This is a genomic window from Micrococcus lylae NBRC 15355 (assembly GCF_001570885.1).
Taxonomy (GTDB): domain Bacteria; phylum Actinomycetota; class Actinomycetes; order Actinomycetales; family Micrococcaceae; genus Micrococcus; species Micrococcus lylae.
The window spans coordinates 1-40474 of record NZ_BCSN01000024.1; the positions used below are offsets into that span (position 1 = coordinate 1).

At 70.9% G+C, this 40474-nt stretch carries 24 protein-coding genes; 15 read left to right on the forward strand and 9 right to left on the reverse strand.

From position 1 onward, the window contains the following. From MLY01S_RS06485 to sucD, 3 genes are all read left to right on the forward strand, one after another. Positions 1 to 1033: 3'-5' exonuclease (locus MLY01S_RS06485; RefSeq protein ID WP_169795140.1), on the forward strand; the 1033-nt coding region annotated here is incomplete at its 5' end. Positions 1034 to 1223: 190 nt separating this feature from the next. Beyond that, positions 1224 to 2393, forward strand: a complete 1170-nt coding sequence (sucC, locus tag MLY01S_RS06490; RefSeq protein WP_067190441.1) for an ADP-forming succinate--CoA ligase subunit beta — start codon at positions 1224 to 1226, stop codon at positions 2391 to 2393. A 30-nt stretch (positions 2394 to 2423) separates the two neighbouring features. Beyond that, positions 2424 to 3344: a succinate--CoA ligase subunit alpha gene (gene sucD, locus MLY01S_RS06495; RefSeq protein WP_067190443.1), complete on the forward strand. Its 921-nt coding sequence runs from the start codon at positions 2424 to 2426 to the stop codon at positions 3342 to 3344. Between the two features lie 119 nt (positions 3345 to 3463). On the opposite strand, the gene MLY01S_RS06500 is transcribed toward sucD, so the two are convergent. The 3 genes from MLY01S_RS06500 to MLY01S_RS06510 are packed head-to-tail and all read right to left on the reverse strand — an operon-like array spanning position 3464 to position 5466. Next, a complete protein-coding gene (locus MLY01S_RS06500; protein ID WP_255218011.1) occupies positions 3464 to 4072 on the reverse strand; it encodes a response regulator transcription factor in 609 nt (202 codons plus the stop codon). After that, positions 4069 to 5178, reverse strand: a complete 1110-nt coding sequence (locus tag MLY01S_RS06505; protein ID WP_067190447.1) for a histidine kinase — start codon at positions 5176 to 5178, stop codon at positions 4069 to 4071. Before MLY01S_RS06505 ends, MLY01S_RS06500 begins: the two co-directional genes overlap by 4 nt. A 39-nt stretch (positions 5179 to 5217) precedes the next feature. Next, the gene (locus tag MLY01S_RS06510; RefSeq protein ID WP_067190449.1) at positions 5218 to 5466 is read right to left on the reverse strand and encodes a hypothetical protein; all 249 of its coding nucleotides are present in this window, start codon (positions 5464 to 5466) and stop codon (positions 5218 to 5220) included. A gap of 220 nt (positions 5467 to 5686) precedes the next feature. Between MLY01S_RS06510 and MLY01S_RS06515 the strand changes: the two genes are divergently transcribed. Beyond that, the gene (locus tag MLY01S_RS06515) at positions 5687 to 6616 is read left to right on the forward strand and encodes an ABC transporter ATP-binding protein (protein WP_067190451.1); all 930 of its coding nucleotides are present in this window, start codon (positions 5687 to 5689) and stop codon (positions 6614 to 6616) included. A 46-nt stretch (positions 6617 to 6662) separates the two neighbouring features. After that, positions 6663 to 7370 (forward strand): ABC transporter permease, encoded by a 708-nt coding sequence (locus MLY01S_RS06520; RefSeq protein WP_067190453.1) that lies wholly within the window; start codon positions 6663 to 6665, stop codon positions 7368 to 7370. Positions 7371 to 7646: 276 nt separating this feature from the next. Here MLY01S_RS06520 and MLY01S_RS06525 read toward each other — a convergent pair whose 3' ends face one another. From MLY01S_RS06525 to MLY01S_RS06535, 3 genes are all read right to left on the reverse strand, one after another. Next, the gene (locus MLY01S_RS06525) at positions 7647 to 8798 is read right to left on the reverse strand and encodes a VIT1/CCC1 transporter family protein (RefSeq protein WP_067190455.1); all 1152 of its coding nucleotides are present in this window, start codon (positions 8796 to 8798) and stop codon (positions 7647 to 7649) included. A gap of 299 nt (positions 8799 to 9097) precedes the next feature. Continuing rightward, positions 9098 to 10462 carry an aspartate aminotransferase family protein gene (locus tag MLY01S_RS06530; RefSeq protein WP_067190457.1) on the reverse strand — a complete coding sequence of 455 codons (1365 nt, stop codon included), beginning with the start codon at positions 10460 to 10462 and terminating at the stop codon, positions 9098 to 9100. A gap of 220 nt (positions 10463 to 10682) precedes the next feature. Next, positions 10683 to 11876 carry an alcohol dehydrogenase catalytic domain-containing protein gene (locus MLY01S_RS06535; RefSeq protein WP_067190459.1) on the reverse strand — a complete coding sequence of 398 codons (1194 nt, stop codon included), beginning with the start codon at positions 11874 to 11876 and terminating at the stop codon, positions 10683 to 10685. 309 nt (positions 11877 to 12185) lie between these two features. Here MLY01S_RS06535 and MLY01S_RS06540 point away from each other — a divergent pair, with 309 nt between their 5' ends. The 5 genes from MLY01S_RS06540 to MLY01S_RS06560 all read left to right on the forward strand — a co-directional run bounded on the left by MLY01S_RS06540 (position 12186) and on the right by MLY01S_RS06560 (position 18845). Then, positions 12186 to 12755, forward strand: a complete 570-nt coding sequence (locus MLY01S_RS06540; protein WP_067190461.1) for an XRE family transcriptional regulator — start codon at positions 12186 to 12188, stop codon at positions 12753 to 12755. Between the two features lie 106 nt (positions 12756 to 12861). Continuing rightward, entirely contained in the window at positions 12862 to 13869 is a 1008-nt protein-coding gene (gene speB, locus MLY01S_RS06545) for an agmatinase (protein WP_067190463.1), read from the forward strand. Next, positions 13866 to 15653, forward strand: a complete 1788-nt coding sequence (locus MLY01S_RS06550; RefSeq protein WP_067190465.1) for a thiamine pyrophosphate-binding protein — start codon at positions 13866 to 13868, stop codon at positions 15651 to 15653. Before speB ends, MLY01S_RS06550 begins: the two co-directional genes overlap by 4 nt. Positions 15654 to 15850: 197 nt before the next feature. Further along, a complete protein-coding gene (locus MLY01S_RS06555; protein WP_067190467.1) occupies positions 15851 to 16951 on the forward strand; it encodes an intradiol ring-cleavage dioxygenase in 1101 nt (366 codons plus the stop codon). A 94-nt stretch (positions 16952 to 17045) separates the two neighbouring features. Next, positions 17046 to 18845 (forward strand): FAD-binding dehydrogenase, encoded by a 1800-nt coding sequence (locus tag MLY01S_RS06560; protein ID WP_082739802.1) that lies wholly within the window; start codon positions 17046 to 17048, stop codon positions 18843 to 18845. Between the two features lie 82 nt (positions 18846 to 18927). On the opposite strand, the gene MLY01S_RS06565 is transcribed toward MLY01S_RS06560, so the two are convergent. Beyond that, complete coding sequence (locus MLY01S_RS06565; protein WP_371327621.1) at positions 18928 to 19434, reverse strand: pyridoxamine 5'-phosphate oxidase family protein; 507 nt, start codon at positions 19432 to 19434, stop codon at positions 18928 to 18930. Positions 19435 to 19486: 52 nt separating this feature from the next. Next, on the reverse strand, positions 19487 to 20455 hold the full coding sequence (locus tag MLY01S_RS06570) for an inositol monophosphatase family protein (protein ID WP_067190471.1): 969 nt from the start codon (positions 20453 to 20455) through the stop codon (positions 19487 to 19489). A gap of 164 nt (positions 20456 to 20619) precedes the next feature. On the opposite strand from MLY01S_RS06570, the gene MLY01S_RS06575 reads away from it, so the two are divergent. After that, entirely contained in the window at positions 20620 to 22737 is a 2118-nt protein-coding gene (locus MLY01S_RS06575) for an acyltransferase family protein (protein WP_167635512.1), read from the forward strand. A 183-nt stretch (positions 22738 to 22920) separates the two neighbouring features. On the opposite strand, the gene MLY01S_RS12410 is transcribed toward MLY01S_RS06575, so the two are convergent. Next, positions 22921 to 23391, reverse strand: a complete 471-nt coding sequence (locus MLY01S_RS12410) for a hypothetical protein (RefSeq protein WP_135103347.1) — start codon at positions 23389 to 23391, stop codon at positions 22921 to 22923. A 637-nt stretch (positions 23392 to 24028) separates the two neighbouring features. Between MLY01S_RS12410 and MLY01S_RS06585 the strand changes: the two genes are divergently transcribed. The 4 genes from MLY01S_RS06585 to MLY01S_RS06600 are packed head-to-tail and all read left to right on the forward strand — an operon-like array spanning position 24029 to position 40404. Beyond that, positions 24029 to 27025: a helicase-related protein gene (locus tag MLY01S_RS06585; protein ID WP_067190477.1), complete on the forward strand. Its 2997-nt coding sequence runs from the start codon at positions 24029 to 24031 to the stop codon at positions 27023 to 27025. A gap of 4 nt (positions 27026 to 27029) precedes the next feature. Continuing rightward, positions 27030 to 31670 carry an Eco57I restriction-modification methylase domain-containing protein gene (locus MLY01S_RS06590; RefSeq protein ID WP_067190479.1) on the forward strand — a complete coding sequence of 1547 codons (4641 nt, stop codon included), beginning with the start codon at positions 27030 to 27032 and terminating at the stop codon, positions 31668 to 31670. Next, positions 31670 to 38068 carry a DEAD/DEAH box helicase gene (locus tag MLY01S_RS06595; protein WP_067190481.1) on the forward strand — a complete coding sequence of 2133 codons (6399 nt, stop codon included), beginning with the start codon at positions 31670 to 31672 and terminating at the stop codon, positions 38066 to 38068. Before MLY01S_RS06590 ends, MLY01S_RS06595 begins: the two co-directional genes overlap by 1 nt. Next, positions 38065 to 40404: a 3'-5' exonuclease gene (locus tag MLY01S_RS06600; RefSeq protein WP_067190483.1), complete on the forward strand. Its 2340-nt coding sequence runs from the start codon at positions 38065 to 38067 to the stop codon at positions 40402 to 40404. The genes MLY01S_RS06595 and MLY01S_RS06600 overlap by 4 nt, the downstream gene beginning before the upstream one ends. The last annotated feature ends 70 nt before the right edge of the window (positions 40405 to 40474 follow it).

The window sequence follows — 40474 nt, forward strand, 5'->3', positions numbered from 1 at the left end:
CCTCGCCCAGGTCGCCGAGACCTCGGACCCGGCCACCGTGCTCGAGGCCGTGCTGGAGCAGTCCGGCATGCTCGCCGCGCTGCGTGAGTCCGAGGACCTGCAGGACGAGTCCCGCGCGGACAACCTCGGCGAGCTCGTGGCCGTGGTGCGCTCCTTCTCCGCCTCGAACCCGGAGGGCACCCTCTCCGACTTCCTCGAGCAGGTCGCCCTCGTGGCGGACGCGGACCAGCTGCCGGCCGCGCCGGACGTGGAGGGCGAGGCGCTCGCCGAGCAGCAGGGTCAGGTCACCCTGATGACCCTGCACACCGCCAAGGGCCTCGAGTTCCCGGTGGTGTTCCTGACCGGCATGGAGCACGGCGTCTTCCCCCATTCGCGCTCCATGACGGATGAGAAGGAGATGGCCGAGGAGCGCCGCCTGGCCTATGTGGGCCTGACCCGCGCCCGCGAGCGCCTGCACGTGACCCGTGCCGAGGTCCGCTCGCTGTGGGGCCAGCACCAGTACAACCCTCCGAGCCAGTTCCTCGCCGAGATCCCCGAGGCCCTCATCGACTGGGAGCGTGAGGGCGCCGTCCGTCCCGGCGGCGCGCAGTTCGGCTCCATCACCTCGCTGGCAGGAGCCGGCACCTCCCGGTACGCCCAGCGCTTCGGCGGGTCCGGGGCCACCGGTTCCGGGCGCGGCTCGTCCGGCCGCGCCTCCTCGTACGGATCCGGCGCCTACGGCTCCGGAACCCGGAGGAACGACGACGGCCCCGCGCCGCGTGTGCGGCAGCGCCTCACCCGCGGAGACGAGGCGAAGGACCTCACGGTGCCGACGGGCGTCGTCCGCGGTGAGGCGCCGAGGCGCGTCAGCCCGCAGCGCGAGGTCGTGAAGCTGGCTCCCGGGGACCGGGTGCGGCACGCGACGTTCGGCGAGGGGTCGGTCGTCGGCGTCTCCGGCGAGGGGGACAAGACGGTGGCCACCGTGACCTTCGCGGAGACCGGCGCGCAGAAGCGCCTGCTGCTCCGGTACGCGCCGCTGGAGAAGGTCGACTGACCAGCGGCCGGGAGGCGGACCCTGGCCCGTGATGGCGGGGCAGGTTCTCGGTTAGAGTGGGTTCGGAACGGTTGCCCGCCGGCCGTCGCCGCCCTCGTGCGGGACGGGGCCGGCGGGGTACGTTCGCCCGGGCGGGCACGCCTGTGCCGCGCCGGGCCCACTGTCTTCGACGTAGAAGGACTCCGTAACCGTGGACCTGTACGAGTACCAGGCGCGCGATCTGTTCGAGAAGCACGGTGTCCCCGTGCTCGCCGGCATCGTGGCGCAGACCCCGGAAGAGGCCAAGGCGGCCGCTGAGAAGATCGGCGGCGTGACCGTCGTCAAGGCGCAGGTGAAGGTCGGTGGCCGCGGCAAGGCCGGCGGCGTGAAGGTCGCCAAGACCGCCGACGAGGCCTACGAGCACGCCAAGGCCATCCTGGGCATGGACATCAAGGGCCACACCGTCCACCAGGTCATGATCGCCCAGGGCGCCGACATCGCCGAGGAGTACTACTTCTCCGTGCTGCTGGACCGTGCCAACCGCACCTACCTGGCCATGTGCTCGGTCGAGGGCGGCATGGAGATCGAGCAGCTGGCGGAGGAGCGCCCCGAGGCCCTCGCCAAGGTGCCCGTCTCCGCCCTGACCGGCATCGACGCCGAGACCGCGCAGAAGATCGTGGACGAGGCCGGCTTCCCGGAGGAGCTGAAGTCCGAGGTCGCCGCCGTCATCCAGAAGCTGTGGGGCGTGTTCGACAAGGAGGACGCCACCCTCGTCGAGGTGAACCCGCTGGTCAAGACCGGCGACGGCAAGATCCTCGCCCTGGACGGCAAGGTGTCCCTGGACGACAACGCCGGCTTCCGCCAGGAGGGCCACGCCGCCCTCGTGGACGAGCGCACCGAGGACCCGCTCGAGGCCAAGGCCAAGGAGAACGACCTCAACTACGTGAAGCTCGACGGCCAGGTCGGCGTGATCGGCAACGGCGCGGGCCTCGTGATGTCCACCCTGGACGTCGTCGCCTACGCCGGGGAGAACCACGGCGGCGTGAAGCCGGCCAACTTCCTGGACATCGGTGGCGGCGCGAACGCCGAGGTCATGGCCAACGGCCTCGACGTCATCCTCGGTGACGAGCAGGTCAAGTCCGTGTTCGTGAACGTCTTCGGCGGCATCACCTCCTGCGACGCCGTCGCCAACGGCATCGTGAAGGCCCTGGAGATCCTGGGCGACACCGCCACCAAGCCGCTGGTCGTGCGCCTGGACGGCAACAACGTGGAGGAGGGCCGCCGCATCCTCGATGAGGCGAACCACCCGCTCGTGACCCTGGCCGCCACCATGGACGAGGGCGCCGACAAGGCCGCCGAGCTCGCCCACGCCGCCAACTGAGCTTCTCGGAAAGACTGAGGTAAGACTGACATGTCCATCTACCTGAACAAGGACTCCAAGGTCATCGTCCAGGGCATCACCGGCGGTGAGGGCACCAAGCACACCCGCCTGATGCTCAAGGCCGGCACCAACATCGTGGGCGGCGTGAACGCCCGCAAGGCCGGCACCACCGTGTCCCACGAGGACAAGGACGGCAACGCCGTCGAGCTCCCGGTCTTCGGCTCCGTCAAGGAGGCCATGGAGAAGACCGGCGCCGACGTGTCCGTGGCCTTCGTGCCGCCGGCCTTCGCCAAGGACGCCGCCATCGAGGCCATCGAGGCCGAGATCCCGCTGCTGGTGGTCATCACCGAGGGCATCCCGGTGCAGGACTCCGCCGAGTTCTTCGCCCTGTCCCAGTCCAAGACCGGTGAGGACGGCAAGCCGAAGACCCGCATCATCGGCCCGAACTGCCCCGGCATCATCACCCCGGGCGAGGCCCTGGCCGGCATCACCCCGGCCACCATCACCGGCTCCGGCCCGATCGGTCTGGTGTCCAAGTCCGGGACCCTGACCTACCAGATGATGTTCGAGCTGAACGACTTCGGCTTCTCCACCGCCATCGGCATCGGCGGCGACCCGGTCATCGGCACCACCCATATCGACGCCCTCGAGGCGTTCGAGGCCGACCCGGACACCAAGGCCATCGTGATGATCGGCGAGATCGGCGGCGACGCCGAGGAACGTGCCGCCGAGTTCATCAAGGCCAACGTGACCAAGCCGGTGGTCGGCTACGTCGCCGGCTTCACCGCCCCGGAGGGCAAGACCATGGGCCACGCCGGCGCCATCGTCTCCGGTTCCTCGGGCACCGCCCAGGCCAAGAAGGAGGCTCTGGAGGCCGCGGGCGTGAAGGTCGGCAAGACCCCGTCCGAGACCGCCGAGCTCATGCGTGAGATCATGAAGGGCCTGGCCTGACCCAGACCCTCGGCCGCCGGGCCTGACGGCGCGGCGAGTCAGCGAACGGCCCCCTCACCCGTCAGGGTGAGGGGGCCGTCGTCGTGGTGTGGTCCTGTGCGGTGGCGGCAGAGGCGGAGTCAGAGCCACTCGCGGCGGCGGGCGAACCGCGCCGCGTCATGGCGAGTGGAGGCCTGGGTCTTCTGCATGGCGCTGGAGAGGTAGTTGCGGACCGTGCCCTCCGCGAGGTGCAGCTGTTGGGCGATCCTGGCCACGGAGTACCCCTCGCTCGTGGCGCGCAGGGCGTCGAGCTCCCGGTCGGTGAGGGGACAGTCGTCCGAGATCGCCCGGGCCGTGGTGTCCGGATCGATCCATCGCTGCCCGCTGTGCACCTTGCGGATCGCGTCGGCGATCTCCTCCGGCTCCGCCGACTTGGTGACGAACCCGGCGACCCCGGCCTTCAGGGCCCGTCGGAGCACCCCGGGACGGGCGTGGCGGGTGAGCATCACCACCGGGAGATCGGGGTGGGTCTGGCGGAGCGCCTCGACGGCGGCGATGCCGTCCAGCCCGGGCATCTCCATGTCCGTCACCAGCATGTCGGGATCGATGCGGCGCACCGCCTCGACCGCCTCATCGCCGTCGGCTGCCACCTCCTCGACGCGGATGCCGCCCTCCATCTCCAGCAGAGTGGCCAGTGCTGTGCGCAGGAGCTTCTCGTCGTCCGCCAGAACGATCCTGATCTCGTTCACGTCGCCTCCTCCTCGTCCGCGTCCCATCGTGCCTCGAGGGTGAACCGTTCGTCGTCACAGGAGACGTCCAGGCGGCCTCCGACTCCCGCGAGGCGGGACCGGAGGTTGGCCAGCCCTCCCGTGTGGTCCTCGGCGGGGACACCGATCACACCGTCATTGGAGATCACCACGTGCCCGGGGGCGAGGCTGATCTCGACCCGACGGGCGTCGGAGTGACGCAGGATGTTGGTGGTCGCTTCCCGGATCACGACGCCGGCCACGTGCTCGAACTCTTTGCGTCGCGGGCCGCCGGCGTCGTCGGCGGTGACGGTGATGCCTGCAGCTTTGAGCAGCGCGACGGAGTTCGCGAGCTCACCGCGCAGGGTCAAGTCGTGCCCGTCCTGTGCCAGCGCCTTGGTCTCGGCCATGGTCCGGCGCAGGGTCTGCTGGGCCTCGTCGAGTTCCCGCCGGGCCGCGTCGGGGTCCGTGGACAGCAGCCGCTGGGCGACGGCGATCTTGAGCTTCACCACGTGCAGCGCATGGCCTTGGATGTCATGGAGGTCCTGGGAGAAGCGCAGCCGCTCGGCATCGACAGAGGCCGCCCGCTCCTGCTCCGCACGCTCGTCCTGCAGGCGCATGAGATCGAAGGAGGCCCGGGAGTCGGGGATGGTCACGCACGCGACGCCCGTCAGCAGGACGCCCATGCCGAGATAGACCCACAGGGCCTGGGGGTCGGTGACGACCACGAGAGCGCCGGCTGCTGCCCCGACGGTGAGCACCAGCAGGGTCACGACGGCCCTGGCCTGTCGGCTCCACATGACCTCGAGCGCACCGGGGAGGGCGAAGGCCAGTGCGCCGAGGGGAGTCAGCTCCCAGAGGGCGCCGAGAGCCCAGGTGAGGGTGCCCAGCGCGAGCACCGCCCAGCGAATCGGGGCGGCGACCTGCCGGTGCCACTGGGACAGCAGCCAGAGGCCGGCGATGAGGCCGGGTGCCAGCACGAGAGGAGGCCACGGCTCCACGGCCGACGTCAGGAGGGTGACGATGGCAGCGACGCCGAAGACTGCGAGCAGGACGAAGCTCGTCCTGCTGCGCAGTCTTCGCGTCTCCGATGTGTGCTCGGAGGTCATCGGCACTCCTGTTCAGTCAGTGCGTGGATCGGGTGCTCCTCAGGTGGCCGCCTGCCCCTGTCGCTCGACGGCCTTGTTGCTGGCCGAGAACGCCACAGCGGTCGCGACGACGGAGACGACCATGCCGACGATCAGCCAGGTGGCGTCGGCGGTGCCCCGTGCCGGGATCCAGGAAGTGATCTCAGAGGGCAGGATCTCAGGGATGGGCAGGTAGTGCAGCGTCAACATGATGCCGAATGCGGTGGCACAGAGGAGCAGGATGAATGCGATGGTCCGGATGGTCTTCATGGGAGCCTCCCGTGTCCAGGTCGATGGCTTGTACTCTTCTTCTCTCCGGTGGCCCCGATCCGCCGGGGGTGCCGCGGGACCGGAACGACATCCACCCTTCCGTCAGCGGTCCACCCTGCACCAGTGACGCAGCGTCACGCTTGCGCACCAACTCTGTCATGCCGCGCAGTGACGTGACCTCACTGCCGGGCAGGCAGTGCCCGTTGGTTGTGTGAGGGTCATGCAGAACACCACGCTTCGAACCACACCCGCCGCCCCCACTGCCGACGGCGTCCGTTCAGAGACGGTCGTCGAGATGAAGGACCTTCGCATCGACTACGGAGACTTCACCGCCGTCGACGGGGTCGACCTGGAGATCCGGCGCGGCGAGTTCCTTGGTCTGCTCGGCACCAACGGCGCCGGCAAGACCACGACCATCGAGGTGATGGAGGGACACCGGGCCCCGACCGCCGGCTCCGTCCGTTTCTTCGGGCAGGACCCGAGCAACCGGTCCCTCCGCAGCAGAGTGGGAATCATGCTCCAGGAGAGCGGATTCGCCCCGGATCTGACCGTGCGCGAGACCCTCGCGCTGATCGGTCGTCTGACCCGGCGGGACGACGACGTCGACCGTGTCCTGGACCTCGTGGACCTCCGCCGGCGTCGGGACACCCGGACCGGGCAGCTCTCCGGCGGTGAGAAGCGCCGCCTCGACTTCGCCACGGCGATCTTCGGCTCACCGGAGCTGATCTTCCTCGACGAGCCCACCACGGGGTTGGACATCGAGGCACGCGACGCCCTCTGGCACGTCGTAGACCGGCTGCGTGACGAGGGCGCGACGATCCTGCTCACCACGCACTACCTCGAGGAGGCCCAGGAGAGGGCTGACCGCATCGCGCTCATGCACAGCGGCCGCATCCATCGGCAGGGGACGGTCGCCGAGCTCACCTCGGCCTCCCCCTCGACCATCAGCTTCCGGCTGAGCCGTGAGCTCACCGTCCCGTTCGAGGACGCGACGATCGCGCCCGGCGGCGGGGTCACCATCCCCACCACGAACCTCCAGGAAGATCTGTACCGCCTCCTGGTGTGGTCCCGCTCCCGCGATGTGGAGCTCGAGGGCCTGAACGTCGGAGCCAAGGGACTCGAATCCCTCTTCCGCGCCCTGAACGCCTGATCTCACGTCCTCACGACCGACTCGACCACCACAAGAGGAGCCCGCAATGTTCGCCATCGCCCGCAGCGAGATGACACAGCTCGTCCGCAACCGCCTTGTCGCCGCCTCGTCGTTGTTCATCCCCCTCGCCTTCAGCGCGGTCCTGATCTTCAACCGCGAGAACTTCGGGGGTACCCCGGTGACGGCAGCTCTGATCCTGGTCACCGTGACCGCCATGGGCACTTACATCACGGCGACCACCACTCTGGCCTCCCGTCGCCAGAACCTGTTCCTGAAGCGTCTGAGGTCCACCGCGGCGAAAGACGCCTCCATCCTGAGCGGTCTCGTGCTGCCGGTCGCACTCGTGAATGTGATCCAGGCCGGCGTCATCGTCGCGGTTCTGTCTGCCGTGGGCACCCCTCCGGTGGGGGTCGCGGCCGTCGTGGCCGCCGTCGTCGTCCTGGAGTTGATGTTCGTGGGCGCAGCCATCGCGACGGCGGGTCTCACCAACTCCCCGGACCGCGCGCAGGTGACCACGCTGCCCCTGTTCGTGGTCGTCCTCGGCGCGGCCATGTGGGTCGGTCTGACGGGCACGGAGGAGCTCACCGCGGTCAAGCGCCTGCTCCCCGGCGGTGCCGTGACCGAGCTCATCATCGAGGGATGGAGCGGCATGGCCCTGCATGAGACCGTCAGCCTGCTGCTGCCGAGCCTGGCCTTCGTCGTTGCGGCCTTCGCCGCGGCGAAGAGCACGTTCCGGTGGGAGCCGCGGTCATGAGGCCCGCACGGCCGCCTTCCGCTCCCGGAATCCTCTCGACTCAGCGGCCCGCTCCTCGAGCATGTCCGGTGCGCGGCCAGGGCTGAAGCCGGCTGCGAAGCGCAGAGTGAGGGCAGGACACGGTGCGAAGCGCGCAGAGTGAGGGCAAGACACGGTGTTGAGATTGAAAAACGTGACCGTGTCGTATCCCCAAAGCGCGGGGTCTTATCCCCAAAGCGCGGGGTCTTATCCCCAAAACGCCAGGGCCTCAGGCCCAAGAGCCAGGAGGGCGGGTGCTCAGCCCACCTGGGCGCCGAAGAGCAGGCCCAGCACATAGGTGACGCCGGCGGCGCCGAAGCCGATGGCGAGCTGACGCAGCGCGCGGGCCATCGGGGAGGAACCAGAGAGCACGCCCACCACGCCGCCGGTGAACAGCAGAGCGCCGCCCACCAGCACCAGCGCGAGCACGAGGGCGGTCATACCGGCCAAGCCGAACAGGTACGGGAGGATCGGGATGAGCGCGCCCACGGCGAAGAAGCAGAAGGACGAACCGGCGGCGGTCCAGGCCGAGCCGATCTCCGCGTAGTCGTCGGAATGGTCCACCGGGCCCTTCGAGCCGTCCGGGCGGGCGGAGTACTTCGGGTTGCAGTCGCAGTTCAGGTAGCCGAGGCGCTCGAGGGCGCGGTGCTTGGCGTCCTCCTCGGACATCCCGCGGGCGAGGTAGACGAGTTCGAGCTCGTTGGCGTCGATGTCCAGGTACTCGGCGGCCTCCAGGGTCACGTGGGTGGGAGAGGATGCCTCCAGCAGTTCGCGCTGGGAGCGGACGGACACGAATTCCCCGGCCGCCATGGACAGGGCACCGGCCAGCAGGCCGGCCACACCGGTGAACAGCACCACGGAGGGTGCCACACCGGTGGCCCCGATGCCCATCACCAGGGCCAGGTTGGACACGAGGCCGTCATTGGCGCCGAACACGGCGGCACGGAAGGAGCCGGCCAGCTGCTCACGGCCCCGGGCGGCAAGGCCGCGCACGACCTCCTCGTGGATCGCCTCGTCCGCGGCCATGCCCTCCGGCACGTCCGAGTCCTTGGCGTAGGGGCTGTCCGACTCGGCGCGCTGGGCCAGGGCCAGCACGAACACGGAGCCGAAGATGCGGGCGAGCCACCGCAGCAGCAGACGGTGGAAGGAGGGCCGCGGCGGGTTCTCCGCGTGCTTCCCGAGCAGGGTGCGCCAGTGCTGTTCGTGGCGCTTCTCCGCCTCCGCCAGGCCGAGCAGGATCTCGCGCTCCACGCCGTGGCGGCGGGCGGCGATGTCCCGGTAGATCTGGCCTTCGGCGATCTCGTCCGCGAGGTAGCGGCGCCAGCGGCGGATCTGCTGGGGCGTGGGGGCCGCCGAAGCCGCGGCAGCGGTGGCGTCGGCGGAGTCCGGGCCGTCGGTGGACGTGGACATGCAGTCTCTCCTGGGGAGTCGCGGTGGGGCGCCGGGACCCGGCGCACGCGGTGCCTGTGGCGCGGTCTGTCCAGGCCGCGGGCACCGGTCCATCCTAGACCCGCGCCCTGCGTGCCCGACCTGCGTGCCCGCCCGGCGTGCGCGTACCTGGCTTGCGTGTCCTGGCCCGCCCGGCGTGCCCCTGCCGGAAGCCGGCCCAGGGCACCCCGCGCGCCCGTGCCCGGCAACCAGCGCCGCACCCGTTCCGTAAGCCAGCACCGGGCGCTCGTCCTGTCAGCCAGCGCCGGGCACCCGTCCTGTCAGCCGATCGCCTCGTCCGCCACACAGAGCGCCTCGTCCAGCACGTCCAGGCCGGTGTGCAGGTCCTCGTCCGTCATGTTCAGGGGAGGGGCCAGGTGGATGCGGTTGAAATTGGCGAACGGCAGCACGCCGCCGGCCTTCAGGGCGCCGACCACCCTGTTCATCTCCTCCGAGGACCCGCCGTAGGGTGCCAGCGGCTCCTTGGTCTGCCGGTCCTTCACCAGCTCCACGGCCCAGAAGGCTCCGAGGCCGCGGACGTCGCCCACGGACGGGTGCTTCTCCTTGATCTCGGCCAGGCGCGGGGCGAAGACCTCCTCACCCATCCGCTTCGCGTTCTCCACCATGCCCTCCTCGCGCATGGCGCCGATGGTGGCCACGGCGGCGGCGCAGGCCAGCGGGTGGCCGGAGTAGGTCAGCCCGCCGGGGTAGACGCGCTCGCCGAAGGTCGTGCGGATCGCCTCGGAGACGATGACGCCGCCGAGCGGGACGTAGCCGGAGTTGACGCCCTTGGCGAAGGTGATCAGGTCCGGGTCCAGGTCCCAGTGGTCCAGGGCGAACCAGGCGCCGGTGCGGCCGAAGCCGACCATGACCTCGTCCGCGATGAACATGATCCCGTGCCGCCGGCACAGCTCCCGGGCGCCGCGGAGGTATCCGGCCGGCGGGACGTAGACGCCGGCCGAGCCCGGCACGGTCTCCAGGATCAGCGCGGCGATGGTGCCCGGGCCCTCCAGCAGGATGGTGTGCTCCAGGTGCTCCAGCGCGCGCTCGGCCTCTTCCTCCTCGGTCTCGGCGTGGAAGTAGGAGCGGTACGGGTAGGAGGGCAGGAAGTGGACGGCGCCCTCGGTGGCGAGGTCGTTGGACCAGCGGCGTGGGTCCCCGGTGACGTTCACGGCCAGGTTCGTGCCGCCGTGGTAGCTGCGGTAGGCCGAGAGGACCTTGTGGCGGCCGGTGTGCAGGCGGGCCATGCGGATGGCGTGCTCGTTGGCGTCCGCACCGGCGTTGGTGAAGAACACGTGCTCCATGCCCTCCGGGGCCAGCTCGGCGACGAGCCGTGCGGCCTCGGATCGGGCGTCGTTCACGTGGGCCGGGGCGATGGTGCAGATCTTCGCGGCCTGCTCCTGGATCGCCTTCACCACGGCCGGGTGCTGGTGCCCGATGTTCGTGTTGACCATCTGCGAGGAGAAGTCGAGCATGCGGTGCCCCTCGCCGTCCCAGACGGCTGAGCCCTCGGCGGCCACCACGGTCATGGGGTTCAGCGTGTCCTGGGCGGACCAGGAGTGGAACACGTGGGCGCGGTCCAGTTCGGCGGCGCGGCGGCCGGCGGCCTTCAGCTCCTCGGTGACGGGTCCGGTGGTCGGTGACATGGGTCCTCCTTTGTGCGGGGCGGTCCAGGCACGAGTATGACCCTGATCACGTCCGCCCGGGCAGAGGTGACCGTTCCTCGGACAGGGGAGGGGCCGTCGTCGGGAAGGAGGATGCTTCTCGACGACGGCCCCTCGCCTCACGGACGGAGCCTCACCGGCCGCCGGGCACGCTGCTGCACGCAACCTGATCTGCAGACGGCGGCGGCTCGTGCCTGCGCGCTCAGCGGGCGATCATGCCGTGGGGGTCGATGATGAACTTGTCCACGGAACCCTGGTCGAACTCCGCATAGGCCTGGGGCGCCTCGTCCAGGGTGATCACGCGCGGGTTGACCATGTCTGTCAGGTACGGCATCCGGTCCCACAGGATCGACATCATCAGCTGACGGTTGTAGCGCATGATGGGCGCCTGGCCGGCGATGATGTGGGGCGACTTGATCCAGGCCTTGCCGAAGTCCACCGGGAAGGTGCCCTCCTGCTCGGCCTTCGTCTCCGCGATCGGGTCCGGCCCGTAGATGCCGAGGATGCCCGTGGCACCGCCCGGACGGGTGATGTCCAGGACCTGGTTCACGGCGGCGATCGGCTGCATCTCATCTGACGCGGAGCCCAGGCCGTGGGCCTCGGAGCCGACGCAGTCCACCGCGCAGTCCACCATCGGCTCGCCGAGGATGTCGTTCACGGCGTCCTGCAGGTTCTCCGTGGTGGACAGGTCAATGGTCTCGCAGCCGTGCTTGCGCACCAGCTCCAGCCGGGAGGCGTCCTGGTCGCCCACGATGATGCACGAGGCGCCCAGCAGCCGAGCGGCGGCCGCGGCGCACCGGCCCACGGGGCCGGCACCGGCGATGTAGACGGTGGAGCCGGGCTTGGCGCCGGCCTCCATGAGACCGTGGAACGCCGTGGGGAGGATGTCCGAGAGCACGGCCAGATCCAGGATCTTCTCCATCGCCTGCTCCTGGTCCGGGAAGCGCAGCAGCTGGAAGTCGGCATACGGCACGAACAGGTACTCGGCCTGTCCGCCCTGGAAGTCGCCCAGATTGAAGCCGTAGGCGGCGCACGCCTGCTCCGGATTGGCGGTTTCACACACCTCGGTGCGGCCGGCGCGGCAGTTGCGGCAGCGGCCGCAGGCCACGTTGAACGGCACGGAGACGAGGTCGCCCTCCTTCAGGAACTGGACGTCGCTGCCGACCTCCAGCACCTGGCCGGTCATCTCGTGACCCAGCACCATGCCCTCGGGCACGGGGAAGGACCCGCGGTAGATGTGCAGGTCGCTGCCGCAGATGTTGGTGGCGACGATCTTGAGGATGACGCCGTGCGGGGCGGCGGAGCCGTCAGGCATCTGCAGGGTGGGGAAGTCCAGCTCGTCGACGCGCACGTCCTTGATGCCGTGGAATGCCACGGCGCGATTCTTGGTCGTCATGGGAACTGCTGCCTTTCTGTCTACAGCGGGGCCCCGGCGGGGCGAGGGACGGGGCGAACCCGACGGGGAGTCCCGGTCCCAGGCTGTACGCGAACACTAGGGGGCGGGCGGAGGCCGACGGAAGGGTTCCGCACCGCTGGCCGGGGCCGACGACGACGTGCCGCCGGTGTGTTGCCGACCACATGGCGGGGGTCTACGGTAAACAGGTGTTGCTCGACGGGCAACACGCGGCCCGAGCCACGCACGATGCGGGCTTGCGCTGGAACAAGGACGGGTGCGTAGACGCCACCGACGCGAGGAAGGAGCGCGATGAAGGTCCTCCCTCTCGAGGCCGCGCCGGACCAGGCGCTGATCGGCCGCCGGCTGCGCGCCCTGCGCGAGGCACGGCGGCTCACGGTCGCCCAGCTGGCCGAGGCGGCCGGCGTCAGCAAGGGCTTCCTCTCCCGGCTCGAGCGGGATCTGACGAGTCCGTCCGTCAGCACGCTCATCACCCTGTGCCAGGTGCTCGGCGCGAGCCCGGGCGAGGTCCTGGACGCACCCGAGGTGACGGTCGTGCGCCTGTCCGACGCCCCCGCGGTCAGCCTCGGCGGCGAGGGCATCCGGGAGCGCCTGATCACCCCGCGCGGCCGCCGCGACCTGCAGATCCTGCGCGCTGACATCGCGCCGCGCGGCCGCGGGGAGGCGGAGCTGTACACGGTGGACTGCCGTGTGGAGGCGGTGCACGTGGTCACCGGCCGCCTCGAGCTGCGGACCACCGAGGCCGTGCACCTGTTGGAGGAGGGGGACACCGTCACCTTCTCCGGCCGCGAGCCTCACTCGTGGGCCAACCCGGACGACCGTCCCGCCGTCGTGCTGTGGACCCTCGTGGGCCACGCCTGACCCCTCCCGGCGCCCCCGCCGGAGAGACCAGACGGACCCGATCGACCAGACCAGACCGAACCAGGCAAGACCAGACCGAACCGAACCACCCAGAGAGGACATCCAGATGCTCGAGATCCCCCGCGTCGAGGAGAACGGCCGCCTCGGCCCCGTGAACTCCGCCCTCGTGCCCCGCTTCGGCGGCGCCCCCACCTACGCCCTGCTGCCGCGCCTGGACGAGGCGCAGGCCGCCGGCATCGACCCGGAGATCAAGGTGGTCGGCGTGCCGTTCGACGCCGGCGTCTCCTACCGCCCGGGCGCCCGCTTCGGCTCCGGCCACGTCCGCCAGTCCTCCCGCCTGCTGCGCCCGTACAACCCCGCCACGGACACCTCCCCGTTCGCCCAGGCCCAGGTGGTGGACGCCGGGGACATGGCCGTGAACCCCTTCAACATCAACGAGGCCATCGAGATGATCCAGCAGGACGCCATGGACCTCACCGAGGACGGCTCCTCGCTGATGACCATCGGCGGCGACCACACCATCGCCCTGCCGCTGCTGCGCGCCGCCTCCGCCCGCGCCGGCGAGCCGGTGGCCCTGCTGCACTTCGACGCCCACCTGGACACCTGGGACACCTACTTCGGCGCCGAGTACACCCACGGCACCCCGTTCCGCCGTGCGGTGGAGGAGGGCATCCTGGACACCGAGGCGATCTCCCACGTCGGCACCCGCGGCCCGCTGTACGGCAAGAAGGACCTGGACGAGGACCACCGTCTCGGCTTCGGCATCGTCACCTCCTCCGACGTCTTCAGGAAGGGTGTGGACGAGGTCGTGGACGCCCTGCGCCAGCGCATCGGCGACCGCCCGCTGTACATCTCCGTGGACATCGACGTGTTGGACCCGGCCCACGCCCCGGGCACCGGCACCCCGGAGGCCGGCGGCATGACCTCCCGCGAGCTGCTGGAGATCCTGCGCGGCCTGCGCGGCATGAACCTCGTCGGTGCCGACGTGGTGGAGGTCGCCCCGGCCTATGACCACGCCGAGATCACCGGTGTGGCCGCCTCCCACGTCGCCTATGACCTGATCACCCTGATGGCCGACCGTCGTGCCGAGCAGGCACAGGAGGAGACCGCATGAGCGCCGCAGACGCCCCGCGCCGCAACGGCGGGGATCTTGCCGTCGAGACCCTCAGCGCGCTCGGCGCACGCACCGTGTTCGGCATCCCGGGCCAGCATGCCCTGGGCCTGTTCGATGCCCTGTCCCGCTCCTCGCTGGAGTTCGTCTCCAACCGCGTGGAGAACAATGCCGCGTTCGCCGCGGACGGCTACGCCCGCGCCACCGGCGAGGTCGGTGTGCTGTTCCTGTCCACCGGCCCCGGCGCCCTGACCTCCCTGGCCGGACTGCAGGAGGCCTACGCCACGGGCGTTCCCATGGTGGTCATCGCCTCCCAGATCCCGCTCTCGGGCCTGGGCGCACGCCGCAAGGGCATGATCCACCAGCTGGACGACCAGAAGGCCTCGGCCAAGAACGTCACCAAGGCCCAGCACACCGTCCACCACGCCTCCGGCATCCCCTCGGCCATCCAGGACGCCTGGGCTGAGGCCATCACCGTGCCCCAGGGGCCGGTGTGGGTGGAGATCCCGCAGGACGTGCTGCTCGGCGAGGTCCAGGTCCCGCCGGTGCGCGACGCGCTCGCCGTGCCCTACGAGCACCCGCCGCGCGCGGAGCTCGTGGAGGAGGCCGCCCGCTGGCTCGGCGGCGCCGAGAAGGTCGCGGTCGTCGCCGGCGGCGGTGTGCGCCGCTCCGGCCGTGAGGCGATGGAGTCCCTGAAGCAGGTCGCCGAGCATCTGCAGGCCCCGGTGGTCTGCTCGCCCGGCGGCAACACCGCGTTCCCCTGGGAGCACCCGCTGTCCCTGGGCGCGTGGGTGGAGGACCGCTACGTGACCGAGGTCCTGGAGGAGGCTGATGTTCTCCTGGTGGTCGGTTCGTCCCTGGGGGAGGTCACCTCGAACTACTTCACCCTGGAGCCGCGCGGCCGTCTGATCCAGATCGACGCGGAGCCGCGCGTGCTGGAGACCAACCACCCGACCCTCGGCATCCGTGCGGACGCCGGTTCGGCCTTGGCGGCACTGGCCGCGGCCCTGCGCGGCGAAACGCTCGAGCCGCACCCGTACCTCGAGGGGCTCAACGTCCTGGGCATGAAGTCGATCTCCACCGAGCTCGCCGTGCCGGCACGCGAGGCCGACGCCGCCGCCTGGGACGGGAAGTCCGCCCGGCAGAAGGTGGCCGAGGTCAACGCCCGCGTGACCGCCCGCCTGGACGCCCAGGACCTGAGCCGTGAGCGGCAGTTCATGGAGGACATCCGCGCCGCCGTGCCGGAGTCCATGCAGACCTTCTGGGACATGACGATCGCCGCGTACTGGGGCTGGAACTGCTGGGACGCCCGGTCCGGGCAGTTCCACTCCGCGCAGGGCGCCGGCGGCCTCGGCTACGGCTTCCCCGCCGCCTTCGGCGGTGCGCTCGGGCTGGCACAGCAGGGCAAGACCGGCATCGACGGCCGCGTGCTGGCCGTGGCCGGCGACGGCTCCTCGATGTACTCCATCGCCGAGCTCGCCGCTGCTCGGCAGCACAACGCCGCGGTCACCTGGCTGATCATCGACGACGGCGGCTACGGCATCCTCCGCGAGTACATGGAGGGCGCCTTCGGCCAGGCCACTGCCACCGAGCTGGACCGCCCGGACTTCGCGAAGCTGGCCGAGTCCTTCGGCATCCCGGCCGAGACCGTGGCCGTGGAGGACGTCCGCGAGGCGCTCGAGCGGAACTTCGCCGTCGAGGGCCCGAACGTGGTGGTCGTGCAGACCACGCTCGCCATGTGGGCCCCGAGCCACCTCGGCGAGGCCCCGGAGGTGCCGGTGGCCTGACGCCGGACGCCTACGTTCTGCCGCCCCCGCCACGCCTTCCGGCTGCGGGGGCGGCAGGGCGTGGGGTGCAGAGTGCATCGGTGTCACGTCCAGGAACTTTCGAAGGATTATCCTGCTCTGCTCCTGTAGGAGCACCGGAACAGTCCAGGTGCTGCGCGCAGACTGAAGTCCACGACTTCCCATGAAAGGACCCTGCCATGACAGCGCGCCGCCCCTTCCCCTCCGCCTCCGAGGGCACCGCCCCTGATCCCTCTGAGGCGGCGAAGCGCTTCGAGGGGCGCCTGTTGCACCGGCAGGGCGAAGACGTCGAGGACCAGGGTGCCGCCTTCGACATCGGCACGGTGGTGACCCGCCGCAATGCCCTCGGCGTGTTCGGTGCCGGTGCCGGCGCCCTGCTGCTCGCAGCCTGCGGAGCCGGAGCCTCCGAATCCTCGTCGTCGGGGTCGTCCTCCTCGTCCGCTGCGGCATCGTCCTCCACCTCGGGTGCCGCCGCGTCCTCTGCCTCCGGGAAGGACTACACCGAGATGAACACGGAGACCGCAGGCCCCTACCCCGCAGACGGCTCGAACGGGCCGGATGTGCTGGAGGAGTCCGGCATCGAGCGTGCGGACCTGACCTCCAGCATCGACAGCGGCGACGCGGTGGACGGTGTGCCGCTGACGCTGACCCTGAACGTGATCGACATGGCGGAGGACAACGCGCCCATGACGGGGGCGGCGGTCTACATCTGGCACTGCGACGCCGAGGGCCGCTATTCCATGTACTCCGACGGAGTCACGGACGCCACGTGGCTGCGCGGCGTCCAGGTGGTGGGCGACGACGGCACCGTCACCTTCACCACGATCATCCCGGGCTGCTATGCCGGCCGATGGCCGCACATCCACTTCGAGGTGTTCCCGGACAAGGCGTCCATCACGGACGCCACCCATGCGGTGCTCACCTCGCAGATCGCCCTGCCCAAGGAGGCCTGTGACGCCGTGTATGCCGAGTCTGCGTACACCGGGTCCGCAGAGAATCTGGCCAACGTGTCCCTCGATACGGACAACGTCTTCTCCGACGGGTATGACCAGCAGCTGGTCGCTCTCACCGGCTCGGTCTCCCAGGGCTATACCGGCACCGTGGACGTGCCGATCGACACCACCACCGAGCAGCAGGAGCCGTCCATGGGCGGTGGGCAGGGCGAGGGCGGCCCCGGTGGTCCCGGCCAGCAGGGCGGCCCCGGTGGTGCCGGCGGCCAGGGCGGCCCCGCCGGTGCCGGTGGCCAGGGCGGAACCCCGCCTCAGCCGCCGACCGACTGAGGCCCGGCCGGGGCGGCCGCCCGGACCTCCCGCGGCTCGGCGGCCGCCCTGCCGTCCGGGAGCAGGCACCTGTGCCCTCCTCTAGGCTGTCTGTATGACTGAGACCCCCGCCACATCCTCCTGCGGAGTCGCCCTCGGCGGTCAAGGCCGGGCCACGGGTACGGACCCCTCCTCGGCCTCCGCCCAGAGGTCCTCCGCGTCCACCGTCCGCGGCGCCGATGCCGTGGTCCTGGGCCACGGCCTGGCCGGGCTGGTGGCCACGGTGGAGCTGCTGGAGGCCGGCCGCCGCGTGGTGCTGGTGGACCAGGAGCGCGCCACGGACCTCGGCGGCCAGGCGTACTGGTCCTTCGGCGGCCTGTTCCTGGTGGACTCGCCGGAGCAGCGCCGGCTGGGCGTGAAGGACTCCGTGGAGCTGGCCTGGTCCGACTGGCAGGCCACCGCCGGCTTCACCGGCCCGGAGGACGCCCTCCCCAAGGCCTGGGCGGAGGCCTACGTGCACTTCGCCCACCAGGAGAAGCGGGCGTGGCTGCGCGAGCGCGGCCACCGGCTGTTCCCGGTGGTCGGCTGGGCCGAGCGCAAGGTCCCGGCTCCGGGGGTGGGCGGCAACTCCGTGCCGCGCTTCCACATCAGCTGGGGCACCGGCCCGGGGGTGGTGGAGCCGTTCTCCCGCGTGGTGGAGCAGGCCGCCTTCGACGGCCGCCTCACCTATCTGCCCCGCCACCGCGTCACCGAGCTGCTCACCTCCGGCGGTGCCGTCACCGGCGTGGCCGGCCGGGTCCTGGCGGACGACGACGGCGCCCGCGGCACCGCCTCGAACCGCACCGTGGTGGGGGACTTCCGGATCGAGTCCGCGGCCGTGGTGGTGGCCACCGGAGGCGTGGGGGCGGACCATGAGCGGGTCCGGGAGGTCTGGCCGGACCGCCTCGGCCCGGCCCCGCAGGACATGCTCTCCGGCGTGCCCGCCTATGTGGACGGTTCCGGCATCACGGTGGCCGAGCGGGCCGGGGCCCGCCTGCTGCACCCGGACCGCATGTGGCACTACACCGAGGGCATCAAGAACTGGGATCCGATCTGGCCCGGCCACGGCATCCGCATCCTGCCCGGCCCGTCCTCGCTCTGGCTGGACGCCACCGGCCGGCGTCTGCCGCACCCGCGCTGGCCCGGCTTCGACACCCTCGGCACCCTCGGTGAGCTGCGCGGCGCCTCGGCCTCGGCACCGCAGGGCGTCCGCACGGACCCGGCCGGCGAGCACTCCTGGTTCGTGCTGAACCACAGGATCATCGGCAAGGAGTTCGCCCTGTCCGGGTCGGAGCAGAACCCGGATCTGACCGGCCGCTCCGTCCGCCAGGTCCTCGGCCGCGTCACCCAGGACATGCCGGGCCCGGTGCGCGACTTCCTGGAGAAGGGAGAGGACTTCGTCACCGCGGACACCGTCGGTGAGCTCGTGGCGAAGATGAACGCCCTGGTCCCGGAGGGGCCGAGGGTGGACGAAGCCGCCGTGCAGGCCGCCGTCGCCCAGCACGAGGCCGGCGCCGAGCGCCCCGGTGCGGACCCGCAGCTGGACGAGGTCCGCGCGGCCCGGAGGTACCTCGGGGACAAGCTGATCCGCACCGTGCCCCCGCACCGTCTGACCGATCCGAAGGCCGGCCCGCTGATCGCCGTGCGCCTGCACACCCTGACCCGCAAGACCCTCGGCGGCCTGCACACGGACCTGCACTCCCGTGCCTTGGACGCCGGCGGCCAGGTCATCCCGGGCCTGTATGCCGCGGGTGAGGCGGCCGGCTTCGGCGGCGGAGGCATGCACGGCTTCCGTGCGCTGGAGGGCACCTTCCTCGGCGGCTGCCTGTTCTCCGGCCGCACCGCCGGCAGGTCCGTGGCCGCCGAGACTGCCTGAGCCCGGCCTCCTTCACACGCAAGTTCACACGCAAGGCCCCGGTGAGCCTGTGCTCACCGGGGCCTTGCTGGTGTCTGGCGGATCAGTCGCTCGGCTGGGTGCCGTCGCGCTCCGGGTGGGTGCCGAAGGCGAAGTGGCGGCCGGTCACGGAGGTGATGTCGATCTCCACGTAGAAGTCCTTGAGGGTGGGGACCCACGGGGCGATGCAGAGGGACTCGGCGTGGGCGATCTCCGCCTCGGTCTCCAGCCGGCGGGCGGTGCCGCGGGCCAGGACGGACCAGGCCTGGTCCGAGAGGATGCCGTCCGCCTGCAGCACCACGCTCGGGTTGATGGTCAGCTCGGCGAGCTTGGAGCCCGGCGCCGTGCGGAAGTAGGCCTTGCCCTCGCCCCAGGCGACGTTCACGGGCACGATGTCCGGCTCCCCGTTCACGGCCAGGCCGAGGCGGGCATGCTGGGTGCGGCGCAGCAGCTTCCAGCACTGCTCCTCGGACAGGACCAGAACGGGCTCCCCGTCGGCGTGCTCGAACATCATCGGCGAACCCGACTCGCGGGCGACGTTCATCATGGACGGCTTGTCGGTGTCAGTCATGCGGGGACCTCCTCGCTGCCTGTTCCCAGGCGATCTGGTTCCTCTCCCCAGTCTAGGTCCCGGCGGTGAGCCGCGTCCGGATGATGTCGTCCAGGACCCGCAGGGCTGTGGGGGCGCTCCGGCCCGGGGCCAGGGCCAGGGCGAACGGGGTCGTGTGGTCCCCGCCGACCCAGGTGCCGCCGGCGGCGCGCAGCAGGTGCACGCCGGCGGCCACGTCCCACGGCTTCGTGTCCACGTAGAGGGCCGCGTCTGCCCAGCCGGCCGCCGTGTACGCCAGCTCCAGAGCGCCGGAGACCGTCCGCCGGACCGTGGCGTAGGTGCGCACCAGCTCGCCGAACCGCTCCAGCGCCGCGGACCCCTCCAGGGCCAGGGCCTCGCCGGCAGGGTAGGAGGTCACCAGGTTCAGGCCGTGCTCGCCGAGTGCCGCGTCCGGGGCCGGGCGGGCCGCCTCGGCCAGGGGACGTTCGTCCGTCACGACGACGGCACCGACCTGGCGCGCGTCGCTCGCCTTCTCGGGGCTGTCGGGGCAGGGTGGGGCAGCGGTGTTGGGGGAGGGCAGCCGGAGGGCGGCGAGCCAGGCGCCGGTGTCGTCCGAGGAGAACACCTGCCCCGCGGCCGGATCCGCGATCGCCGCGGCGACGAGCTCGCCGTCCACCTCCGCGGCGATCGAGACGGAGAACATCGCGAAGCCGTGCGTGAAGTTCGAGGTGCCGTCGATCGGGTCCACGATCCACCGCAGCGGATGGTCCGGGTCCCCGTGGGCGCCGGTCTCCTCGCCGAGGACCTGCGACCCCGGGACGGCGTCCGTCAGGGCGCGCACCAGTGCGGCCTCGGTGGCGCGGTCGTACTCGGTGACCAGGTCGTGGTGGTTGGTCTTCAGGCTCGGGTGGGCGGCCGTCGTCGGGACACAGGGGCCGGCGCGGAAGGCGGCCCGCAGGGCCGGCACGCACCCGGCGGCGGCGTCCACGGCGACCCGCCGCAGGACGGCGGGGGAGGGGGTGGAGGGCAGGTCGCGGGCCATGCGTCCACAGTAGTGAGACGTCGCACGAACGCGTGCACGCGCGGGCGCACTGTGAGATTCTTGGAGACTGTGGTCCGTCTCCGCCGAGGGCGGCCGCGCCCTCGTCCGTGCCGGAGCATCGCCCCGCGCGGGCGTTCCGTCCCCCGCACGTGAGGAGCGTCCCCTTGCCTCGTCCGGTCAACAAGTCTGCGGCCTACTATCCAGGTCTGGACGGTCTCAGGACGATCGCCGTGGGCCTCGTGGTCGCCTACCACATCGGCGTGCCCGGAACGAGCGGCGGCCTGCTCGGCGTCGGCGTCTTCTTCACGCTGTCCGGCTTCCTCATCACCATGCTCCTGCTCAACCGCTGGGAGAAGCACGGGGACCTGGACCTCAGGCACTTCTGGATCCGCCGCTTCCGCCGCCTGCTGCCGGCGGTGGTGCTGCTGCTGATCGTGGTGATGGTGGCCACCATGGTCGTCCACCCGGACAAGCTCGGGGACCGCGGCGAACAGGCGTTCTTCGCCCTGATCTACGTGGCGAACTGGCACACGATCTTCACCGGCGGCTCCTACTTCGAGCAGTTCGACGGGCCCTCCCCGCTGGACCACCTGTGGTCCCTGGCGGTGGAGGAGCAGTTCTACGTGGTGTGGCCGCTGCTGCTGCTCGGCATGCTCACCCTGTTCAAGGCCAAGAAGGACGGCGAGGGCACCGGGGCCGCGTTCGCGAAGGCCGCCGTGACCACCTTCGTGCTGGGCGCGCTCTCCTTCGTCCTGCTGGCGATGCTGGCCGACCCGACCGGCGACTCCACCCGCGCCTACGAGGGCACCGACACCCGCGCCGGCGGCCTGCTCTGGGGCGCCGTGCTGGCGATGCTGTGGCGGCCGAAGAAGGTCGCGAAGATCCAATCCGAGAAGGCCCTGTGGACCCTGGACATCCTGGGTGCGCTCGGCGTGGCCGGCATCCTCTACCTGGCCGCCACCACCGACCAGCTGGACCACAGCCTCTACACCTGGGGCATCGCCGCGCTGACGGTCTCCACGATCCTCGTGCTGATGCCGCTGATCCACGCCCAGTCCTGGACCAACCGGGTCCTCGGCATCGCGCCGCTGCGCTGGATCGGCGAGCGGTCCTACGGCATCTACCTGTGGCACATGCCTGTGGTCGCGTTCCTGCCGGAGCGCACCCTGTACGGCCAGGACGTGTGGCGCGGCCTGGTGGTCGTGGCGCTGACCGTGGTGTTGGCGGAGCTGTCCTGGCGGTTCGTGGAGGACCCGATCCGCCGGCACGGCTTCCTTCCGCTGATCACCGGCAAGGCCCAGCGCAAGGCCCGTGCCCAGCGCGCCGAGGTGTCTGAGGGCGACGTCCGTGCCTCCCGCGCCCAGGTGGAGCAGACCCCGGTGCCGAAGGTCGCCGGCCGCGGCGTGCTGGCCGCCGGATCCGTGGGCGTGACACTCCTGGCGATCGGCGCGATGGTCGGCATCGCCGCGTTGCCGCAGAAGTCCGTGGTGGAGATCGCCCGGGAGGAGCAGGCGAAGCAGGCCGAGACCTCCGCCGGGGAACCGGACGGCGAGGGTGCCGTGGCGTCGCCGACGCCGACGAAGCCCGTGGCCCGCCCCGCCGCGACCGAGACGTCCTGTGAGACCGTGGTCCACATCGGTGACTCCACGTCCATCGGCCCGTCCAACAACTCCCTGACCATGGTGAAAGACCCGGCCAAGCGCATCACCGCCCAGTACGAGGCCGTGGGCGTGCAGACCGTCGTCGAAGAGGTGGCCGGAGGCCGCTCCATGATCGAGACCCTCGAGCCGTCCGAGCTCAACCCCGGTGAGAAGGGCACCAACGCCCCGGACACCATGCGCGAGCACGCCGGCGAACTCGGCGAGAACGGCTGCTGGGTGGTCAACGTGGGCCTCAACGACGCCGCGAACATGGCCAGCCAGGACGACTTCTCCAGCACCGAAAAGCGCATCGCCGGCGTGATGGAGGCCTCCGAGGGCAAGCCCGTCCTCTGGGTCAACGGCATCACCATGCCGTGGACCAACAACCCGCACTACGCCAACGAGAACATCCAGAAGCTCAACGCGTCCCTGGTGGAGGCCACCGACCGGTACGACAACCTGCGCATCTACGACTGGTCCGCCGACGCCACCCCGCACCCCGAGTGGTTCCTGGAGAACGACGCGAACCACAACAACGCCGAGGGCTCCGAGGCCAAGGCCGAGCACATGGCCAAGGCCCTGGTGGCGGCGTTCCCGAAGGACGAGGACCCGGTGAAGGAGAAGGTCGTCCGCGTCGAATGACCCGCCCCCCTGGCACTTTCGTTCGGGAAACCGTCGAGTCCCGGTGCGCTTTCGTTCGGGAAACGGTCGAGTTCCAGGGCGCTTTCGCTGACGAAACGGGAGGCGCCCGGACGGGGACAGCCGAGACGATCAAGGGCGGGACGAGCTGCAGCTCGTCCCGCCCTTGCGTGCTTTCCGGCCAACTCAGAGCAACGTCAGCTGGGCGACCCAGAGACCGTAGGTCTGGGTGCTCGTCGTCTTGCCCTTGGCGTTCTTCTCCGTCGCCAGGATGTCCTCGACGAAGGCGAATCCGAATGCCTCCAGCAACCTCTGCGCTGGCACGTTGGACTGATGAACCACGGCCTGCACCAGCACCTCGGACGGCGCCGAGCCATCGACGTGGCCCGTGGCGTCGTCCGCGACGCAGTCGAGGGCCTCTGCGAGGACTTCATTGCCAAGCCGGGATCCCTGGTTCTCGAACGCGACGGCCATGAAATCGACTGTGTAGATCAGATGTCTTCCTGACGCATCGGCAGAGGCAACCGGTCCGCTGACGACGGTGACTCCCAGGAGGGCTCCCTCAGGCTCGGCGTATCCGAGCCTCATCCGCTTGTGTCGATTGCGCGCGAAGTTCCACCGGCGTAGAGACCTCTGGACTTCGAGCGCCCATGGCATGGAGTGGACCTTCTGCCGCCGAAACCTGTCGAAGGTCGTCCCGTTGGGATCGGCGCACGTGAAGGTCTTCAGATCACGATGGTGCCGTGTACTGCCTTCGACCCATTTCATAGCGCCGGCAGCAGAAGGTCAGGAGCTCCGGAGCTTTGAGGAATCCACCGAGGGCGCCGCGGCGCGCAGTCGCTGAACGTAGGCAGGGTCCGAAAGTCGAGCGTGGGCGACCCTGAGGGCCTGCGAATATGCGGTCTTCTGCTCAGCGCGCTTGCGCTGGATCTTGCGCATGCGGGAGCTGACACGGTTCCGCTGTGCTCCCGCAGTGGTGGGCTGCGAGGTCATGATGGGCTCTCTGGGGTGGTGGGTGGTGATCGCGGAGGCGCGGACGGCGTGCCCTGGCGATGTCGAGTCAGTCTATCCGCGCGGAGATCATCAGGCGAGGGATCCGGGGGGACTGTGGATACCACAGATGAGAGAACCCAGTACTCGTTATGGAGACCGGCCAGGGTCTTCGGCCTCCTTCCCTGAGTCTTCCCGGTCCACCTTTCCGACCCCACCATTCCGGCCCCACCTCCCCGTCGCCCGGTCCCGGGTCCTTTGCATAAAGTGAGACTCACCCTGTCTCTCTGACGAAGGAGTCCCCGTGACAGAGACCGCTGAGCTTGCCGTTGCGCCGGGATCGGTGGTCGTCGTCCGTGATGAGGAGTGGCTCGTCACCGGCGTCGAACAGACGCAGGACGGTGCGCTCCTTTCGGTCCGCGGCCTCACGGAGCTCGTTCGGGACACGCACGCCTCCTTCTACCAGCGCCTCGACCACATCCAGGTCCTGGACCCTGCGGCCGCCACGGTGGTCGGCGACGACTCCCCGTCCCACCGCACCTCCCGCCTCTGGACCGAAGCGACCCTGCGCAAGTCCCCGCTGCCGGTGAACGACCAGTCCATCACCGTCTCCGCCGAGTGCCTTGCGGACCCGTTGCCGTATCAGCAGGAGGCGGTCCGCCGCGCCCTGGACCCGGCGAACCTGCGTCCTCGCATCCTCCTGGCGGACGCGGTCGGTCTCGGCAAGACCCTGGAGATCGGCATGATCCTCTCCGAGCTGGTCCGCCGTGGCCGGGGCGAGCGCATCCTGATCGTCACCCCGCGCCATGTGCTCGAGCAGATGCAGCATGAGATGTGGACCCGCTTCGCGCTTCCGTTCGTGCGCCTGGACTCGCTCGGCATCCAGCGGGTGCGCCAGCAGCTGCCGGCCACCCGCAACCCGTTCTCCTTCTTCAAGCGCGTGATCATCTCCATCGACACCCTGAAGTCGGACCGCTATGTCCAGCACCTGCGCCACCACCGTTGGGACGCGGTGGTCATCGACGAGTCGCACAACATCACCAACTCGTCCACCCAGAACAACCGCCTCGCCTCCGTCCTCGCCCCGCAGACGGATGCCCTGATCCTCGCCTCGGCCACCCCGCACAACGGCAAGGCCGAGTCCTTCGCGGAGCTGATCCGCCTGCTGGAGCCGACGGCGGTCCGTCCGGACGGCACCGTGATCGAGGACGAGGTGGACCGGCTGGTCCTGCGCCGCCACCGTCACAGCCCGGAGGTCGCCCGGGTGGTGGGCGCGGCCTGGGCAGAGCGCAAGGAGCCCCGCAACCGCCTGGTCCCGGCCTCCCCGGAGGAGGACGCGGTCGCTGCGGAGCTCGCGGATGTTTGGTTGCACCCGGCCGCCGGTCGGTCCCCACACTCCAAGGGTTCCGGCCTGTTCCCGTGGACCCTTGCCAAAGCCTTCCTCTCCTCCCCGGCGGCCCTGGAGGAGACCATCGCGGAGCGCATCTCCCGCCTGCACCCGGAGAACCACGCCGAGGCCCAGGAGATTGAGCACCTCAGCCGCCTCCGCACCCTCAACCAGGCGTCCCTGACCACGAACTTGGGCAAGTACGGCGCGCTCCTGGATCACCTGTCCACCATCGGCGTCGGCCCGAAGAACCCCACGCGTGCGGTGGTCTTCGCCGAGCGGATCGCTACGCTCAGCTGGCTGGCGGACAAGCTCCGCAAGGACCTGAAGCTCCCGAAGGACGCCGTCCGCATCCTCCACGGCGGCCTGAATGACCAGGAGCAGTTGGAGATCGTGGACTCCTTCAAGCAGGCGCATTCGCCGATCCGCGTGCTCGTCACCGGGGATGTGGCCTCGGAGGGCGTGAACCTGCACCTGCAGTGCCATCAGCTGGTGCACTATGACATCCCGTGGTCCCTGATCCGCCTGGAGCAGCGCAACGGCCGCGTGGACCGTTACGGTCAGCGCACGCCTCCGCAGATCACGGCGCTGCTGCTCGAGCCCACGCACCCGACGTTCTCCGGGGACCTCCGCGTCCTCACCCGCCTGGTGGAGAAGGAGCACGAGGCGCACACCACCCTCGGGGATGCCGCCTCCCTGATGGGCCAGTACGACGTCGAGGCCGAGGAGAAGGCCATCCGCAGGGTCCTTGCCGGTCAGGCGGATCTGGACGCGGTGGTGGACAGCCCGGCGGAGGTGGCTTCTCGCCCGGGCCCCACCGGCATGTTCGCGCGCTTCGCGGCCAAGGCCGCTGCGCGTCAGGCCGGAACCACGACGACGGCACCGGCCTCCGCCTCGCCCCTCACCTCGTCTTCGTCGGACTCGGCCAGCGCGTCGCCCACCTCCGCCCCGCCCACCTCCAACACGCCCGGCTCCGCCCCGCCCACCTCCACCAGGTCCGGCTCGTCGGCCGAGGTCACCGCCACCTCCACGCTCGAGCCGCTGACCTTCCTCAGGGAGGGGCTGCTGCAGGTGTTCGAGCGGCCGGAGCAGGCGCCGGCCGAACGCGGCGGCGGCGTCCTGTGGCGTGAGCACGCGAACGAGCACATCGCCTCCCTGGTCCCGCCGCCGGATCTGGCGGGCCGCCTGGACGTGCTGCCGCAGTCCTACCTGAAGGACCGGCACGTGAAGGAGAAGTTCACGTTGGCCACCACCCGGCAGAAGGGCAAGGACCTGCTCGCCAGGGCTCTGGCGGACACCTCGGACTCCACGTGGCCGGAGGCCCACTTCCTCGGCCCGCTCCACCCGGTGTTGGACTGGATCAGCGACCGCGCGCTCGCCTCGCTCGGCCGCAACGAGGTCTTCGCGGTCCGCGGCACGGTGGAGCATCCGACCGTCCTGCTCAACGGCACGCTCACCAACCGCGCGGGCCATGTGGTGACCTCGGCCTGGCTGTCCGTGGCCTTCCCCATGGGCCAGGACGGCTTCGCCCTGGTGGATACCCGCGCCTCTGCCCTGGAGCTGCTGGACTCCGTCGGCCTGTCCGGCACCGTCTCCAACCCCGGCGCCGTGGCGGACCCCGCATCCTTGACCGCCTACATCCGCCCGGCCGTGGAGAAGGCCCGGGAGCAGCTGCGCTCGCTGGTCTTCCCGGCCGCGGAGGCCGCCGCCCAGGACCGCGTGGACCAGTGGGTCCGCCGCACCGCCGACTGGGACGAGGAAGCGGACGCCCTCGTCCAGCGCGTGCAGGTGCAGCAGCGCCGCGTGTCCGTAAAGGACCAGGAGAAGATGGCCCGCGACCAGTCGCCGGCGCGCCAGCTGGTGCGCCCGCTGCTGCTCGTGGTCCCCGCCGACCACCCCGTGCAGGAAGGCTGACGTCATGGCAGTGAGCGACGCATTCGTGGTGGTGGGGGACTGGCTCTCCGAACACTTCTTCACCTCGGACGCCACCAAGGAGTCCTTCCACGCCCTGGTCCTGGCCCGCCGCAAGCAGTGGGACGCCGCTGAGGGGGAGACCTCCCGCACCCGCTTCACCTCCGAGCGCGCGGAGCTGGAGCGCCGCATCGGCGCCCTCGCGGACGCCGAGGACCATCAGGACCTTCAGGACCACCAAGACCCGGACGCCGCCTCCGCGACCCCGAACCTCGCCGAGCACCTGCTGCGTGTGCTCGGCTACCGCACCGGCGAGTTCACTCTTGCCCAAGACGGCCCGCTGCTGCGCGTCTCCTCCACGGGCATCGAGGGCCCCGCCCCGCTGGCGATCGTCCAGGCCCGCCCGGCCGAGTCCGTGGAGGACGCGGTCGCCAAGGACGAGCCCACCCTCGCCACCCCGTACGTCACCGACACCGAGACCTTCACCTCCACCGCCCGCCTGCTCTCTGCCCTGGTCGGGGCGGAGGACGGCCCGCAGTTCGCGCTGGTCCTGGCCGGCCGCTGGTGCATTGTGGCCGAGGCCTCCCGCTGGGCCGAAGGCCGCTACCTGGGTGTGGACCTGCAGCTGGTCGCCGAGCGCAATGACGCCAAGCGCGGCGGGGAGATCGACCGCGCCCTGACCATCCTGGAGGCCGCGTCCCTGGCCCCGGACGCCGAGGGCGGCATCTGGTGGTCCACGGCCCTGGAGGAGTCCGTCCGCCACACGGTGGGCGTCTCGGAGGACCTGCGCGAGGGCGTCCGCCGCTCCATCGAGATCATCGCCAACGAGGTCGTCGCCCGCCGCGCCGCCGCCGGGCTCGAACCGTTGCCGAAGGACCAGGCGCAGCCGTTGGCGGTGCAGTCCCTGCGCTACCTGTACCGGATCCTCTTCCTGCTCTATGCGGAGGCCTCCCCGGAGCTCGGCGTCCTGCCCTCCGGGGCCGCGGAGTACGACTCGGGCTACTCGGTGGACCGCCTCCGCGAGCTCACCCTGGTGGATCTGACCACCGGCCAGGCGCGGAACGGCACGCACCTGTATGAGTCCCTTCGTGTGCTCACCGAGCTGGTGGACCGAGGCCCCCGCCCCTCGGATACGGACCCGGACGCCGGCGCCCCCGGCCTGGACTTCCAGCCGCTGCGCGCGGACCTGTTCCGCCCGGAGGCCACCGCCCACATCGACCAGGTCCGGCTCGGCAACGCCGCCCTCCAGCAGGTGCTGCAGCACCTCCTGCTGTCCAAGGAGCAGAAGGGCAGGGCCCGCGGTTTCATCTCCTACGCGGAGCTCGGCATCAACCAGCTCGGCGCGGTCTATGAGGGCCTGATGTCCTACACCGGCTTCTTCGCGGAGGAGGACCTCTACGAGGTCGCCCCGGGCGGTGACGCCTCAAAGGGCTCCTGGGTGGTCCCCGTGGACCGTTCGGACCATCTGGCGGCCAAGGACTTCGTCCGCGCCGAGGACCCGGTCACCGGCGAGCTCAAGGCTGTCCGCCACGCGCAGGGCACGTTCGTCTACCGTCTCTCCGGCCGGGAGCGTCAGCAGTCGGCGTCCTACTACACACCGGAGGTGCTGACCCGGTTCACCGTGCAGCAGGCGCTGGAGGAGCTCCTCGACCAGGGCGGCACCACCACCTCCGCGGAGGACATCCTGACCCTGACCGTCTGCGAGCCGGCCCTCGGCTCGGGAGCGTTCGCCATCGAGGCCGTGGACCAGCTGGCCCGCGAGTACCTCGCCCGCCGCCAGGAGGAGCTGGGCAGGCGCATCGACCCGGAGGACTACCCGCACGAGCTGCAGAAGGTGAAGGCGCACATCGCGCTGCACCAGGTGTATGGGGTGGACCTCAATGCCACGGCGGTGGAGCTGGCGGAGGTGTCCCTGTGGCTGTCCACCATGGTGACGGGCCTGCAGGCCCCGTGGTTCGGTCTGCGCCTGCGCCGCGGCAACTCGCTGATCGGCGCCCGCCGGTCCGTCTATGCCGGCAGCGCGCTGCGCAAGGACCGGTCCTGGATGAAGGCGGTCCCGGAGGACCGCCCGCTCTCCGAGCTTCACGACGACGGCTCCGGCACCTCCGGCTGCGTCTTCCACTTCCTGTTGCCCTCCGAAGGCTGGGGCTCCGGTGTGGAGGTCCCGAAGCAGGTGCGGGACCTGGTGCCGGACGAGGTGAAGGCACTGAGAGCGTGGCGTTTGGGCGTACGCCGCAAGCTCTCCGCCCAGCAGGTGAGGGACCTGGAGGCCCTCACCCAGCGCGCGGAGAAGCTGTGGGCGCTGGCGCTGCGGCGGCTCACCATTGCCGAGCAGCAGTCCGGCCGCGATTTGGACCTCTGGGGCCGCGAGGTGCCGGCCACGCGGGGTGCTGTGACGCGCGAGCAGATCGAGGAGTCCCTGGCGGACCAGAACGGCGCCTACCGCCGGCTGCGCCGGGTGATGGACGCCTGGTGTGCGCTCTGGTTCTGGCCGTTGACTGAGACCGAGGTGGCGCCGCCGAGCATGGAACAGTGGATCGACGCGCTGCAGATGCTGCTGGGCGTCGAGTCCACCAAGAAGAACCCGAATGCCGGCACCGAGTCTCTGGCGGGTGTGGAGTCCTGGGCCGAGCTGGACGACTACGAGCTCTGGGACCGCGCCGGCACCAACGCCGTCACCGTGGAGAAGGCTCTGGAGGCACATCCGTGGCTCGCGGTCTGCGAGCGCGTGGCGCAGGCACAGGGCTTCTTCCACTGGGAGCTGGACTTCGTCGCCGTCTTCGCGCGCGGCGGCTTCGACCTGCAGGTCGGCAACCCGCCATGGGTGCGGCCCGATGTGGAGATCGAGCTCCTGCTGGCCGAGGGGGACCCGTGGTGGCAGCTGGCTCACAAGCCGTCCGTCGCCCAGAAGAAGGAACGCCGCCCGCTCGCCCTCGCTGTGGCGGGCGTGCAGGACCTCGTGGTCTCCGCAACGGCGGATACCAAGACCGTGGCCGAGTACCTCTCCTCAGTTCCGGAGTACCCGAACTTCGGTGGACGCCCAGATCTCTACCGGGCCTTCATGGGCCAGGTGTGGCGTCACGCCGCGCCGGACGGCATCGCGGCACTTATCCACCCTGAGTCCCACTTCACAGATGACAAGACGCACACGCTTCGCCGAGAAACCTACCGGCGGCTGCGGCGGCATTGGCAGTTCATCAACGAGCTGCGTCTGTTCGAGATCGACCACCATGTCAGCTACGGCATTCACGTCTACGGACAGGCCCAGGAGGTGGACTTCGTCCAGGCTGCCGGCCTCTTTCATCCGGACACGGTGGGCCGCTCGTTGGTGCATGACGGCTCCGGGGAGGAACCGGGCTTCAAGCACGAGGGCCGCTGGGATCAGCGCCCGCATGCCGCGCGCATCCAGCAGGTCACCGCGGACACCCTGGCGCTGTGGTCCTCCGTGACGGACCCCGATGCCACGGACCCGTCCGCCACCCGCATGCTGTACACGGTGAACTCGGCCGCAGTCCGGGTGCTGGGCACCACCGCTCAAGCCGGGCGCATCGGGGACCTGGAACTGTCCTTCTCTACGGGCTGGAACGAGACCACCGACCGTACCGCGGGCAGGTTCGTTCTGGACTGGGGGCCGGCCGCATGGAAGGACGCCATTCTCCAGGGCCCGCACCTGCACGTGAGCACTCCGCTGGTGAAGGAACCGAACGAGACCATGCGGAACAACCTCGACTGGTCCGCTGTGGACCACGAGGCGTTGGCCCCGGACGCCCTGCCCGTGACGTCCTACACACCCGCAGGAGACCGGAAGGTCTACAACGAGCAGTACACCCGCTGGGGCGAGGATCGCGAGTACTCCGCGCGTGACTTCTACCGGGTGGCCTGGCGGCGCATGGCGGCGAACACGGGGGAGCGGACGCTGATTCCTGCCGTGATTCCCCCTGGCAGCGCTCATGTTGACCCGGTGCACTCTGGCGGGTTTGTCGACCGACCCGCTCTGGACCTGGCCATAGTGTCCGCAGTTCTGGGCGCTCTTCTGTCAGACTTTTCCATCCGGGCGGCCCCGAAGGGTGACATCCGCGGCACGATCATTAACCGCCTCCCCATGGTCCCCCTCGACCACCCGCTCCTGCCGGCCCTGGCCCTGCGGACCCTGCAGCTCAACTGCCTCACGGACGCCTACGCGGACCTCTGGAACGAGTGCTGGGATCCGGCCTTCGCCCAGGATGAGGCGATCCTGCCGCGGTACGGGAGTGCCGTCGTCGGGAAGCAGTGGACGGCCCAGACGCCGCTGCGGCGGGCCGAGGACCGGCGCAACGCGCAGGTGGAGATCGACTCGCTGGTGGCCCTGATGCTCGGCGTGGACGTGGAGGACCTCTGCACGGTGTACCGCACCACCTTCGCCGTGCTCCACGGCTACGACCAGGACAGGTACACCTTCGATGCGAACGGCCGCCTCGTCCCCACCGAGGTGCTCTCCGTGTGGAAGAAGAAGGGCGAGCGCATGACGCAGGAGGAGCGCACCGCCGTGCACCCCGGCTCCGGCGTGGCCTACGAGTACGAACTGCCCTTCGCCACCCGGGACCGGGAGGACGACTTCCGCGCCGCCTACGCCGAGTTCCAGCGCCGACTGAAGGAGGCCGAGGGCTGATGCCCGAGCTGCTCCCCACCCTGCAGGCCCGCCGCGTCGCCGACGGGCTGGTGGACTACCTCACCACCACCTTCGCCCTCGCGGACGCCCAGCCCCGCCAGCAGCTCCAGGAGTTCCTGGAGGACCAGGCCAACGGCCTGTTCAAGGGCCCCTACACCCGGCTCCGCCTGCCCTTCCGGCCGGCGGACGAGGACTGGACACGGCACCTCGAATGGCGGCCGCCGTTCACCCCGTACCGGCACCAGGCGCAGGCCTACGCCCGGCTGACCTCCCTGGGCAGGACGGGCGCGGGGCAGCGGCCCGAGCCCACGCTCATCACCACCGGCACCGGCTCCGGCAAGACCGAGGCCTTCCTCCACCCGATCCTGGACCACGTGCTGCGCGCCAAGCGCGCCGGAGTGACCGGCACGAAGGCGATCATCCTCTATCCGATGAACGCCCTGGCCGATGACCAGGCCCGGCGCCTGACCGCCACCCTGACCGGGGACCCGGCGCTGAGCACCGTGACCGCCGCGATCTACACCGGCAACCAGGCCGGCACCCGCGGCACGGTCTCGGACAAGGGGCTGATCACGGACCGCCACGCCATCCGGGACACCGCCCCGGACATCCTGCTGACCAACTACAAGATGCTGGACCAGCTGCTGCTGCGTGAGGACGACCAGCCGATCTGGGCCCAGTCCGCCACCTCCCTGCAGTACCTGGTGCTGGACGAGTTCCACACCTACGACGGCGCACAGGGCACCGACGTGGCCATGCTCCTGCGCCGCCTCGGCCTGGCCCTGAAAAGCCACTGGCACCAGGACGACCCGGCACTGACCGCCGAGGACTGGGCGCGGCCGCTGGGGAAGATCACCCCCGTGGCGACCTCCGCGACCCTCGGAGACAAGTCCGACCCCACCGTGATGCTCGACTTCGCGCACACCGTGTTTGGGGAGAGGTTCGGCCCCGACGCCGTGGTGACCGAGACACTGCTGAGCCTGCAGGAGTGGGCCGGGCGGGCGGCGGGCGAGGCGTTGGAGCCAGTGCGTCTGCGCGAACTGCGCGGCGCGCCCCTGGCCGAGCTCGCCGCCGGTGTGAAGGCACTGGGGGAAGACCCCGCCGCCGTGACCGGCCACGTGCTGCGCGCCCTGCACGCGGACCCGGACGCGATCGACCGCGCCGGTGCCGAGGGGGAGCCGACCCTGCTGGATGTGGTCCGCCGCCACCCGGACGTGCACACCCTGGTGGAGACCGCCGCCCAGGCGACCGGCTACCCGGAGCTGCTGCGTGAACTGGTCGGGCCGGTAGAGGACGCCGAGACGCTCGCGCTCTACCAGACCGTCCTGGAAGGGCTGATCGCCGCACTCAGCCACGTGCGTGCCCTGCACGGCCGGGACGCGCTGAGCGTGGACCTGCACTTCTGGGTCCGTGAGCTCACCCGCATCGACCGCGTCGCCTCCCCGGTGCCGCACTTCCTCTGGTCCGACGACGGCACCTGGGCCGGTGCCGACGACCCCACCGACGCGCGCCAGACCTTCCCAGCGGTCTACTGCCGCCACTGCGGCCGCTCCGGCTGGGGCGTGACCCTAGCGGCGGTGGGCGACGAGCTCTCCGCCGAGGACACCGACATCCGCCGTGACCACATGCGCGGCGACGGCCGCTTCCGTGCGCTCATCCACGCCCCGGGCGAGGAGGACCGCGCCGTGGCCTCCCCGTCCGAGACGCCCGAGGGGCTGCGCTGGTTCTCCCTGGCGAACCGCCGGCTGCTCTCCACCCGCCCGGACGAAGACGACCCGGACATGCAGGCCGGCCACGTGCTTCCCGTGCTCACCCGCACGGACAGCCACGCCGACCGGGAAGGCGACTCCGGCACGGACGACTGCCCCGCCTGCCTGGGCCAGGACGGCATCCGCTTCCTCGGCACGGCGATCGCCACCCTGCTCTCCGTGTCCCTGTCCGTGCTGTTCGGGGACGCGACCCTGGACGACCGGGAGAAGAAGTCCCTGGTCTTCACCGACTCCGTGCAGGACGCCGCCCACCGTGCCGGATTCGTGCAGTCACGCTCCCACACCATGAGCCTGCGCTCGGCGCTCGGCGGCCAGCTCACCGCCGCCGGGGCGACCCTGGACACGCTGGTGGAGGACGTCCTCCGCGCCGCCGGGGACGACCCCTTCGACCGCTTCCGCCTGGTCCCGCCGGACTGCGAGGGCCTCGAGCCGTTCCAGCGGTTCTGGGAGGCCGAGAGGTTCGCGGCGATCGCCGGGCGCGACCGCGCCTGGGTGAAGCGCCGCCTGCTCTTCGACGCCGCCCTCGAGTTCGGCTTGCAGTCCACCTACGGGCGGACCCTGGAGGCCACCGGTGCCGCCGCCGTCCAGGTGGAGGCCGGCACCGGTGCCCGCCTGGCCGCGATCGCCCGCACCGTGCTGGAGGAGGATGAGGTCCAGCAGCTCGGCGAAGCGGTGGTGGGGGAGAAGTCCCTCACCGCCTGGGTGCGCGGCGTGCTGGAGCACATGCGCCTGTCCGGCGGCATCGAGCACGAGTGGCTGAACAGGTACATCTCCGAAGACGGCCGCCGCTTCCGCATCTGGGGCGGCCGCCCGAAGAACGGCATGCCGGCGTTCCCCGCCGGCCGCAGCGCCCCCGCCTTCCCGCGCGTGGGCGCCCCGCTGACCGGCAAGGCCCAGGAGCAGGGGCTGGACACCGTGCGCTCGGCGAACAGCTGGTACGCCCGCTGGGCCGCGAAGTGCCTCGAGGTGCTGCCCCAGCACGGCGCCAAGCTCAGCGAGCGCCTGCTGGCCGAGCTCGCCCGCCAGGACGTGCTCACCGTGACGGACACCGAGACCGGTGCCAAGGTCTACGGCATCCCCGCCTCCGCGGTGACCGTGCGGGCCCTGGAGTTGTCCGAGCTGGAGGCCGGCCGCGCCCTGCTGGTCTGCGACGTCTGCCAGTCCCGCACTCCCGGCACCGCCGAGACCGTGGCCCAGCTGACCGACGCCTGCTGCTTCACCGTCCGCTGCAACGGACGCCTGCGCCCGGAGACATCCGGTGCGAGCTTCTACCGGGAGCTCTACACCGCCGCCCAGGTGCGGCGTGTGGTGGCCAAGGAGCACACCTCCCTGCTGGAGGACAAGGCCCGCCGGCAGATCGAGGAGGGCTTCAAGTCCGGCACCCCCGGACCGAAGGACCCCAACGTGCTGGTGGCGACGCCGACGCTGGAGATGGGCATCGACATCGGGGACCTGTCCACCGTCATGCTCTCCTCCCTGCCCAAGGCCGTGGCCCAGTACGTCCAGCGTGTGGGCCGCGCCGGCCGCCTGACGGGCAACGCCTTCTCCCTGGCGTTCGTCACCGGCCGCGGCGACCAGCTGCCCCGCCTGGGCAACCCGTTGTCCCTGATCAACGGGCAGGTGCGTCCACCGGCCACCTACCTGGACGCCGAGGAGATCCTGCGCCGCCAGTACATCGCCTCCCTCGTGGACGCCGTGGCCCGTTCCGGGCAGACCGCCATGCCGACCCGCGCCCAGGAGGCCATGCGCACCGCCGACGGCACCTTCCTGCGCGCGGTGCTCACGCTGGCCGCCGAACAGTCCGCTCAGCGCCTCGACGCGTTCCTCGGCTCCTTCGACACCCTCGACTCGGACGTGGCGGAGGGCCTGCGCGCCTGGGCGACCGCCGACGCCGACGGCGACTGGGCCCCGGAGGACTCGCTGGGCGCCCTGCTGCACCGCGCCGCCCACGAGTGGCAGCGCGAGGCCGAGCAGCTGCAGCGCCACGTCAACGAGGTGGAGAAGGCCCTCCCACACCTGCGGACCGTGGCCGAAGGGCCGGCGGCCGACGAGGACGACCGTCGCGACCTACGCCTGGCCGAGGGCGCCTACCGCACCGCCAAGAGGCGCCTGAGCGAAGTCCGGGACGCCCACTGGGTGTCCGCCTTGGAGGAGCGCGGCGTGCTGCCGAACTACACGCTCCTGGATGACACCGTCACCCTGGACGCCCGCGTGACCACCATGAACTCGGAGACCGGTGAGTTCGAGACCGAGAACACCCCGATCCGGCGCCCGTCCGCCCGCGCGCTCACCGAGCTCGCCCCTGGCGCCGTGTTCTACACGCATGAGCTGGCCATCCGCATCGACGGGCTGGACCTGGGCAAGGACGGGGACAAGATCCGCACCTGGTCCTGGTGCGCCGCCTGCGGCTACGGCCGGGACCGGACCGATGAGACCGCGAAGAACCCGGGCTCGTGCCCACGCTGCCAGAGCGCCTCTTTCGGAGACGTGGACCAGCGCCACCAGGTGGTCCGCCTGGAGCACGTGTTCGCCGAGGTCCGCCGTGAGCGCGACCGGATCGACGACCGTGAGGACCAGCGCCGCCGCGTCCAGTTCGCCACCGTGGCGGCCGCGGACCTGGACCCGCAGCACGTCAGCCGTGCCTGGCATGTGGGCCAGGAGTTCGGCGTCACCCACCACCGCCGCATGGACCTGCGCTGGCTCAACCTCGGTCAGCGCGCCGCTGGCGGCATCACCGACCGGCACATCGCCGGCCAGGAGATCGGCGCCAAGCCGTTCCGCGTCTGCGCCGGCTGCGGCAAGCTCGACGCCACCGCCGGAGCCAACTCCCGCGAGGAGCACCGCCCCTGGTGCCGCTACCGGCAGAGCCAGGACGAGGACACCCGCCAGGTGGTGCTCAGCCGCGAGCTGCGCACCGAGGGCGTGGTGGTCACGCTCCCGCCGCACGTGGTGGGTGGGGACTCCTACGCCGTGCCCTCCCTGGCCGCCGCACTGCTGCTCGGGCTGCGGGAGGACATCGGCGGCGCACCGGACCACCTCCAGGTGACCTCCGTGACCGTTCCCCTGCAGGGCGGCGGCACCGCCCCGGACGAGGCGCTGCTGCTGCACGACGTGGTGCCCGGCGGCACCGGCTACCTGGCCGACCTCGCCTCGCCCGAGCGCATCTGGCGGATCCTGGTGAAGGCCTACCGTGTGGTGGAGGTCTGCGCCTGCCAGGACGAGGACCGCCGTGCCTGCCACCGCTGCCTCATGCCATACGCCGTGGGCGCCCGCGCGGACAGACTCTCCCGCGTGGCCGCCGCCCGCCACCTGCGCACCCTGTTGACCATGCAGGAGGGCGAGACCGGCGCCGACCTCGACCCCGAGCGGATGCGCTGGGACCCGGAGGAGGGCGCGGTGGTGATCCAGGACGGCGAGTCCAGGCTCGAGCGCCGATTCCGCCAGGTCTTCCGCGAACGCGTCACTGCCGCCGGCGGCACCGTCAAGGAGGTCCCGGACGAGGGCGGCAACCACTACGTGGTCACCGGGCTCGGCGTCGGCCGCACCTGGCGCCTGGTGCCCCAGCTGAACCTCGCCGGCTCCCGCCCGGACTTCGTCCTGCTCACGGACGACCCGGCCGTGCAGGACGTCGCGATCTTCACCGACGGACACCGCTTCCACGCCAGCGCCGGCAAGAACCGGATCGCCGACGACGCCGCCAAGCGGCAGGCCCTGCGCGACCACGGCTACAGCGTGCTCTCCATCGTGTGGGAGGACCTGGAGGACGGCGCGGCCCGCCAGCGTCCCGAGTGGCTCGCCGACGAGTCCGTGCGCAGCCTCTTCGAGGAGAGCCCCGGCCACCTCGCCACCACCCAGGGCGTGGTCGACGACGTCCGCAACGGGCCCGTGGACATCCTGCTGGGCCGTCTTCAGCGCCCGCAGGACGCGGACGCCCGCCGGAACCTGGCCGAGCGGCTCGGCATCCTCTTCATGGGGCACTCCGAGTTCGCCTACGTGAACGCCGTCCGGGACCTCGGCGAGGTCTCAGCCGGGCTCCTGGCCGGCACGGACGTCCACGGCATCGGCCAGGCCTTCGTCTGGCGCCGCGGGCCGCTGCAGGTGCTCACCCGCCTCAACGCGGACGAGACCTGCTCCACCGTGGTGATGCTGGACGACGGCTCCGACGCCGTGGACTCCCCGGACCACCACGAGGCGTGGAGGCAGTGGCTCTGGATCTCCAACCTGCTCACCGCCGACGCAGCCGGCGTGCGCGTCATGGCCCGCAGCCAGGCCGACGCCGGCATCACCGTGGCGGCGCCGCAGACCCCGGTGGCCGACGACGGCAGCCGACCCGAGGAGAAGGCGACCGAGCTGACGGGGGCGTGGGCCGCCGTCGCGGACGACCTCATCACGGACGATGAGCGCGCCGCCGCAGCCACCCTGGCCTCCCAGGGCATCCCCGTGGCCGAGGTGGGCGAGGAGATCGGCGGCGTGGTCGCCACCTTCAGCTGGCCCGCCCAGCACGTGGCCGTGCTCGTGGACGCCGACGCCGGTGACGCCGACGACCTCCGCGCCGCCGGCTGGACCGTGGTGGACGCCGACCCCACCGCCGTCCGCGCCGCACTCGACTCTGAGGAGAACACCGCATGAACAGCGTGATCATGTCCAAGATGGAGCTGCCCGCCGACCCCGCGGTCAAGATGAAGGCCCTCGCCTTCCTGGACAAGCTCACCAAGGACGACACCCTTCCCGGACTCCACATCGAGCCGATCAAGGGCAGCGCCGACTCGCGCATCCGCACCGGACGCGTCGACCGGGGCTACCGGGCCGTGCTCTTCAAGCTCACCGAGGGCGGCGCCGTCACCTACGTCTTCCACGGCGTCTACGAGCATGACAAGGCCAACCACCTCGCCGAACGCGCCGTGCTCAAGACCAACCCCGTCAACGGCGTCACCGAGGTCCGGTACGTCGAGCCCGCCCCGCTCGCCGACTGGGAGAAGGAGCACGCCGAGTACGAGGCGATGGCCCAGCTCGAGGCCGAGAAGGAGGCGACTGAGGGTGCCCGGGACACGGCCGAGGAGACGGTGGCCGCTGAGGCGGCCGAGTCCGCTCAAGCCGAGGCACCGGAGCCGGCGGAGGAGGCGGCCGTCGTCGCGAAGCCGGCGGAGCCGGAGGTCCCCGCCGAGCCGCTGCTGACCCGCCACGGCGTGGACGCCACCGCGCTCGCCCAGCTCGGTGTGGACGAGGCGCTCGCCGCGCGGGCCGTGCAGGCTCACACCGAGGAGGAGCTGCTCGCCGTGGCCGAGGACGCCGAGGCCGAGTGGCAGGAGCTCGTGCTCATCGCGCTCGGCAGCGGGCAGGGCATCGACGAGGTGCGCCGGGAATTCGGGCTCGACGCCGCCGTGGACACCACCGGCACCGAGGAGCAGCGGATCCTGCGCGGCCTGCAGCACCCCGCCGCGCTCGTCACCTACACGTGGATCGAGGACGACGAAGAGCTGCGCCGCGTGGTGGAGGACGGCGACTTCTCCGCCTGGCGCGTGTTCCTGCACCCGCTGCAGAAGGAGTTCGTGGAGCGGGACTACAACGGTCCCGCCAAGCTCGCCGGCGGCGCCGGCACCGGCAAGACCGTGGTGCTGCTGCACCGCGCCCGCCGGCTGGCCGCCGAGAACCCCGAGGCACGGATCCTGCTGACCACGTTCACCAGGAACCTGGCCGATGCGCTCCGGCGGGACCTGGTGAAACTGGACCCGACCGTGCCGATCGCGAAACAGCTCGGAGAGCCCGGCGTGCACGTGACCGGCGTGGACGCGCTCGTGCGGGCCGTGGCCATGAAGGCCGGGCGGGACGTGGGCGCGGCGACGGGCACGGTGCTCGGAGCAGAGGGGTACGACCTGAGCGACCGGCGGGACGCCAAGGCATGGAGCGAGGCCGTGGACGCCGCCGGAGGAGACCTGCCGGCCGAGGTGGCGAACGAGACCTTCATGGCCGCCGAGTACGCGATGGTCGTGCTGCCGAAGCGGGTCCGGACGGTGGAGGAGTACGTGCGCGTGCCGCGGCGCGGGCGCGGGACCGCCCTGAACCGGAAACAGCGCCTGCAGGTGTGGAAGGTGATCGAGAAGTACCGCGCCGCCGGCCGGGCCAAGGGGGCGCTGGACTTCGAGGAGATCGCGGCTGTGTCTGCCGCGTATGCGCAGCAGCGGGCCGAGGGCGGCGGAGGACGGTTCTTCGACCACGTGCTCGTGGACGAGGGCCAGGACCTCACCCCGGCCAAATGGCAGTTCCTGCGGGTCATGGTCGAGCCGGGCCGCAATGACATGTTCCTGGCCGAGGACACCCATCAGCGGATCTACGGGCAGAAGGTGACGCTGAGCCACTACGGGATCGAGTCCCGCGGGCGGTCCCGCCGGCTGACGCTGAACTACCGGACCACCCAGCAGAACCTCGGCTGGGCCATGAAGGTGCTCGACGGCGGCGAGTTCGAGGACCTGGACGGCGAGGCCGAGTCCCACACCGAGTACCGGTCCGCACGCTCCGGCCCGAAGCCCGTGGTGCTGGCCGCGCGGTCCTTTGCAGAGGAGCTAGATGCCGCTGCGGACCTGATTGCGAAGTGGAGCCGGCAGCCGGGCGTGAAGCTCGAGACCATCGCCGTACTCGTACGGACCAAGCCCACGCTCACCAAGGTGGTGACCGGGCTGGCCGAACGCGGCGTGAAGATCCGAGCCGTGGAGCAGGAGTCCGTGCGGGCTGGGGCCGTGGTGGGCATGACCATGCACCGCGCCAAGGGCACCGAGTTCTCCCACGTGCTGCTCATGGACGTACGCGACGGCGCCCTGCCCGTGGGCATGAGGAAGGCGAACTTCAGCGAGGCGGATCTGGACGATGCGCTGCTGCGCGAGCGGTCCCTGCTGTACGTGGCCGCGACCAGGGCGAGAGACGTGCTTGCCGTCAGCTACCACGGGGCGAGGTCGCCGCTGCTGGGGTGAGTGGGTGAGGGGCCGCGGGGTGAGCGCGGGGTGAGTGCGGGTTGAGGGTCCCGCCCCTGCGTTTTCGGGC

Coding starts and splice junctions, on each gene's coding strand:
- sucD (WP_067190443.1), top strand. CDS start 2,424: ATGTCCATCTACCTGAACAAGGACTCCAAGGTCATCGTCCAGGGCATC.
- MLY01S_RS06505 (WP_067190447.1), bottom strand. CDS start 5,178: ATGACCTCCGAGCACACATCGGAGACGCGAAGACTGCGCAGCAGGACG.
- MLY01S_RS06510 (WP_067190449.1), bottom strand. CDS start 5,466: ATGAAGACCATCCGGACCATCGCATTCATCCTGCTCCTCTGTGCCACC.
- MLY01S_RS06515 (WP_067190451.1), top strand. CDS start 5,687: ATGCAGAACACCACGCTTCGAACCACACCCGCCGCCCCCACTGCCGAC.
- MLY01S_RS06520 (WP_067190453.1), top strand. CDS start 6,663: ATGTTCGCCATCGCCCGCAGCGAGATGACACAGCTCGTCCGCAACCGC.
- MLY01S_RS06525 (WP_067190455.1), bottom strand. CDS start 8,798: ATGTCCACGTCCACCGACGGCCCGGACTCCGCCGACGCCACCGCTGCC.
- MLY01S_RS06530 (WP_067190457.1), bottom strand. CDS start 10,462: ATGTCACCGACCACCGGACCCGTCACCGAGGAGCTGAAGGCCGCCGGC.
- MLY01S_RS06535 (WP_067190459.1), bottom strand. CDS start 11,876: ATGACGACCAAGAATCGCGCCGTGGCATTCCACGGCATCAAGGACGTG.
- MLY01S_RS06540 (WP_067190461.1), top strand. CDS start 12,186: ATGAAGGTCCTCCCTCTCGAGGCCGCGCCGGACCAGGCGCTGATCGGC.
- speB (WP_067190463.1), top strand. CDS start 12,862: ATGCTCGAGATCCCCCGCGTCGAGGAGAACGGCCGCCTCGGCCCCGTG.
- MLY01S_RS06550 (WP_067190465.1), top strand. CDS start 13,866: ATGAGCGCCGCAGACGCCCCGCGCCGCAACGGCGGGGATCTTGCCGTC.
- MLY01S_RS06555 (WP_067190467.1), top strand. CDS start 15,851: ATGACAGCGCGCCGCCCCTTCCCCTCCGCCTCCGAGGGCACCGCCCCT.
- MLY01S_RS06560 (WP_082739802.1), top strand. CDS start 17,046: ATGACTGAGACCCCCGCCACATCCTCCTGCGGAGTCGCCCTCGGCGGT.
- MLY01S_RS06565 (WP_371327621.1), bottom strand. CDS start 19,434: ATGACTGACACCGACAAGCCGTCCATGATGAACGTCGCCCGCGAGTCG.
- MLY01S_RS06570 (WP_067190471.1), bottom strand. CDS start 20,455: ATGGCCCGCGACCTGCCCTCCACCCCCTCCCCCGCCGTCCTGCGGCGG.
- MLY01S_RS12410 (WP_135103347.1), bottom strand. CDS start 23,391: ATGCCATGGGCGCTCGAAGTCCAGAGGTCTCTACGCCGGTGGAACTTC.
- MLY01S_RS06590 (WP_067190479.1), top strand. CDS start 27,030: ATGGCAGTGAGCGACGCATTCGTGGTGGTGGGGGACTGGCTCTCCGAA.
- MLY01S_RS06595 (WP_067190481.1), top strand. CDS start 31,670: ATGCCCGAGCTGCTCCCCACCCTGCAGGCCCGCCGCGTCGCCGACGGG.
- MLY01S_RS06600 (WP_067190483.1), top strand. CDS start 38,065: ATGAACAGCGTGATCATGTCCAAGATGGAGCTGCCCGCCGACCCCGCG.